This window comes from Acetobacter cerevisiae, from assembly GCF_001580535.1.
Lineage (GTDB): Bacteria > Pseudomonadota > Alphaproteobacteria > Acetobacterales > Acetobacteraceae > Acetobacter > Acetobacter cerevisiae.
Window position 1 is genome coordinate 1 of sequence record NZ_LHZA01000135.1, and the last position, 44,059, is coordinate 44,059.

Annotated in this window: 36 protein-coding genes; 19 read left to right on the top strand and 17 right to left on the bottom strand. The window is 58.9% G+C overall.

What is annotated here, in order from left to right:
- From AD928_RS05855 to trpS, 8 genes are all read left to right on the top strand, one after another.
- Nucleotides 1-293: transketolase C-terminal domain-containing protein (locus AD928_RS05855; protein WP_324609186.1), on the top strand; the 293-nt coding region annotated here is incomplete at its 5' end.
- Nucleotides 294-297: 4 nt separating this feature from the next.
- Complete coding sequence (locus tag AD928_RS05860; RefSeq protein ID WP_062249016.1) at nucleotides 298-1,047, top strand: TlyA family RNA methyltransferase; 750 nt, start codon at nucleotides 298-300, stop codon at nucleotides 1,045-1,047.
- A 180-nt stretch (nucleotides 1,048-1,227) separates the two neighbouring features.
- Entirely contained in the window at nucleotides 1,228-1,851 is a 624-nt protein-coding gene (locus AD928_RS05865) for a hypothetical protein (protein WP_062249019.1), read from the top strand.
- Nucleotides 1,852-2,032: 181 nt separating this feature from the next.
- Complete coding sequence (gene rlmN / locus AD928_RS05870) at nucleotides 2,033-3,247, top strand: dual-specificity RNA methyltransferase RlmN (RefSeq protein ID WP_062249021.1); 1,215 nt, start codon at nucleotides 2,033-2,035, stop codon at nucleotides 3,245-3,247.
- A 114-nt stretch (nucleotides 3,248-3,361) separates the two neighbouring features.
- Nucleotides 3,362-4,603, top strand: a complete 1,242-nt coding sequence (locus tag AD928_RS05875; protein WP_043550972.1) for an argininosuccinate synthase — start codon at nucleotides 3,362-3,364, stop codon at nucleotides 4,601-4,603.
- Nucleotides 4,604-4,646: 43 nt separating this feature from the next.
- The gene (locus AD928_RS05880; protein ID WP_062142105.1) at nucleotides 4,647-5,138 is read left to right on the top strand and encodes an FKBP-type peptidyl-prolyl cis-trans isomerase; all 492 of its coding nucleotides are present in this window, start codon (nucleotides 4,647-4,649) and stop codon (nucleotides 5,136-5,138) included.
- 60 nt (nucleotides 5,139-5,198) lie between these two features.
- Nucleotides 5,199-5,669 carry a c-type cytochrome gene (locus tag AD928_RS05885; RefSeq protein WP_062249023.1) on the top strand — a complete coding sequence of 157 codons (471 nt, stop codon included), beginning with the start codon at nucleotides 5,199-5,201 and terminating at the stop codon, nucleotides 5,667-5,669.
- 35 nt (nucleotides 5,670-5,704) lie between these two features.
- Entirely contained in the window at nucleotides 5,705-6,700 is a 996-nt protein-coding gene (trpS, locus tag AD928_RS05890) for a tryptophan--tRNA ligase (protein ID WP_062249025.1), read from the top strand.
- Nucleotides 6,701-6,769: 69 nt separating this feature from the next.
- On the opposite strand, the gene AD928_RS05895 is transcribed toward trpS, so the two are convergent.
- The 5 genes from AD928_RS05895 to AD928_RS05915 form a co-directional block, all read right to left on the bottom strand.
- A complete protein-coding gene (locus tag AD928_RS05895; RefSeq protein WP_062142108.1) occupies nucleotides 6,770-7,534 on the bottom strand; it encodes a YoaK family protein in 765 nt (254 codons plus the stop codon).
- Nucleotides 7,535-7,599: 65 nt separating this feature from the next.
- Nucleotides 7,600-8,067 carry an MliC family protein gene (locus AD928_RS05900; protein ID WP_062249027.1) on the bottom strand — a complete coding sequence of 156 codons (468 nt, stop codon included), beginning with the start codon at nucleotides 8,065-8,067 and terminating at the stop codon, nucleotides 7,600-7,602.
- Nucleotides 8,068-8,220: 153 nt separating this feature from the next.
- Nucleotides 8,221-10,155, bottom strand: coding sequence for an FUSC family protein (locus tag AD928_RS05905; RefSeq protein WP_062249029.1), 1,935 nt, complete (start codon nucleotides 10,153-10,155; stop codon nucleotides 8,221-8,223).
- A gap of 90 nt (nucleotides 10,156-10,245) precedes the next feature.
- Nucleotides 10,246-11,148: a LysR family transcriptional regulator gene (locus AD928_RS05910; protein ID WP_062142111.1), complete on the bottom strand. Its 903-nt coding sequence runs from the start codon at nucleotides 11,146-11,148 to the stop codon at nucleotides 10,246-10,248.
- 33 nt (nucleotides 11,149-11,181) lie between these two features.
- Nucleotides 11,182-12,096, bottom strand: a complete 915-nt coding sequence (locus AD928_RS05915; RefSeq protein ID WP_062249032.1) for a DUF4232 domain-containing protein — start codon at nucleotides 12,094-12,096, stop codon at nucleotides 11,182-11,184.
- A gap of 177 nt (nucleotides 12,097-12,273) precedes the next feature.
- On the opposite strand from AD928_RS05915, the gene AD928_RS05920 reads away from it, so the two are divergent.
- The 3 genes from AD928_RS05920 (at nucleotide 12,274) to AD928_RS05930 (ending at nucleotide 14,268) form a co-directional block, all read left to right on the top strand.
- Nucleotides 12,274-12,915 (top strand): PadR family transcriptional regulator, encoded by a 642-nt coding sequence (locus AD928_RS05920; RefSeq protein ID WP_233419970.1) that lies wholly within the window; start codon nucleotides 12,274-12,276, stop codon nucleotides 12,913-12,915.
- Nucleotides 12,916-13,045: 130 nt separating this feature from the next.
- Complete coding sequence (locus AD928_RS05925) at nucleotides 13,046-13,327, top strand: Rdx family protein (RefSeq protein WP_062249034.1); 282 nt, start codon at nucleotides 13,046-13,048, stop codon at nucleotides 13,325-13,327.
- A gap of 50 nt (nucleotides 13,328-13,377) precedes the next feature.
- Nucleotides 13,378-14,268, top strand: a complete 891-nt coding sequence (locus AD928_RS05930; protein WP_062249036.1) for a delta(1)-pyrroline-2-carboxylate reductase family protein — start codon at nucleotides 13,378-13,380, stop codon at nucleotides 14,266-14,268.
- A gap of 24 nt (nucleotides 14,269-14,292) precedes the next feature.
- Here AD928_RS05930 and AD928_RS05935 read toward each other — a convergent pair whose 3' ends face one another.
- The 6 genes from AD928_RS05935 to AD928_RS05955 form a co-directional block, all read right to left on the bottom strand.
- Nucleotides 14,293-15,174: a DNA/RNA non-specific endonuclease gene (locus tag AD928_RS05935; protein ID WP_233419971.1), complete on the bottom strand. Its 882-nt coding sequence runs from the start codon at nucleotides 15,172-15,174 to the stop codon at nucleotides 14,293-14,295.
- A gap of 7 nt (nucleotides 15,175-15,181) precedes the next feature.
- Nucleotides 15,182-16,063: a 3'-5' exonuclease gene (locus AD928_RS05940; RefSeq protein ID WP_062249041.1), complete on the bottom strand. Its 882-nt coding sequence runs from the start codon at nucleotides 16,061-16,063 to the stop codon at nucleotides 15,182-15,184.
- A gap of 87 nt (nucleotides 16,064-16,150) precedes the next feature.
- Nucleotides 16,151-18,676 carry a TonB-dependent receptor gene (locus tag AD928_RS05945; protein WP_062249044.1) on the bottom strand — a complete coding sequence of 842 codons (2,526 nt, stop codon included), beginning with the start codon at nucleotides 18,674-18,676 and terminating at the stop codon, nucleotides 16,151-16,153.
- A 151-nt stretch (nucleotides 18,677-18,827) separates the two neighbouring features.
- Complete coding sequence (locus AD928_RS05950) at nucleotides 18,828-19,697, bottom strand: MFS transporter (protein WP_233419972.1); 870 nt, start codon at nucleotides 19,695-19,697, stop codon at nucleotides 18,828-18,830.
- The gene (locus tag AD928_RS15195) at nucleotides 19,675-20,097 is read right to left on the bottom strand and encodes an MFS transporter (protein ID WP_233419973.1); all 423 of its coding nucleotides are present in this window, start codon (nucleotides 20,095-20,097) and stop codon (nucleotides 19,675-19,677) included. The genes AD928_RS05950 and AD928_RS15195 overlap by 23 nt, the downstream gene beginning before the upstream one ends.
- Nucleotides 20,094-21,017 carry a LysR family transcriptional regulator gene (locus AD928_RS05955; RefSeq protein WP_062249069.1) on the bottom strand — a complete coding sequence of 308 codons (924 nt, stop codon included), beginning with the start codon at nucleotides 21,015-21,017 and terminating at the stop codon, nucleotides 20,094-20,096. The genes AD928_RS15195 and AD928_RS05955 overlap by 4 nt, the downstream gene beginning before the upstream one ends.
- Before the next feature lie 117 nt (nucleotides 21,018-21,134).
- Between AD928_RS05955 and ggt the strand changes: the two genes are divergently transcribed.
- On the top strand, nucleotides 21,135-22,880 hold the full coding sequence (gene ggt, locus AD928_RS05960) for a gamma-glutamyltransferase (protein WP_082779763.1): 1,746 nt from the start codon (nucleotides 21,135-21,137) through the stop codon (nucleotides 22,878-22,880).
- 17 nt (nucleotides 22,881-22,897) lie between these two features.
- Nucleotides 22,898-24,205: an alpha/beta hydrolase gene (locus tag AD928_RS05965; RefSeq protein WP_062249046.1), complete on the top strand. Its 1,308-nt coding sequence runs from the start codon at nucleotides 22,898-22,900 to the stop codon at nucleotides 24,203-24,205.
- 120 nt (nucleotides 24,206-24,325) lie between these two features.
- Here the strand turns inward: AD928_RS05965 and AD928_RS05970 are convergent, their stop codons facing one another.
- The 3 genes from AD928_RS05970 to AD928_RS05980 form a co-directional block, all read right to left on the bottom strand.
- On the bottom strand, nucleotides 24,326-26,125 hold the full coding sequence (locus AD928_RS05970; protein ID WP_233419974.1) for a DUF885 domain-containing protein: 1,800 nt from the start codon (nucleotides 26,123-26,125) through the stop codon (nucleotides 24,326-24,328).
- Nucleotides 26,126-26,229: 104 nt separating this feature from the next.
- Complete coding sequence (locus AD928_RS05975; RefSeq protein WP_062249051.1) at nucleotides 26,230-29,121, bottom strand: TonB-dependent receptor domain-containing protein; 2,892 nt, start codon at nucleotides 29,119-29,121, stop codon at nucleotides 26,230-26,232.
- 394 nt (nucleotides 29,122-29,515) lie between these two features.
- On the bottom strand, nucleotides 29,516-30,511 hold the full coding sequence (locus AD928_RS05980) for a 4-hydroxyproline epimerase (protein WP_062249053.1): 996 nt from the start codon (nucleotides 30,509-30,511) through the stop codon (nucleotides 29,516-29,518).
- Nucleotides 30,512-30,597: 86 nt separating this feature from the next.
- Here AD928_RS05980 and AD928_RS05985 point away from each other — a divergent pair, with 86 nt between their 5' ends.
- Complete coding sequence (locus AD928_RS05985; RefSeq protein ID WP_233419975.1) at nucleotides 30,598-32,739, top strand: beta-galactosidase; 2,142 nt, start codon at nucleotides 30,598-30,600, stop codon at nucleotides 32,737-32,739.
- 114 nt (nucleotides 32,740-32,853) lie between these two features.
- Here AD928_RS05985 and AD928_RS05990 read toward each other — a convergent pair whose 3' ends face one another.
- On the bottom strand, nucleotides 32,854-34,641 hold the full coding sequence (locus AD928_RS05990) for a DUF885 domain-containing protein (protein ID WP_156470114.1): 1,788 nt from the start codon (nucleotides 34,639-34,641) through the stop codon (nucleotides 32,854-32,856).
- A 118-nt stretch (nucleotides 34,642-34,759) separates the two neighbouring features.
- On the bottom strand, nucleotides 34,760-35,665 hold the full coding sequence (locus AD928_RS05995; protein WP_082779765.1) for a dihydrodipicolinate synthase family protein: 906 nt from the start codon (nucleotides 35,663-35,665) through the stop codon (nucleotides 34,760-34,762).
- Nucleotides 35,666-35,912: 247 nt separating this feature from the next.
- Here AD928_RS05995 and AD928_RS06000 point away from each other — a divergent pair, with 247 nt between their 5' ends.
- Genes AD928_RS06000 through AD928_RS06020 form a run of 5 tightly spaced genes read left to right on the top strand, consistent with a single transcriptional unit; the run spans nucleotide 35,913 to nucleotide 43,290 of the window.
- Entirely contained in the window at nucleotides 35,913-37,070 is a 1,158-nt protein-coding gene (locus tag AD928_RS06000) for a M24 family metallopeptidase (protein WP_062249055.1), read from the top strand.
- 30 nt (nucleotides 37,071-37,100) lie between these two features.
- On the top strand, nucleotides 37,101-38,867 hold the full coding sequence (locus AD928_RS06005) for an aminopeptidase P family protein (RefSeq protein ID WP_062249057.1): 1,767 nt from the start codon (nucleotides 37,101-37,103) through the stop codon (nucleotides 38,865-38,867).
- Complete coding sequence (locus tag AD928_RS06010; RefSeq protein ID WP_233419976.1) at nucleotides 38,864-40,117, top strand: NAD(P)/FAD-dependent oxidoreductase; 1,254 nt, start codon at nucleotides 38,864-38,866, stop codon at nucleotides 40,115-40,117. Before AD928_RS06005 ends, AD928_RS06010 begins: the two co-directional genes overlap by 4 nt.
- A gap of 9 nt (nucleotides 40,118-40,126) precedes the next feature.
- Entirely contained in the window at nucleotides 40,127-41,686 is a 1,560-nt protein-coding gene (locus AD928_RS06015; RefSeq protein ID WP_062249059.1) for an aldehyde dehydrogenase (NADP(+)), read from the top strand.
- 44 nt (nucleotides 41,687-41,730) lie between these two features.
- A complete protein-coding gene (locus tag AD928_RS06020) occupies nucleotides 41,731-43,290 on the top strand; it encodes an APC family permease (protein WP_062249062.1) in 1,560 nt (519 codons plus the stop codon).
- A 29-nt stretch (nucleotides 43,291-43,319) separates the two neighbouring features.
- On the opposite strand, the gene AD928_RS06025 is transcribed toward AD928_RS06020, so the two are convergent.
- Nucleotides 43,320-43,940, bottom strand: a complete 621-nt coding sequence (locus AD928_RS06025) for a GntR family transcriptional regulator (RefSeq protein ID WP_062249064.1) — start codon at nucleotides 43,938-43,940, stop codon at nucleotides 43,320-43,322.
- Between the last annotated feature and the right edge of the window lie 119 nt (nucleotides 43,941-44,059).

The window sequence follows — 44,059 nt, forward strand, 5'->3', positions numbered from 1 at the left end:
GCTTTGCCAAGCCGATTGATACCGCTTTGGTGGAAAATCTGGCCCGCAACCATGCGGTGCTGATCACGCTGGAAGAAGGCGCGATTGGCGGGTTTGGCGCACAGGTGGGCCAGCATCTGGCCAATACCGGCCTGCTGGACCATGTCCGCTTCCGCCCCATGACCCTGCCCGATATCTTCATCGACCATAACACGCAGGACGCTCAGTACGAGCAGGCCGGCCTCACCGCCCCCCACATCGTCAAAACCGCTCTCAGCGCGCTGGGTGTGGCGCTGACGGAGCAGACGGCCTGATCTGATGGCGCGCCGTCGTGTTGACCAGATGCTTGTTGACCGGGGGCTGGTTGAAAGCAGGACAAAAGCTCAGGCCCTGATTATGGCCGGGCTAGTGTTCACCGGAGAAAAACGCGTTGCCAAGGCAGGTGATCAGCTTGCCGAGGACGCGCCTCTGGACGTGCGTGGCCAGCAGCATCCGTGGGTTTCCCGCGGCGGCTGCAAGCTGGCTCACGCCGTCACTCATTTTGATCTTTCCCCGCAGGACCGCGTGTGTCTGGATGTCGGTGCTTCTACTGGTGGCTTTACCGATGTGCTGCTCACCAACGGGGCACGGCATGTCTATGCTGTGGATGTTGGACACGGGCAGCTGGCATGGAAGTTACGGTCTGACGCCCGCGTGACCGTGATGGAAAAGTGCAATGCCCGGCATCTGGACAGCACGCAGATCCCGGAAGCCCCGTCTGTCATTGTCTGCGATGCCAGCTTTATCGGCCTTCGGACAGTGCTGCCTGCCGCCCTGTCTCTGGCAACAGATGACGCCTGGGCCGTCGCTCTCATCAAACCGCAGTTTGAAGCAGGCCGTGACCAGATCGGGGCCAAAGGCGTTGTGCGTGACCCAGCGGTGCATGAAAGCGTGTGCCAGATGATCCATGACTGGTGGAGCGCTCTGCCCGGCTGGTCTGTGCTGGGGATCGAAGCGAGCCCCATTACGGGGCCGGAAGGCAACCGGGAATTCCTGATTGCGGCCAAACGGGTTCCGCTCGTCGGTTAAAACAGTCCGGCAGGACTGCTTCCTCAAGCAGTCTTGCTGCCCGTTCTTGTAAAAACACTTCCTTAAAAGATTTTTTATTACTGCCTGCTCGGCAAATACGTGGCGAAAGATCACTTTTTCTGCCACATTCTCCAAGTAATAAAATCTTCTCACAGCATAGTTTAAGGAAGTCTGTCGCTTATGCGCAAAATCATCATGATGCTTGGCGTTGCAACCGGCCTGCTCGGCATCACTGGTGGTGCCCAGGCTGCCCCTCGCCCGTATAATGCTGCCGCCAATGCCCCTGCCCCGCAGGACAGCGTGACGGAAGCGGGCAGCTCTCTGCTCCGTGGCTACGAGCAGGACGGACTCACGCTCCAGGATGATCTGAAAAATCAGACACTGGTGATTTCAACAGATCCGGCGACACTGCATGCCCGCGCGCTCCCATCCGATGGAAATAACCGGTATCGCATCGCCATGCGGGATGTGCTTTCTGCCGCGGCCTCTTACGCCTATCTGTATTTTGGCCTGCATCAGGATGCGGACCACCTTTCTGTAGTGGCCAACATCCAGTCTGACGGCCTCCAGCAGGCTAGCATGGCAGGCAGCACAGCAGAGGCGGAACAGCCAGCGATGACGTTTGATATTCCGCGCCCTTCCTTCCCGATCTCTCCGGACACGACGCCAGACGCCTATTCCGCGCAGACAATCAGCGCGATTCTGGGCGGGATTGATCCGGCCAAAACCAATATCGCGGCATGGCTGCGCTCGGGTTTGCAGGCTTCCCCGCAACCGTCCGGCGCCCCCACGCACACGCCGTAAGGAAACCTTCTGGCCCTGAACGCTGAACGCGCGAGCGGTTTGGCTGCAGGACCAGCTCCTAAACAGCTGATCCAACGGCTTTGCGCAGAAAGATCAGGATAATTTATCAAGGGTCCGGTGCTTGCCGGGCCCTTCTCTGTTATAAGGGCTCCTTTCCTCCCTTCCAGTAGTGGCGCCGTTCATGTCTTCAGGTAATTCTGCTCATCCCACACCATCGCACGATGCAGAGGCCGCAGCCTCGCTCAATGCGGATGAACGGGCCCGTATTCTGGCAAAAGCCGCCCTGTTCAGCCCGCCTCCGGCCACTCTGCCGGATGGGCGACGCGATCTGGTGGGGCTGACGCGTGAGGAAATTACCGACATTCTGGTCGAAATCGGGGAAAAGCCGTTTCGGACCAAACAGCTCTGGCACTGGATCTACCATCAGGGCGTGACCGATTTCACGCAGATGAGCAGCATTGCCAAACCGCTCCAGCAAAAGCTGGCGGAACGGTTTGTTGTTGGTCGCCCGGAAGCCGCAACAGTCCAGACGTCCTCGGACGAAACCCGTAAATTCCTTTTCCGGTTCCGTGACGGGCAGGAAGCTGAAACTGTCTATATCCCGGACCGTCGGGAAGACCGGGGGGCTGTGTGCATTTCCTCGCAGGTTGGCTGTACGCTGTCCTGCACCTTCTGCCATACCGGCACCCAAAAACTGGTGCGCAACCTTGGCGCTGCGGAAATTGTCGGCCAGTTCATGGCGGCGCGGGATTCCTATAACGAATGGCCCAGCCCCAAGGGTGACACGCCCCGCCTGCTCTCCACCATCGTACTGATGGGCATGGGTGAGCCGCTCTATAATTACGAAAACATCGCCAAGGCCATGCGGATTATCATGGATGGTGAAGGCATTGGCCTCTCCCGCCGCCGCATTACGCTCTCCACTTCTGGCGTTGTACCGCTGATGGACCGTTGCGGGGATGAACTAGGCATCAACCTCGCTGTCTCCCTGCATGCGGTACGGAATGACCTGCGGGACGAGATTGTGCCGCTCAACCGCAAATACCCCATTGAGGAAGTCCTGGCCGCCTGCCGCCGCTACCCGGCTGCCAGCAATGCCCGCCGCATCACGTTTGAATACATCATGCTGCGCGGCGTGAATGACAGTGAGGCCGACGCGCGGGAACTGGTCCGGCTGATTTCCGGCATTCCCGCCAAGGTCAACCTGATCCCCTTCAACCCCTGGCCGGGCAGCGCCTACCGCCCCTCCACGCGGGAACAGCAGAACAAATTTGCGGATATCGTCATGGCCGCAGGCTTTGCCTCCCCCATCCGTACACCGCGCGGGCGCGATATTCTGGCCGCCTGTGGGCAGCTGAAAACCGAAAGTGAGCGCATCCGCACTTCTCAAAGCTGATTTTTCTGCATCAGACCACGCTCAGCGGGGGTTGGGCTCTGGCTCCCTTCCCCCGCTGGTGCTAGGACACTCTTCGGACTTTATTCATTTTATCAGATTCAGGAGACCTGCCTCATGGCCGCTACTGCCGCCAGAAAAGATGTCAAAAAGGTTGTGCTGGCCTATTCCGGCGGCCTTGATACGTCCGTCATCCTGCGCTGGCTGCAGAAGACTTACGGGTGTGAGGTTGTCACCTTTACGGCTGACCTTGGTCAGGGTGAGGAACTGGAACCGGCCCGCAAGAAAGCTGAGATGTTCGGCGTGAAGGAAATCTTCGTCGAAGATCTGCGCGAGACCTTCGTCAAAGACTTCGTGTTCCCCATGTTCCGGGCCAACACGCTGTATGAAGGCCAGTATCTGCTGGGCACCTCCATTGCCCGCCCGCTGATTGCTCAGCGCCAGATCGAGATTGCCCGCGCTGTTGGGGCCGACGCTGTTGCCCACGGCGCAACCGGCAAAGGGAACGATCAGGTTCGCTTCGAGCTGGCCTATTACGCCCTGCAGCCCGACATCACGGTTATCGCACCCTGGCGTGAGTGGGATCTGACCTCCCGCACCCGCCTGCTGTCCTTCGCTGAAGAAAACCAGATCCCCATTGCGAAGGACAAACGCGGCGAAGCGCCGTTCTCCGTCGATGCCAACCTTCTGCACTCCTCCTCTGAGGGCAAGCTGCTGGAAGATCCGGCCATTGGCCCGGAAGAAATCGTTTTCCAGCGCACCATTTCTCCGGAAGCAGCCCCGGATGTAGCGACGGAAATCACCATTGATTTCGTCAGCGGTGACCCGGTTGCCATCAATGGCGAAGCCATGTCTCCGGCCACCCTGCTCACCCGCCTGAACGAGCTGGGCAAAGCCAACGGCATTGGCCGTCTGGATCTGGTGGAAAACCGCTTTGTGGGCATGAAATCCCGCGGCATTTATGAAACACCGGGCGGCACCATCCTGCTGACGGCACATCGCAGCATTGAGTCCATTACGCTGGACCGTGAAGCCATGCACCTGAAAGACAGCCTGATGCCGCGCTACGCCGCCATCCTGTATAACGGGCTGTGGTTCTCCCCGGAACGCCGTATGCTGCAGGCGCTGATTGATGCGTCTCAGCATTCCGTTTCAGGCCGCGTGCGTCTTAAACTCTATAAGGGTAATGTCATCTGCGTTGGTCGCGAAAGCCCCAATAGCCTGTATGATACCCGTGTCGTGACGTTTGAGGATGATGAAGGTGCGTATAATCAGGCTGACGCACAGGGCTTCATCAAACTGAACGCGCTGCGTCTGAGACTGGGAGCACAGATTGGCCGCAATGGCGGCGCTCTCTGAGCTTTTGGACATCTGCCATTCTTTCTAGATTGCCGAGAGGACCATGACCCGTCGTTTCAACATCATCCCCTATCTGCTTGCGGCCAGCATGGCCGTTTCTCTTACGGCCTGTGGCTCCCACAAGCAGGAAGAACCCGAGCTGACCCCCATGCAGCAGCTGGACAAGCTGCGAAGCCAGCCTGGTGTGACGGTGCTGAAGGACGGGCTGGCCTATAAGGTTCTGCAGTCTGGCAAGAAAGACGCCGACCAGCCGCGTCCGGGTGACGTCATGATGCTGATCTATGAAGGCCGTCTGCCTGATGGATCCATTTTTGACAGTTCAGAACAGCATGGTGACGGCGCTTATATGCAGATGCCGCTGGAAGGCCTTGTGAAAGGCTGGATGGAAGCCCTGCCGATGATGCGCGTAGGCGATACATGGATGCTCTATGTGCCGCCTGAGCTGGGTTATGGCCACAAAGCCATGGGCGTTATCCCGTCCGACAGCCCGCTTATCTTCCGTATCCAGCTGCTGGGTGTGACGCACACGCGCTAACCCCGGCATGTTGCCAAAGCTGGCTCCGCCCATGTGGAGCCAGCAGGTCTTTTTAGTCTCATGACGTTTTTCAAACGGCTTCGCCCCGCTCTTCTTGCCGCAAGCGGGGCTGCTCTCTTCCTGACAGCCTGCACCCCTAAAAGCGGGGCTGGCCTGTACGGGACAAACTGCGGCATCTGCCACCATGGTGGCGACGGAATGCCCGGCGCGGTCCCCCCGCTTGTCGGACGGATTGACCGCATTGCCAGCACACCGGAAGGCCGGAAATATCTGGCTGATGTGCTGATGAATGGCGTCAGCGGTCCCATCAAAGCCAACGGGCAGCCTTACGAGGCCGAAATGCCGCCTTTCCGCTACCTGCAGGATGAACAGGTGGCGCAGATTCTGACGTGGCTGTCTTCCCGCGGGCAGACCAGCCCCACACCGCAAATTACCACAGCAGACATTGCAGCCGCTCGCACCACCCGCAAATCGGCTGGCATGGTCGCGCTGGAGCGGGAAGAGCTGGACCATAAAGCCCCCCTTCCCTGACCCTTCCTTTTCCTGACGCAGGCACTGGTATCCTTATGCAACGTATTTTTTCCGGCATTCAGCCCTCCGGCATTCCGCAGCTTGGCAATTATCTGGGAGCCATCCGCAACTGGGTAAGCCTGCAGGCCGACCATGAGTGCGTTTTTTGCCTTGTGGACATGCATGCCATCACGGTGTGGCAGGACCCGGAAAAACTGCGCAACCAGACGTTGACGCAGACCGCGATCCTGCTGGCCGCCGGGATTGATACGGACAAGCACATTCTGTTCAACCAGTCTGCCGTATCCGCCCATGCGCGGCTGGCGTGGATTTTCAACTGTGTAACCCGCCTTGGCTGGCTGAACCGCATGACGCAGTTCAAGGACAAGGCCGGCAAGGACCGGGAAAACCATTCCGCTGGCCTGTATGTCTATCCCAGCCTGATGGCGGCCGACATTCTGGCCTACAAAGCTACCCGCGTGCCGGTTGGGGAAGACCAGAAGCAGCATCTGGAACTGACGAACGACATCGCCCAGAAGTTCAACCATGACTACGGCGTTGAATTCTTCCCGGAAGTCGAAGCGCTGATCCCGCCCGCAGCAGCACGTGTGATGAGCCTGCGCGACGGCACCAAGAAGATGTCCAAGTCGGACCCATCTGCCCAGAGCCGTATTGAGCTGACGGATGATGCCGACACAATTGCCCTGAAGCTCCGTCGCGCCAAAACGGATGCCGATGTGCTGCCCGCAGAGCCTGCCGGACTGGCAGACCGCCCGGAAGCCAAAAATCTGGTGACCATTTACGCGGCTCTGGCTGACCTGAGCGTGGAAGAGGTTCTGGCGCGCCATCAGGGCGAAGGCTTTGGCCCCTTCAAAAAGGCGCTGACCGACGTTGTGGTCAACGCCATTGCCCCCATTGCGCAGGAAACCACGCGCCTGATGCAGGATGAAACCCATCTGGCCAACGTGCTGCGCTTCGGCGCTCAGCGCGCACAGGCGATTGCAGAGCCGATTGTTTCTGAAGCTGAAAAAATTGTCGGCTTTCTGAAGTAAACCGCTCCCGCGGCATCTGTCAGCAAGAAGGCCACTTCAAGAAACTGCTTTCTTGCTGGATGCTTTTTCTCAGAGAGACGGCGGGGGCGTTGTATTCCGCTCTGTCTGACCAGACGATACTGGAAACGCGTTCGCCAGAATACCTGGCAGCGCCAGAGCAATGACGACACAGGCCACGCCCATCAGAAAAAAGCGTGGCCATGTGGTGTAGCCAAAAGCTCCTACCGCCCCGCCTGCGATAAAACAGGCAATAATTTTGCTATGCAGCCGCAGGCGTAGCACCGTTTTTGCATGGTGTTCCGGATCAACAGGATGCCGGAAGGCATCGACCCAGTCTGCCAGTTCAATTCCCAGATCGGTAATCATTCCGGTCACATGCGTTGTGCGCACGACTGAGCCGGAAATCCGGGTGACTGTGGCGTTTTGTAACCCCATCAGAAAGCTCAGCCCCAGCGGTGGCAAAATATGGTGCCCGGATGGGGGAAGCCAGAAAAACTGTGCCAGATTGATCGTGGCGAGAAGTAAACCTTCCAGCAGAATACTATAGGCATAAATCGCCTTCTGCCCGCGCCTGCGACCGCCATTGACCAGAAACGTGCACATCATCGCGCCGAGAAAAAAGCTGGCAATCAGGGCAACGCAGGTCAACACCTCCTCGGCCTGCCCTTTTTGCAGACCGATGGCAAAGGCTGTGACATTGCCGGTCATGTTCGCGCAATAAGACCCAACACTCAGAAACCCGGCAACGTTCACTGCTCCCGCCACAAGGGCCAGAGAGCACCCTAACTGCCGGTCATGCAGAAAGCTGCGGCTTCCTTTTTCAAGAAAAAGCATAGGTCAGCTCAAAACCTCAGGAGCCAGCGCACGTATGCCTGCCTCTTTTTCCCGGCTCGCATCACTCAACGCCCTTTGCGCGAAGCTGCTTTATCCGTTTCCTGACAGGTTAAAGGCTTCGTGTCCTCCGCCCCCACTTCCGAGAAAAAAGCCGTGTCGCCCTTGCTCCACCATTCAAACCGATTGGCCGTATAGCGGGCGCCAGAGGCGGAAATGACATTAGAGAAAACCTGTGTTTCTCCTTCCACCGGCAGCACAGCCAGACTGACCGCCCCGGCATTGAGATAGGTGACGGAGACGAGCGGTTTTGCGAGTTTATCGAGCAGTTCCTGAGAACCGGAACAGCGATACGTTGTGCTGATTTTCTGCACCTGGCTTGCAGGTGTAAGCGGAATATTCAACGTGCTTGCCGCAGCGGATTTGGCTGCCAAACAGGTATTTGCGCCTGCGCCACCCAGCACACCAAAGGCAGCAGCCAATCCGGCCAGCACTTTTAATGTCAGGCCTTTCTTGCCAGCATTTCTGACGTTCACGAGGGCTCTCCAATCTTACCAGCGGGATACTCTGGCCGGAAAACTACACCCGGTTTGCCGTTTTACAAAAATTCCCTGATCCAAAACCACTCATGCAGCGGGAAAAACTCCCCCATCCCAAAAAAAGAAAGACCTCACAGAAGCCGATTTTCTTCAGGACAGCACATCCTCTGGCCGTTCAGCTGCCAGAATACGCAGGCTGATAGCCGCTTTCTGCAGGGTTTCCTGCACCTCAAACGGCTTACCGTGCATCTGCCGCAACAGCCATCCTTCCGTCATCCCGGCCCATGCCGTGGCGTCTGTACCCGTCTGCACCCATTTACGCAGAAAGACCTGAATGCCGCGTCGGGCGCTGAGCGGCAGAACCGGGTCCTTCGCCACATCCCGCAGGAAAACAATGTGCATGCCCATGGTCATGGCGCGAAACTGCGTTTGCATATAGGCCAGCCGGACAGGTTGCGGCACGCCCTGCGCATTCCGCAAAATCCGCACAAGGCTGGAGGCACTTTCTGCAAGCCATTGATGCACTGTCACCCGGCTACCCGGTGCCCCCAGAGCCTTCAGCCTGCGCTCCACCCAACGGGCCGTGCGCCGCATGTGAGAGTCCACCCGGAATGGCAGGACGAGGCGATACGTCCAGCCAACAAAGGTCACGGCGACCAGAAAGGCCATGGCGTTGTTGAAAAAGGCTTCTTCTGAAAAGCGGCTCTGGTTCCCCGGCCCGATCAGAACGGGCAAGAACATATTAAAAGAAAAGGCATACCCCGCAGTAGCCGGCTTCCGCGCAGCCAGACCACCAATTGTCATGACGATCATCAGCATGACAATCAGCACCTCGGGGGCTGTGACCGCAGGCATGATCCAGAATGCATAAATGGCGGCAGCAAACGCACACCAGAGCGCCCCTTTCAAAAAAGGGGTGGAAGCCACAATGGGATTTTCCCGCGTCGCCAGCAGACCATAAACCAACGCCACAAAAGAGATAAAGCCAGCCCCCGCAGGCCAGCCCGTCACCTCCCACACCAGCCAGCCAGCCAGAATGCCCGCGCAGGAACGGATACCGTTTTCAACCGCTTCCAGCGCATGGCGACGGGAGGTCATTTTAAAACGGAAGCGATCTCCGCGTTTTGGGTGCGCGCAGGCCTCAATATGCTGCCGGGCAATATCATAATCCGCGTAAAGGGAGGCCGGGAGCGGGACATCTGCCTGCGCTCCCTCATTTTTCGGCTCCAGTAACAACGCCATACCCCGCGCACGGGCCAACACCATAATCATGGCCGCGAGGGCCGCATGGGCGTGGTCTGCTGCGTGGGTGCGAGGCCCCATTTCCAGCGCATCAAACTCAATGCGGGCGTTAGCCGCCATCAGGTCTGTCAGAACCTGCCCTTGCGTCTGGGCATCCGCCCGCCCGCTGACCAGATCTGACACCACATGCCGCACCGTCTGGAAAGCGCCGTTCAGCCGGTCAAGCAGGCGTTTGCGGGCCTGCGTCTGCAAGGTGGGCATAAAAAGGACAGCCAGAAGGGCTTCACACACCACACCCAGAATAATGTAGGTGCCGCGCGCAATGGCGATATCAAAAACCTGATCAGGCTGCGCAATGGCACCCGTGGCGACAATGGCTGAGGTAAAGCCTGTGAGCACCAGACCATACGCCCGATAGCTTTCCAGAAAGGTCGCTCCGCCACAGCACAGGCCAATCCATACAGCAAGGCAGCAGAAAAACAGAGCGGAGGCCTGCGGGAAAGCGGCAATCAGCGCCACCCCAATACAGCAGCCCAGCACCGTCCCGGCGATACGCCAGCGCGCCTTGGACAGACTTTCCCCGCGCGAGGATTGCGCCACCACCCAGACTGTCAGCGGAGCCCACTGGGGGCTGTCCAGTTCCATGCCCATGGCAATCAGCAAGGACAGGACAGCTGCCAGGGAGGAGCGGACGGCAAAGATCACGTCCATGACCGAGGGCTCAAGCAGCCAGCTCAGCTTACTGCGCCAGGACGTGCGCGGACCACCGAAGAAGAGCCTGCCCAGCAAGCCTCCATCAGGTCTGACCATGCTCTGACCTGTCATGATAGTATCCCGGCGCATGGCACCCCCTCCTGCACGAAGCGGGACAATGCGAAAAACCGAGGGCCTTCGTCCAAATGTTTGTAATGATCAGGTGATAAAGCCTGCTTATCAGACTGAATAAATGTCTGCCACGTTCAGGGTCTGCGCCACATCCCACAGGCGCGTCAGCAACATGCTTGTGTTGGGTTGGGTGAGCCGCACAAGCCCGACATCGGGCGATGCACATCCGTTAATGCGTCTGAGCTGAAGGCCGGAAAGCCCGACCCGCTCCGGCAACGCCGCCACCGGCAGGATACTGGCCAGACGGCCGCCGAGCAGTTCCGCATGCAACAGTTCCAGCGCATCGGTTTCCAGCATCACGGTCGGGGTCACGTCAGCGTCTCTGAATCCGGCATCCACCAGTTGCCGGCTGCGCATATTGCGGCTGAGCAGACACAGCGGCAGTGAGGCAATCTCCGCCCAGGAGCAGTGCTTACCGGCAGGAAGCTGGACCGAAGCCGCCGCAGCCAGCACATGCTGTTCCGCATACAAAGGCCGCGCCTCAAACACGCCGTCACCCGGCAACTGGTCCAGATACATGATGCCCAGTTGCAAGTGATGCTCCCGGAGCATCCGGGTAATGTCTGCGCTGGAATAAACCTTCACTTCCACATGCAGAGCCGGAACAGCCGCGCGAAAACATTCCAGCAGCAGCGGGACAACCTGTATGGCGGGCGGCATAACGCCAATGGAGAGCGAGCCTCCGGCAATATCCTGCGCAAAAGCAGCTTCCTGCTTCAACCCGTCCAGCGCGGCCAGTGTCTGGCGCGCCCAGACCAGCACACGCTTGCCCTCTTCCGTCAGGCCATAAAAGCGCCGGTTCCGCTGGATGATGGTAATCCCAAGCTCGTTTTCAAGCTGGCGAATACCCGCAGACAAAGCAGGCTGAGAGACGCCACAGCTTTCCGCTGCACGGGAGAAATGACGGCACCGGTCCAGCGCAATCAGATAAGTCAGTTGCCGCAGAAACACCGTATACCTCGCACAATCGGCTCTTTAAAATGCTTACTGTGCATCCGTATGCGCCTGTAGGGCACTCTGGTCAAAAACCTGATGCGCCCCGGCAGGCGCGCAGAGATGGCCTTTAAAAGCGGCCCGTTGCTCCCCCTGCCCGACCTTCAGCACAAGCCATGCGGGCTGCACACAATTATGGCTGTCATCAAACACCTCACCGGAAACCCAGTGCAGTGTGGCCTCACGCACAGCGCCGGGTTCTATAAGGGCAGGCTCAACATGCTGCGTGGCTTTGGCCCCATGAGGACCGGGCTGACGCGCCCGAACAGGTGAGCGCCTGAAAACAGACAGCTTAGCCCCACTTTTGTCTTCAAACTGCACAAGCGGGACTGGCGGCAGGGTGCAGGCTTCCGCCCCTGTATTACGCACGGTGAGCACGGTGCCGGACTGGGACATACCATCAAACGCGCCGTTCCGGTCATCCAGCGTCACGTTCAGATGCGCGGCCTGACAGGCGACCGGGGTATGCCGGGCAGCGGACGACGCTGACACGCCAGCCGCACCAGCGCCCGCAAGAGGCGTTGCTTCAAAGCTCTTCACGCTGCCCGTGGCGGGGTCCAGATGGCAGGACCACTGGAAGGGCGTCCAGCTTATGCCATCTGCCGCCTGCCGGAACTGCCCCCGCCCCTGCAACAAAGAGGAACTGACCAGCACCTGACTACCGGACTGATCATCCTGCAAAAAAAACCGATCATCTGCTCCCAGACGCGTCAGCGGTGCGCGTGCAGCGCTCTGGCAGAGGAAGGTCGTCATCTTCCAGACCAGACTCTGGTTCTGCACCGCAGCACGATCCTGCGGGTTCTGAATGGCCGCAACCTGGCGATTGATGCTGTCCATCTCGGCTTTGGACGGCTGGCTCTCACGGCCCTCCGCCGCAAAAACGGGCGCACTGAACAGAAGCGCCATAAGGCTAACGCCTGCGGCCCCGACCTTGTAAAAGCTTGATATGCTGCACGTTTTTAGATGATGCGTGAGAGTTGGGAGCAGATCAAGCCATCATCCCCGCAGAGGCCTGATGCATTTCTCATAATAAATCAAAAAATAAGTCTTGAAATCTATCTTAAGATATTTATATCGTAAGACATGATGAAAACACAGAAACACGATCGTCCCTCCCGTCATCCTCACCACGCCGCCGGACCGCGCGGCGAACGCCACGGCGGAGGCCGGGGCTTTGGCCGCGGTTTTGGAGGGGGCTTCGGACGAGGCCCCGGCAGAGGAGAATTCCCCAAAGGCCGCAAACTCAGCTCGGAGGAACTCCAGCTCATCCTGCTCGCCCTGCTCGCTGAACAGCCTGCACATGGTTACGAACTGATCCGCCTGCTGGAAGAAAAATCCGGCGGCTTCTATGCGCCCAGCCCCGGCATGGTCTACCCGGCTCTCACCTATCTGGAAGAAATTGGCCACACCTCCGTCACTCAGCAGGGCAACCGCAAGCTATATAGCCTGACGGACGAAGGCCGGGCTTTTCTGGAAGAAAACCGCGAGCAGGCAGACCGTATTCTGGAAACCCTCGCTCGCATTGGCAGCCGCATGAGCGAAGTGCGGGAAGCCTTTGCCGGGGTCAACGCGGTTGATCCGGAAGCCGCTGATGCCCTGCATCAGGCGCGCCACGCCCTCAAACAGGCCATGATGCGCAAACGCGGCTGCTCCCCGGATGCTCTTAAGCGCATTACGCAGATCCTCACCGCGGCGGCTGAGGAAATCTCAAAAATCCCGGAGTAAAATCCCGGATTTTTTCCTGACAGGTCTGGCCGCAGTGTATGCTGCCGCCAGATGAGACCTCTGGCAGAGACCGTCTGCTCATGGCATGAAGGCTCTCGTGTCAGACGCCTGCCCCTGAAAAGAGATCCGCATGACGCACAGTAAACCACGCATCACCATCCACTACTGCACGCAATGCAACTGGCTTTTGCGGGCTGCGTGGATGGCGCAGGAATTGCTTTCCACGTTTGGAGAAACGCTGGGCGGCGTGACACTGGTGCCGGATAGCGGTGGCCGGTTTGAAATCCATGTGGATGATCAGCTGGCCTGGGAGCGCAAGCGAGATGGCGGCTTCCCCGGCCCGAAAGAGCTGAAGCAGAGAGTGCGGGATATCATTTCCCCTCAGCAGGACCTCGGCCATATCGACCGCTAGCGGCGGTTTAAAACGCGCTTTCCCTGCCCTTTTCTGGCATAATCCCGCGCATGAAACACTATTCCGCCGCCCAGACCCGTGACGCCCTCCCCTTTCCGGCTCTGGTAGACGCTCTGGCCCTGACGGCTCAGGCCTATGCAGAGGGCTCCATTGTGTGCCCCGAACGCAGCGTCGTCCCCGTCCCCGGCGGCTCCACGCTCCTGATGACCATGCCTTCGGTCAGTCAGGATCTTCTTGTCACCAAGCTACTGACAATCTGCCCGGACAATGCCGGCACTGACCGCCCCACCATTCAGGGCCAGGTCACCTGTGCCGACGCCCATACCGGCGAGCTCCTCTTCTCACTGGACGGTCCAACCGTAACCATGCGCCGCACCTCAGCCATCAGTCTGCTGGGCGTTCAGCTTCTGGCGCGTGGGCCCGTGCGACGCGTGCTGATAATTGGCACCGGCACGCAGGCCCGCGCCCATTGTGAAGCCTTTGCCGCCCTGTATCCTGACGCCACGCTTGTGGTACGCGCCCGCACGCCGGAGCGCGCGACCACCTTCTGCCAGCAACAGGCCGACCTGCCTTTACATATCCGCCCCGAACGCCCTGACGAAGAGCGCTTTGATGTCGTCCTGACCGTCACCAGCAGCCGGGAGGTTTTGTATGACGGACCACCTGATCCAGACTGTCTGGTGGTTGGTGTCGGGGCCTTCCAGCCCGACATGATTGAAGTTGGCCCGCAAATTGTGCGGAACAGCACCCTCTATGTGGATGACCCGATTGGCGCCCCAAGCGAGGCCGGCGATCTCATTCAGGCAGGCGTCAACTGGGCAGATGTGCGGGCACTTGCTTCTGCCCTACACACCTCGCCCCCGAAAGACCGTCCCATCTTTTTCAAATCCGTCGGCTGTGCCGCGTGGGATCTGGCGGCTTGCCGGGTGCTGGCGCCTTAAACGGCCCTCGGCTCTCCGCCAGCGTTACGGCACCAGAGACTTCACCAGAGCGCGCAGGGCTTTCTGTGCGGCCTTCTTACCCCATTCTTTCAGCAACTTGCGGGTCCGGTCCTGTTTAGCCAGCGCATAGGGGCTTTCCCGAATAGGCGGCATGCCTGAAACGTGATCCTTCATGGATGCAGGCAGTGCCGGAAACGGATCAATATTCACCAGCCGGATCAGCATCGCGACACTGGTAATCCGGCAGGACGGTCGCGCGGTATTCAGGCAGACATACGCGCCCGTGCCATTCCCGGCCGGGTCATACACAGCTTTCCATGTCACGGTCGGGACGGGAATGTGATGGGAGCCGATAGTTCTGAACTGGTCCGGATCATAACCCGGTCCGGTCACCACAAAAATCTCCCCTTCCTCCCGCGCCCAGCCGCGCACGGCACTTTCCACCCCTTCCCACGGGCCACGATTAAGCTCCGGCGTTTGCGGCACAATGTTGGAAAGCAGAAAGCTTTGTTTCTGGGCCGCCGCCCCGGCCTCATCCCCGCTGGGCGTCATGTGCCCACGGTCGTAATGAGAGCGGGTATAATCAGCGGTTAATGCCTGCATGGTGGAAGGCAAGCGCGTGTCCGGCTGAAAATTGTCATGCCGCTGCATCTTGTCGGCAATTTCCAGATTTTCTTCCGTCAGATCTTCCGCAGACCAAAGCGGGCCGCGCGTCTGTTCTGAGGCCAACACGGCATACTGGTCATTACACAGCATAACAGTCCCGATCCGTGCCGTCTCGGACAGGACGGCTGGCGGGACACCTTTGGCAAACAGATCTGGGCAACTTGCAGCATTGGCAACGGGAGCCACTGCTACGGAAGACAAGCACAGCAGTCCCGCTGCACCAAAGAAAACTTTCAGCACGTTTGTCCTAAACCCGGCTCGTAAAGCGGTCTGTGGCTTTAATCTCACTGACAGTCAGCTCAACACCCCGCCGGTAAATCTCATCCCGCAAAAAGGTCTCTTCCTCCTCCCGTTTTTCAGGAGGCAGGTCGATAAACCATGCCTTAGGCCGCCCGTCCATGCCGTCATTCCAGCGATAGCCACGGGCCTTCAGAACGTCCTTGCTTTCAAAGGGTGCCTGCGTTGCCCAGATCCGCACCCAGACCGAGCGGGCGCGATCCAGCAAATAGGAGAGCGCACTTCGCCCCTCCGGGAAGCCGCAATAGCCCAGCAGCGCAAGGCTCGCCAGACAGTCATCCGTGGCGCGATGACCGTCAAAAAAGAACCCGGCCTGTGTTGCCAGATAGCCCAGTTTCCGCCCCTCGAAGCCAGCCTCGTCCCACGGCACATCTGCCATGGAACAAGCCCACGGTTTTTCCGCAAAGGCGGGGCAAAAGGCTTCAATAAACGGACGGTCAAATGCGGCGTTATGCGCAATCACCAGAGAGGCATCGGCCGCAAAATCGGCCACCTCATCCGGCGCAATGCTGTGCCCGGCCAGCATGTCCTGCGTCAGCCCGGTCAGCTCCGTGATACGCTGCGGCACGGGCACGGAGGGTTCACGCAGGCGGCTGAAAGCCGGCAAGACGCCAATCAGGCCGCCATCCAGCGTATAGGCAAACGGCACCATGCCAATTTCGATAATTTCATCAAGGGCTGCATCCAGCCCTGTGGTCTCAAGGTCCAGAAACAGACCTTTGCGCACTCTGCGCCCCTGCGGCATGGCCTCCAGCCAATGCGGCCGCAGGCGGCGCAGCACACGATAATCGCCTGAGCGCTCCAGCGTTCGGGCAAGATTTTCCAAAGACATGTCAGCTCCTGAACCTGCGCGCAACTTATGCAGCGTTGCGCGCAGAGGCCAGAAGATTTTTCCCCCTCCCCCTCAGAAATTCAGGACTCAGAACGAGGTGGAGACCGTCCCGATCATGGAAAAGGACGGCAGCGGCGCATACGTGGGGGAAGAGTCCGCCGCAATCTTATGCCCATAGACCCCAACCGTGGGTTTGGCGTTGTTGGAGAAGGAATACACACTTCCCAGCTTGTTCTGCCCCGTCACGTTGGAGAAGTTCAGGCGGAACGTGGGAGACTGCGCAATCCACACCTTGGGGAAATGGTAGCCCAGCGCGATCGTATTGGTGAAGTAATACGGCATCGCCTGATCGTTCATGAAGGTGGAATACTGCTTGGCCGTAAAATGCAGGCTGGCGTTCAGGAAGAACGGGCCTTCATTGTAGGTCAGCCCCACGCTCGCCATGTATTTCGGCGTCATGACAGGCGTTTTGCCCTTGGTCCGCAGGTAATCCACCACACCGCTGCTCGAAGTTGTCGGCAGGTTGTTGTCCATGGTCGCGTGCAGATATTCAAACGACACATACGGGCGGAAACGGTGCAGCAACGGCCGGGTAGACAGCATAACGTCCACACCCCGAATGGTCTCACCACCCGCGTTCATGGTCTGGCTCACCTGCACATCGTTACTATAGGTGTTCAGTGACAGCAGACGGTTGGACACATTGAAGTTAAAGGCGCTGATATCCGCCACCAGCAGATTGCCGGAATAGCGATAGCCGATTTCTTCCTTGATGGAATATTGCGGCTTTGCCCCGGCCCCGGAGGTCGTCATCTTGCCGGTTGTGGTGCTGTAACGCGTGATCAGCCCCACCGGAGACGGCGCACGGAAATCCCCCTCCGCGTTGATGTAAACCTGATTGCGCTTATCAATGTCATAGGACCACGCAACACGAGGCGTCGGCGAGACGAACGTCTGAGACGTCTTGCCTGCCCCACCCGGCAGATAATCCTGCCCGCGCAGGGTCATGGCCGTCACCTTGATGCCAGCCCGCAGGCTCATCTTGTGGTTCAGGAAATACTGCGTGTCTTCCAGAAAGCCGGAATTCAGGCTGTAGGACCCAAGATAGTTGGTGGAATAATAAATATTGCCCGCCGTGGTGCGCAGATAAGCCGATTTATCCGTATCGGAAGGCCGCGCGCCGGTGGTCTGGTTCATGCGCATCATGGGCGTCAGCAAAGAATAGCTGTTCTCTTCATGCCAGTAACCAACCTGCCCTGAATTGTCCTTCAGGTTCCAGTGCAGGGCCGCCACAACGCCCCCCTGCTGGTTGAGGGATTGCGCAGCACTGGCCGCGTTATAATACGTGCCCTTTTTGACCTTACCGTCCCCGTCCAGATCAATCTGCTCAAGCGTGGTCCCGGCATAGGTGTAGCCTTCACGCATGCGCGTCGCACTATCCAGCGTAATGGCGGCCCGCTGGTAATATGGCACCACACTCACACTGAAAACGTGGTTCAACGCCAGTTTTATTGGCAAAGAGGCGTAGAACTGGTCCTTGTTTGTGCCACGCTCCGCGTAATAGGTGCTGGGCGACGTCTGGCTATACGTCGCCAAATAGCTCAGCGGCAGGGAAACAGGCCGGTCATGCTTGTCGTTAAGGAAGTTCGCCATCGTCGGATAGCGGTTCAGGTAGGACTCATAGTGGTTGTAGCCCACAAACAGATCGACCGAACTGTTCTGCCCGAATGTTTTCTGGGCGCGGAAATCCATATGTTTCCGGTCACTATTGCCCGACCCGCGCCAGGCATCCGCACGGGTGTGCGAAAACGAGGCATAGCTCTTGATGCCCGAATTCCCCAACAGGCCCGTATCCAGACGGATAAATTCCTTGGACGTATTGAAGGAGCCGTAACTGCCGGAAATCGTACCCCCGAATTTGTCAGACGGCTTGCGGGTTGTAATGGAGAGCGAGCCTGCGGCGGCAGACGTCAGCGGATCTTCCACCGAAATGGAACCCGGCGTCATGGATTCAACCGAGATATTCTGGGAATCAATATAGTTCTGAATAAAGCTGGCCCCGGAGGTGGAGGAGCCATTGGCAATCGGCATGCCGTTCAGCAGGAAGCCGATATCCACGTCATTCAGGCCGCGGCTGGTGATTGAGCTGCCATCAATACCGCTGGGGTCTGAGGAAGACACATTCACACTCGGCAGATTGGCAATCAGATCCAGCGGCGCGCTGGTCGGGCTTTGCATGCCAATATAGGTGCTGGTAACGGACTGCGTGGCGCGCGCATCATGCTCCACGCGCATCATCCCGCCGCCGGGGGCATTCCGCCTGCTGCCACGAATATCGAGGCTTTCAGACTCACTGGACTCACGGTCGGCAGAGCGGGCCGGGCGCGCCTGTTTCCGCGCGGGACCAGCCTTGCCTTTCCCCGCATTTGCAGGGGCTACGGCACCGTTGGACCGGCCTGTTGTGGACGGGCTGGAGACAGTCTGCGCAGAGGCAGACTCACCCAGCACAAAAGCGCCAAGAACAGTTGCCGCCATCAGGTGCCGCTTGCGGCGCATGGAACGCAGCAGAGCATTGGAGGGACCGGCAACAGTGCAAATCTTCTGACGAGACATGAGGCGGAGTTTCCTGAAAGAGCATGACGCCTGACAATCGTTACGAATCTTCTCCAAAAGATAAATCGCTTAATCGTGGCGACATTATAAATCTGAGCTTGATAATGACAGTTTTGAGGCACCCTCGCCTGCCGCCTCAGCACCCTGAGGGTCAGGCAGACTCTCGCTCTTTCAGGAAACTGACCCCCAGCCTGACGGCCAGCGCTGCAAGGCATGCTGTGAACATAACGTAATAAAGTGGCGCGCTCTGATAGCCGGAAAACTGGATAATCGCGCCATTGACCAAGGGAGCCAGCCCCCCAAACGTCGCCACGCCCAGAGAATAGCCGACTGAAAGGCCACGCCCCCGGTGCGCCTTGCCAAACAGCAGGCCCATATATCCATCCAGCGACGCAAAATAGAACAGCCCCAGCACGTTCAGGAGCAGCGGGCACAGCATCACCATAACCGGCGTCCACGGCATCCATCCGGCCATGAGGGCTGGCAGCAGAACCAGTCCGCCGCAGGAACAGAGCATGGGATAAATGCGCTTTGTTCTGTCAAAATACTCCGCCAGCCGCCAGCGCACCGGGGTCAGCAGGAGTTGGCCAGCATAGGTCGCAAACGCGGCCCAGTAGGTCTGGCGCGGCGAGACATGAAAAACGCTCTGCGCAAAATGGGGCATGTAAAACCCCAGATACGTAATGCCGCTGCCAAGACTGACCATGCCCATCACCAGCATGATGCGCAGACCGGTATAGCGTTCCGTGCTGACAGGCTTTGGGGCCACAACCACCTGCGGTGCCACTTCACGCGGCCCTAGAGATGCCCGGAGCGCCAGCCTCACCAGTCCGCCGCATGAGCCAAGAACAGCCGCAATGCGGAATCCATAGGCGGCATAAGCCTGCTCACTCAGCAGCCCCCCCAGCGTCAGCACAACGCTACAGGCGCATAGTGACGCCAAAATCTGGCCAATCGCCTGCCAGCTCGCCCGCTTTGCTTCCTGATGGGGGGATTGTTCAATCAGGAAGGATGTCGCCACCCCAAACTCCCCCCCCCAGAGAAAAGCCCTGCATCAGGCGCCCGAGCACGATCAGCCTCGGCGCAAAGGAGCCCAGCACCGCGTAACCGGGGCAGAAGGCAATCAGCGCACTGCCCGTTGCCATCAGCGCCATACAGACTGTCAGCCCCGGCAGGCGACCTTTTCTGTCCGCATAGCCGCCCAGGACATATGCCCCCACGGGCCGCGCCAGCAGAGAAAGACCGAACGTGGCAAGAGCCAGCGCGATCTGGGAAAAGCGCAAATCTGCCGGGAAAAACGTCCGGGCGATAAAGGCGGAAAAGTACGAATAAATGACCAGATCATAATATTCGACAACATTGCCGATAATTGCCGTCAGAATATACCGCTTGCGCTGGAAGGCAGACAGGGATGCTGTCATCGGCCCTGCGTCGCAATGCCGCCCAGAGCACTGACCACAAAGTTGATGAACGAGCGCAGCGTGGGCGAGCTGAAACGGTCCTTATGATACAAAAGGTAAACCGGCCGCGACGGCAAACGGTATTCCGGCAAAACAGCCTTCAGCCGCCCGGCCCGCAAATCTTCCCGCACAAGATCCGCCGGCAGCATGGCAAGGCCCATCCCGGCCAGCACAGCTTTCCGCAACGCCTGCGTGTTGTTCATGACGGCCCGTGTGCGCAGAATTTCCACCACAACCTTCCCTTTCGGTCCTTCCAGCTGCCATTCCCGCCCTGCCCAGTGCATGGGAGAACTGGCCGGATAAGGGAAAGACAACGCGTCATGCGCCTGAAGTTGCGCGGGCGTAAAAGGTTCTCCCCGCCGCTCCAGATAATCCGGCGCAGCACACAGCGTCATCTGATAATCGCCCAGACGCCGACAGATCAGCGTGGAGGGCCCCGGCAGACCAAGGCGGATAGCGGCATCAAATTTTTCTTCCGTCAGATCCACGCTGCGTTCCGTCAGCACCACTTCCACATCCACCGTGGGGTGTTGTTGCAGATAGTCCACCATCCGGGGTGTGAGGCTTTCCGTCCCATACGTAACGGGCGCTGTAATGCGCAGCTTGCCGCCCGGCACCGTCTGCGCGGCCTGCGCCATCCGGTCGGTTTCCTCCAGCATCGCAATAATTTCACGACACTTCTCAAAATAGACCGCGCCAAACGGCGTCAGGCTTTGCCGGCGCGTTGTGCGGCGCAGCAGGCTGGCCCCAACCCGTTCTTCCAGCAAACGAATGTAATTGCCCACCATGGTGGAAGACATGCTGCATCGTTCAGCCGCCGCAGCCATGCTGCCGGTTTCCACGACAGCCACAAAGGTCGTCATTGCCTGAAAAACGTTCATTCCGCACCCTGGGTTTCTAATCTTCCCATAATCAGCACGTTTATTGTTTTGATTAAAGACCGTAACCTTTTTCCCAGAGATATTTTCGTGCGGTGCAGCAAAGGTTCTTGTTTCAGGATGAGCATTAAAACAGATCACCGAGCCCTTCCCCTGTCTCCTCGCAAGCGCGCTGGCCTCAAGGCCATGCTTGGCGCTTCGGCCCTGCTGCTCTCCGCCTGCGCGACCCAGCAACCACAAAAAGCACCCGTCATGGCTCAAAGTTATATGGCCGCCACGGCCAACCCCATGGCCTCCACTGTTGCGTCCGACATCCTCGCACGCGGCGGCAATGCCGTGGATGCCGCCATTGCCGGGCAGATGATGCTGGCGGTGGTGGAACCACAGGCTTCCGGTCTGGGCGGCGGCTCCGCCGTGCTCTTCTGGGAAAAGCAGACCGGCCAGCTCAGCTTTTATGACGGTCTGGCCAGCGCCCCGGCCTCTGTCCCGGAGGATTATACCAAAGACGCACAGGGCAAGCAGATCCCCCATACTGTGCTGGAACGCACCGGGCGCGTTGTGGCCGTGCCGGGCACGCTGCGCACCCTGGCACTGCTCCATAAACGCTATGGTAAACTCCCCTGGGCAGACCTGTTTACTCAGGCCATTGCTACGGCCCGCAACGGCTTCCCCATGCCGGGCTACCTGCATCTGGTGCTGACGGAACGCCCGGACCTCGCAAAGCTGCCGGATTTTGCCTCCTACTTTGATGCCAGCCAGCACCCGCTGCCACAGGGCACCCTTCTGCATAATGCGGCTTTAGCAGACACCCTCACCCGCATTGCCCAAAACGGGGCAGAAACCTTTTACGCACCAGAAAATGCCAAGCGCATTGGGCAGGCTGTCGCGGAGGGCCCATACCCGGGCCACATCACACCAGCAGATTTCGCAGCCTATAAAGTGCGGGAACGCGCCCCGCTCTGCATTCACGCCTTTGGCCGCCGCATCTGCACAGCCGCACCGCCAGTAGCCGGTGGCCTCGCTGTGCTGCAACAGCTGGCCCTGCTCGACCGGATGCAGATTGGCCGTTACGCGCCCGGCAGTGTTCAGGCTGCGCATCTGCTGCTTGAGGCCTCCCGTCTGGCCGAAGCCGACCGCCGCAAATATGCGGCAGACCCCGATTTTGTGCCGGTCGCCACGTCTTACCTCCTGAGCCCGGACTATCTGGAAAGCCGCGCCCGCCAGATTGATGAGACCACTGCCGCGCCCAAAGTCTCCCCCGGCGTCATCCCGGCTGATCAGACCTCTCTCCCCGCGTCTGACGCCATGACGGTTCCGGCCACCACGCACCTGTCCATTCATGACAGCTTTGGCAATGCACTGTCCTTCACCACCACCATCAACCTGAACTTCGGCGCGGATATTATGGTGGACGGCATGGTGCTGAACGACGCCATTACCAACTTCGCCACGCATCCGGTTGTCGATGGTCAGCGCGTCGCCAACGCCATTGCACCGGGCAAACGGCCGATCACCACCATGGCCCCGACCATTGTGTTTGGTGCGGATAACACGCCGGAAGTCATTATCGGTGCAGGCGGTGGCGCCCGGATTATTGATTCCGTCGTGCAGTCACTGGTGGGCTATCTGGCATGGGGTCAGAACATTCGCACCGCCATTGAACAACCCCGCATTGGCGCACAGAACCGTGCGGAAGAACTGGAACACGGCACCGCCGCCGCAGCCCTTGCCCCGGCCCTGCGCAAAATGGGGCATAACCCCAAAAGCGCAGTCATGAATGCTGCCGTGCAGGGCATTACGCGCGGTCCGTCCGGCCTTGAAGGCTGGGGCGATCCGCACCGCGATGGCGTTGCTGTCGGCCACTGATTTTACCGGAGACTGTCATGACCCGCTCATTCCGTGCCTTCCTGTGTGCCTCCACTCTCGCCTCTCTGGCAGCCTGCGCGGCCCCTTCCCCCGCAACGCCACCTGCTCCGCCGCCGGTGCCTGATCGCCCGCTGGGTGATGGCGGCGTGAGCCCGTTCTACCAGCCGCCCGCCGCGGTACCCGCGGAAGCTGGCCAGATGATCCGCACAGAAACCATTCAGGGCCTCAAACTCCCTGACAATGCGGATCATGCCGAGCGCATCCTCTACACCTCCATCAGCGGTGTGGGGAAAGAAGAGCCGGTGTCCGTGTCCGGTCAGATCATTTTCCCCAAAGGCACCCCGCCTAAAGGCGGCTGGCCGGTGATTGCGTGGGAACATGGCACCACGGGCATTGCGGATGTCTGTGCTCCCTCATGGCGCGGCTATTTCTCGCGGGATCGCGCCTTTCTGGACCACTGGCTAGGGGCGGGCTTTGCCATTGTCTCCAGTGATTATCAGGGACTGGGTACACCGGGACCGCACCCTTACCTGATGTACAAGCCAGAAGCGTATAGCGTGCTGAATGCGCTGCGTGCCGCGCTCAAACACTATCCGGACGAACTGCGCAACCGCATTGTTCTGGTCGGGCAGTCTCAGGGCGGCGGTGCGGCTCTGGGTACCGGCTGGATGGCCCCGCGCTATGCGCCGGACCTGCATATTCTGGGTGTTGTCGCCACCGGCGTTGTGACGGACTTTGCGCCCACGGCCCACCCCAAGCATCCGCCCATGACCCGCAGCAATACGGAATCTCCGCACATGGCCGCAGGGTTTGAAATCCTGACGGATGAAGGCTCCAAACAAAGCCTGCACCCCGGTCAGGACATGGATGCGGGCATGACGGAAAAAGGCCATGACCTTTCTCGTCAGGCACGCCAGTCCTGCCTGGAGGATCTGTTCCGCTACACAGACAGCCACGACATCACCTCAGCCAACATGTTTACCGCGGGCGCGGCACCGGAAGATCCCGCTTATATTCAGGCCTTCACCATTCCGAACGCCCATTTCTCTGTGCCGGTTCTGGTCGGCACCGGTCTGGCCGATGGAGAAGCCGGTATCAGCCAGCAGTATAATGCCGTCGCCGCCATGTGTGACGCCGGAACGCATGTGACATGGGTGCAGTATCACGGCCTGACCCATAACGGCGCTGTTAACCCGTCTGCCAATGACTCTGTGCCATTCGCTCTGGGCCTCCTGAAAGGCAAAGCACCGAAAAGCACGTGCAGCATGCTCAAGCCCCTCGGGCATGAAGAAGAGCCGACACCGGGCATCAAGTGGAATAACTAAGGCGCGAAATTTTCTTTTGGGAAAACACCTTTCCCGCAGAGGCCATAGCAAGTCCCACAAAAAACGGCATAGGAGACGATCCTGTGCCGTTTTTGCTGTCTTCTCAAAGCGTTTGAAGCGTTAACCGGCTTTGGTTTTTGCAATCCACTGATCAACGAGATCAGACATCAGATCCAGCGGCATGGCGCCGTTCCCCAGAATAACATCATGGAACGCCTTGATATCGAACTTGTCACCCAGTTCGGTTCTGGCTTTTTCACGCAGTTTCAGAATGGTCTGCTGGCCCAGCATATAGCCCAGCGCCTGCCCCGGCCATGCAACGTAGCGGTCTGTTTCCGCCTGCATATCCGGCTCACTGGTGGGCGGATGCGCGTGGAAGAAGTCGCTCATCTGCTGGCGCGTCCAGTGTTTGTAATGCACACCGGTATCCAGAACCAGACGATCAGCCCGCAGCAGTGCCCCGTTCAGGCGGCCATAATCGCTGTAGAGATCCTGATAAAAGCCCAGTTCTTTCCCCAGACCTTCCGCATACAGCGCCCAGCCTTCCACATAGGAATTATAAGCCCCCTGCTGGCGGAAAGCGGGCAGCGGCATGTCCTGCGCCAGAGAAATCTGGAAGTGATGCCCCGGCACGCCTTCATGATACGCCGTGTCTTCAATCGTATAGAGGTCGCGCTTGTCGTAATCCCCCGTATTGACGAACACGATCCCCGGACGAGCCCCATCCGGTGTACCCTGATGATACTCCGCACCGGCTGCATCCGCCTCGCGGTAGGCCTCAACAGACCGAACTTCCAGCTTCGTCTTGGGAATCTTGTTGAAAATGCGCGGTAACGCAGGCCACATCTGCGCAATATAACCGCGATATTTCTCCAGAATTTCTTCACGAGACTTCGCATACAGCTTCGGGTCATGATCCACGGATGCCCGCAGTGCGGCAAGATCAGCAAACCCAAGCTTGTGGGCAATCTCAGTCATCTGCCCTTCAATCCTGCTCACCTGCTGCAAGCCAAGCTGATGAATTTTTTCCGGAGCCATAGGGCTGGTTGTCTGCACGCGGATTGCGTAGCGATACAGGGCATCACCATTCGGCAGGGACCAGATCCCTTCATGCACGCGGCCATGCGGGGCGTAGTCCGTTTTTACAAACTGGGCAAAACTGGCGAAGGCGGAGCGAACTTCCGTATCCACCGCTTTCAGAATAGCCTGCCTTAACCGGGCCTGCTGCGCGGAGGAAATTCCCTTGGGGAAATTTTCAACCGGCTGGCCAAAGACGTTTTTAACGCCTGCGGGTTCTGCAACCTGCTCCAGCTGCGTCACAACTTTTTCAAGCAGATAGCGCGGGGGAACCAGACCGTCCTTCATCCCCTGCTCCGCCAGAACCTTCAACTGCGCCAGCACAGCAGGCAGCGCATGCAGGCGGTCCAGATAATCCTGATACTGGCCCGCTGTTTCAAACGGAATGGAGGATACAAAGCCCGGCAGCATCAGTTGCACGCCCTGCACCTGATCAATCGGCAGCTCGTAGGTTTTGAGCGCAAAGCCGTCCAGCTTGTCCTGAAGCTGGCGGATCATCATCGCACGGCTGATCTGCTCCTGCCCCGTCAGGGTCGCAGGATCAACAGCTTCAAAGCGTTTGAGAAACCATGCTGTGGTAACTTTATCTCTTGCAATCTGCTCCAGAGAATAATCGGTCCACTGCTTGTTGTAGCGATAATCACCAATGGTGGTCGCAAGCTCGGGGGAAGACCGGAGCTGATACTGCCATTCCTCATCCAGCAGGGCTGCAAAAGCCGTGCTGGCAGACGGTGCTGCCGGGGCAGCCTGCGTCGTTTTTTCCGGGGCTGGCGCAGCCAGTGCCGTGCCGCTGGCCAGCACACAGGCCAGCCCTAATCCTGCCAGACGATGGGGTGCAAACACGCTGATACTCTCCCTGCCAATCATACAAACAATTATGCCTGGCACGGGGCCAGGCATAATCACGTCGTCTTGTGTTTTTAAGTCGTTACGGTCTTCATTACAAATCAGAACTGAACACCGGCCTGAAGGAAGACATAGCGACCGATAATCTCATCAGAATACATCGCCAGAGCCGTATTGGTGCCGCCATCGGGCACAAACGGGGGCTTCTTATCCAGAATGTTGTTCACGCCACCTTCAAAGTTCCAGCGGCCCAGACGGTAGCTGGCCGTGATGTCATGCGAGAAGATCCCCGGCACTTTGCAGTAAACGTAAGCCTTGCAGGACAGATCGCTCGAACCATCGGTAAACTTCATCCCGCCAGTGTAGTGCATCATGTAACGCAGGCTGAAGTCGTTATGGTGCCAGGTCACCGTAGCATAATCACGCACGCGGGGCATGCCGTAACCGCTTTGATAGAACAGACGGCCTGCATAGTTGTTCCACTCGCCATTCGGTTCGTTCTGCTGCAGGTACCCCACCAGCTGCTGGAAGTTGTTTTCCAGCGTGAAGGAATCCTGCGGCGTCACCTGAATATGGTAGCTCAGGTCAAAGTCGATCCCGTTCGTGCGCAGGCCGCCAACGTTGGCATACAGATCACTCACCTGCGTCAGCTGCCCGGCGGTGGAGCGCTGCTGCACCTGAGAACAGTAGGACGGGTCCGCCCCGGTATAGCACTGGTCCGCCACATACTGCACAGGCAGCGTGCTGATCATGTGCTGCACAGTGTAGTGCCAGTATTCAACAGACGCCATCAGCCCCGGCACCCAGCGCGGCGTAATAACCGTGCCAACCGTATAGGTCCGGCCGATTTCCGGCTGGAGGTTCGGGTTGCCGCCCGTCAGCGTCGGGATCTGCCCGCTGTTGACGTTCACAAAGTTTGCGGGGTTCACACCCTGAGTAAGACACTTGGACGTCACCGCCGCGCTGGCCGCACCATAGCTTCCGGCCTGTGCACAGGGGTCCGTGCCCGGGTTGTAGGAAATGGACTGACCACCGAACATTTCAGACATATTCGGCGCACGGAAGGACGTGCCCAGCGTGGCGCGGAAGCGGATATCCTGCACCGGAGCCCAGTTGATGCCGACCTTCCAGTTTTCGGCGCTGCCAAACGTATTGTAGTGCGAATACCGGCCCTGCCCATCAATGGTCAGATCCTTGGCGAGGAAAGCATTCTGGAGCAGCGGAATTTTGCCTTCCAGATACACTTCCGTCACGTTGTAGCCACCACCGGTGTAGGTCGCGCCCCCACCAAGGTCACCGTTCGCAGCCAGCGCATCCGGGCTGTAGCTTGCCTGCTCACTCCGGTGCTCAATGCCGCCTGCAATCCCGATATTCCCGCCGTGCTCATACGGCAGTTTGACAACCTTGTTGTTAAAGACGCGGAAGTTGAAATCACGCATCTGGTAGTAGCTGTGGTCGTTCTGGGTGTAGCCGATATAGTTTTTTGCCTGCTGGGACAGCGGCTCAAACGGATTGATCAGCGTACAGCCGGGGGACGATGTACAGACTGAGGGGTTATAAACCACCGCACTGTTCGGATCAGACGGATCAACCTGCTGCTGGCCCAGAACATTCATCGCATTGCGATAGTTCGTCATGTTGTTGGTGGTCATGGTCGCAACGGACGAACCATACGTCATGGACGCATCATACTGCCAGTTGCCGGCAATCTCGCCCTTCATGCCGCCCATCACCTGATAGGTATCGACACCTTCCTTGTATTCACGGTTCCCGATATCGGCCATCCGCTTATACAGGGATACATCTTCCCCCCACGTGTTGTAAGGGTTGCCCGCCGGCAGGATCCAGGACGTGCTGAGCGTTGACGGATAAGACGAACCCGTCAGCGGGTTCGGCGCCATTTCGTTCATGGCATCCTTGTGGGTGTACCGAACGTTGGCATACAGCTGGAAATGCTTGTTGATGTCATAATGCATATCCCCAGACAGGTTCCCGCTTTGCAGGTAGTTTGTCATGGAGGCATCACGCGCAAAGTTATAGCGGTCCGCATTACCAAACGTATGGAAGCCACCGCCTGAACTGTTGGCCACAAGGTTGGTTGTGCTGCCATCGGCATTGGGCACCATCACGCGTGTGGCGGTGGACACCGAACTGCCGTACGGGACCGCTTCACCCGGCGCCACGTCCGCATTCCACGGCAGGCGGGACCATTTGCGGTCACGCTGGTAGATCGGGCTGGTGGTCATATACTGACCAAAGATGCTGATATTCCCGCGGTCCTGGTCAAAATTGAAGCCTTTGAAGCCTGAAATTTTGCCAGACTGCCCATCACCATAGCTGCTGATCCCGCCGCGCACCTGAATGCTGCCGGTTGTCAGGTTATGCTTGAGCTTGATGTTGATAACGCCCGAGACTGCATCCGCACCATAGAGTTCGGACCCACCGTCTTTCAGAATTTCCACAGAGGAAATCTGGTCAACCGGGATGGAGTTCAGATCCACGCAGGAGCTGCCCTGCCCCATGGTTTCAACCTGACGCTTGCCGTCCACCAGCACCAGCACACGGCTGGGGCCAAGGTTGCGCAGGTCAGGGCAGGACATACCCAGACCACCATTGGTGGTTGTGTTGCCTGCGCCCTGAGAACCCATGGAGGGCAGACGCTGCAGATAATCGCCCAGTGTGACAGCAGACGTTTGCTGAATATCTTTGGCGCTGATGATCTGAACAGGATTGGGGTCCTGATGCTTACCAGAAGACAGTGCGGAACCGGTTACGGTAAGCACTTCCGGCTGTGCTGCGGCACTCTTCGCTGTGCGGCGCACAACGCGGGCTGACTCGTTTTTCTTCTTCACAGACGCAGCAGTGGATTGATCCTGACGCGGTGACGCCTCTGCGGTGGCTGCCACAGACTGAGCATAGGCACTTGACCCAATTGCCAGGGACAATGACGACGAAAAAGCGAGGAGCGTGAGGCGATGGGGTAAATACGACATCCTTCAGCGTTCCTTAATTCCTGAGCGGTGATCCGCTAACTCTTGTGTGGTGAGGACATCAAAATCGCTATCAGATATCGTATACCATTGTCAAAACGGAATTAGTTTTGGAATGCATTCTGTTGCAACCCCGGTGTTGCGCCACTTATGGCATGGAGACCAACGCAGGCCCGTCTGTGTCCATACCCCTCCGCCCCACCGTTCAATATCTTTTTGAAATTCCTATAAATTTCTCTTTAAACAAAAAAAACGTGCAGAGTTGTTGGCTCTGCACGCTTCAACCGGATTATGTTGCAACAGGCCAAACCTGTAACCCAAAATCCACAACCCGCTTTTTATTTTGATACCGTTATAAGGTTAAAATTTCTTTAGAAATCAACAGAAACTTTCGTGATCAGGAAACCTGGAATCCGCGGCAGAATCGATCCTCCTCATCAATCCAGATCGTGTTAAACCCGGTTGAGACCGCACTTCCCTCAATCATAGGTACAATCGCCTTGTAGTCTCCCACAGTCGTTTCTTCCGCCACTGTCCCTTTGAACACACTGCGGATGTAACTTTCATGGGTGAAGGTATCCCCCACCTTCAAAGCACCTTTGTGATGCAGGTGCGCCAGCCGGGCGGACGTACCGGTGCCACACGGGCTACGATCAATCGCATGATCTCCATAAAAGACCGCGTTACGGCTCCGCTCAGCGGTTGTGCCTTTATCCACCCACAGAACGTGGCTAACCCCCTGAATACGACTATCCAGCGGATGAACCGGACAAACAGCCTCCCGCATCCGTTCCCGCACAAGCGGGCTTAACTCAAGAATACGACGGGCTCCGAGCTGATCCAGCCCTTCATACGCACCCTGTGGTTCGACAATAGCGTAGAAATTCCCGCCATAAGCCACATCCACCGTCAACGGCCCCAGACCGGGCACGTCAATCTGCACATCTGTCGCCGCGACATAGGCCGGCACATTACGGATCGCGACACTCCGCACACGGCCATTCTCTTCCGTGTAGGTGATGTCAATAATCCCGGCAGGCACCTCAAGTTTCAGTTTTCCAGGGGTGCGCGGGTTCAACAGACCATGTTCCAGCCCGAACGTCACCAGCCCGATTGTGCCATGCCCGCACATAGGCAGGCATCCGCTGGTTTCAATAAACAAAATACCCGCATCAGTGTCAGGCTGCGTGGGCGGATACAGAAAACCGCCGGACATCATATCATGCCCGCGTGGTTCAAAGCACAGACCGGTGCGGATCCAGTCAAACCGTTCCAGAAAATCCTGACGGCGCTCCCCCATGGAATTCCCCCGCAGCAGAGGAGCGCCACCACTAATCAGGCGGACAGGGTTGCCAGCAGTATGACCATCAATACAGAAAAATGTGTGACGCATAGCTTTTAAAGTCCGTGCTTCGGGGTGCCGCAAGGGCACGATCCGGCTTTCTTTTTGGTGCGATTTTCGTCTATCGTATACGTATCATGACCGATATGACCCGTAAAGCCATCCCCCGTCCCGGCTCACCCGCCCCCTCTTTCGGCCAGACTCTCCGCCGTGTCAGGCGGTCCGTCTGGCAATTGGGGCTCTGCTTTGGCCTGTGCGGTGGCGCATCCTCCCTTGCTCTGGCAGCCCCCGCCTCATCAGAAGCACCAGCCCTCCTGCTGGGCGCGGCCTGGTATCCGGAGCAGTGGCCGGAAGACGTTTGGGAGCATGACCTCGCTTTGATGGAAGCGGCCCACATCCATCTGGTGCGCATCGGCGAATTTGCATGGAGCCGCATGGAACCGCGTGAAGGCGAGTGGCAGTGGGACTGGCTGGACCACGCCATTACACTAGCAGCCAAACACCATATGAAAGTCCTGCTGGGCACCCCCAGCGCCGCCCCACCGGCATGGCTGACGCAAAAATATCCTGAGACCCTGCGCGTCTCTAATGCAGGCGTGCGGGATGAGCACGGAAACCGGCAGCAGTTTTCTTTTATCAGTACTCGCTACCGTGCCCTGACGCATGATCTGGCGGAACGCATGGCCGTGCGCTACGGCCATAACCCGCATGTTGTTGGCTGGCAGATTGATAATGAACTGGCCGAGCCGTCCTTTGACCCGGAAGCCCATAAAGCCTTCCACGCATGGCTCCAGCACAAATACGGTACAATTGAAAATCTGAACCAGAAATGGTGGACCAGCTACTGGTCCCAAACCTATTCCGATTTTGGCCAGATCCCGGTGCATGACGCGGAGGAAAACCCGGCCCTGCTCTTAAACTGGAAGCAGTTTGTGACCGACACATGGGTGAGCTACGTCCGCAATCAGACGGCCCCCATCCGCCAGCACGCCCTGCCCTCCCAGTTCATCACCACCAACACCATGGGCTGGTTCGACGGGTTTGATGGCTACACCCTGCACCAGTCTCTCGATCTGGTCGGGTGGGATGATTATGAAACAGACTGGACAGATAACGCCGCCCGGCATGATCTGGCCCGCGGCTATAAAAACAAAAACTTCTGGGTGACGGAAACAGATCCCGGCTTTGTTAACTGGCGGCCCAATAATCTGGCGCATGACAAAGGCGAGGTCCGCGCGCTGGCATGGCAGGCTGTGGGACATGGCGCCGATGCCGTGGAATACTGGCAATGGCGCGCCGCCCTGAACGGGCAGGAACAATATCACGGCGTTATTGCGGGTGCGGATGGCAACCCCGCCCCTATTTATAGCGAAATCCAGACACTTGGCGCTGAGTTTGAAAAAGCCGCACCGGCTTTGCAGGGCACCTCTCCCCACGCACAGGTCGCGCTGCTGCATGATATGCCCTCACGCTGGGCCATCACTTTTCAAAAACAGGTGGAAGATTTTAACCCGGTCAAAGCGCTGACAGCCTTTTACGGCCCCTTGCGCCATCGGGCTGGCACGGTGGATGTTATCTCGCCACGCCAAAATCTGGCGTCCTACAAGCTCATTGTCGCTCCCGGCCTGAATGTGCTGCCACAGGAGACGGCTGAGCATCTTCTCGCATGGGTGCGACAAGGCGGCCACCTTCTGCTGGGGCCACGTTCCGGCATGAAAGACGCTGAAAATGCGCTTGACCCACACCTCCAGCCCGGCCCGCTCTCCCCTTTTCTAGGGGCGCACGTCTCACAGTTTTACGGGCTGGTGCAGCCTGTTCCCCTTTCTCTGGGGCAGACGCAGGGCACAGGCACCCTCTGGGCAGAAACACTGGTGCCAACAGACCCGGGCACGCAGACGGAAGGCAGCTATGCCCCTTCCAATGGCTGGCTTGATGGGCAGCCTGTGGCTATCAGTCATCAGGTCGGCAAAGGGAAAATCACCTATCTAAGCACAATCCCCGATGCTGCAACGCTGGACGCCTACATCACAACGCAGGTGCGGGACGCTGGCGTGCTCTCTCCTTTGGCGGATCTGCCTGCTGACATTGAGGCCTGCCTGCGCACTGGCAAGGACCATACGGTGCTGGTGCTCATCAATCATGCCAGAACACCGGTTATGTTCACGCTCCCGCAAGCTATGGCGGGCACGGACCTGTTCGACCCCAAGCAGGCAGCCTCCGGCCAGATCACCCTGCCGGGCTATGGGCTTCGCGTTTTAACGCTCCCTAAGGCAGCTTGAGATAGCGCTCATCCACAAAAAAGGCCTTCTTCCAGTTTACGGAAGAAGGCCTTTTTTATGATCTCTTACAGCCTGAACGCTCAGGGAAAAAACTCAGCCCGAAAACGTCATGCGTTACTGCGCACTCTCAGCAGCATAAGGCGAACGCCCGCCTGTCTGAATAAAGTGATCAATCGCACCATCAAGCACCGGCAGCGGGACAGAGCCTGTTGCCAGAACGGCATCATGGAACGCACGCAGATCAAACGCTTTCCCCAGCGCCTTTTCCGCCCGCGCACGGTTGCGGCGAATATCGGATTCACCAAGGTAATAAGAAAGCGCCTGACCCGGCCATGCAATATACCGATCAACCTCGGTATCAATCTCATGCTCGGACAATGCCGTATTTTCACGCAGATAAGCCCGCGCCTGCTCCCGGCTCCAGTGGAGGTGGTGCAGCCCGGTATCGACCACCAGACGCGCCGCACGCCAGGCCTGATAAGAGAGATAGCCGAACCGGTCATACGCCGTTTCGTAAATCCCCATTTCATTGCCAAGATATTCACAATAGAGCGCCCAGCCTTCCCCATAGGCTGAAATATAGTTGAACCGGCGGTAAGGCGGCACTGCCGGCTGCTCTTCCGCCAGAGACAACTGCAGGGAATGCCCGGGCGATGATTCATGCAGCGTCAAAGCCGGCAACGCATAGAGCGGGCGCGATGGCAGGTCATACGTATTCACCAGATAGATGTGCGGGCCACCGCGCCCTGCCGTATAAACCGGGGCCACGTCTGCAGGAACGGGCTCAATGGTAAAGCGCCCACGCGGCAGGCGGCCAATGATATCCCCCACCTTGCCATCAACCCGCTTGGCCAGCCATGCGGCATCTTTCAACAATTCATCGCCCGTTTTAGGGTAGAATTGCGGGTCCGTGCGCAGGAACTTCAGAAAGGCAGGGAAGTCTCCTTTAAAATGGGTCTCAGCCATCACACCCAGCATCTGCTTGTGCAGGCCCGCAACTTCCCTGATTCCAATTTTGTGGATTTCATCCGGGCTCATATCCAGCGTGGTATATTCCCGGATCTGAGAGCGGTAATAGGCCTTTCCATCCGGCTGATCCTCCGCCGCCAGTGAGGCACGGGCGTGCGGCAGATACTCATCCTTCATGAAGGCATAAAGCGTTTTATAAGCCGGGATCACCGTCTCCCGAATGGCGTTCAGGCCATCCTGCCGCAGGGCCGCCTGCGTTTTGGCGGGGATATCATCAGGGAAATGCTTGAAGGGAGGTGCAAATGCGCTGTCTTCCGGCGTAACAGACGCCATTTTTTCCAGATCCTGCAACCGTTGCTCCACAATCAGCTTCGGCTGCACAAAACCACGCGCTATCCCGGCTTTCATGGCGGCAATTTCGTCTGCAAAATATCGCCCCGTCTCATTCAGGCGGCTAATGTAATTGCGGTAATCCTGCTCCTTGAGGAACGGCGTATCGGACGGAGGCAGATCACTCCAGAAGCCAGAATCCGCATCAAACGGAATTTGCCAGACCTGCATTTTCTGGTCATCCAGCAAAACCGTAAGCTGCTGTTTGTAAACCGCGTAATTCACCTGATCCTGCGCAGAAAGGCTCTGCACGGGAATGGCATTTAGGTCCGCCAGCGCTTTACGCCACGTTTCCTGACGCACCTGCTGTGTTGCCGGGTCCGCTTTGGGGAGATGGGCTGAGGGTTTTCCATCAGGCAAACTGCCCTGAAGGTACATACGCCATGCCCACTCGCGCTGATAAAGGTCCTGAAAGGCTTTGGTTGCAGAGGGATCAACCGCCGCCTGCGCGTGCGTAAGCGGGCCATAACTCAGCAAGGCTGCCGTAGCCATAAGAGCCAGACGTCTGACAACAGAAACACAGCGCGTGGAATGAACCTGCATGATGCAAAACCCTTCTCGTCAATTGTGGTAATCTAAGCGCGCAATCCGCACCCCGAAAAGCAGACAGGGCAAAAAAAACGGCCCCCTTTGCAGGGAGCCGTTTAAGAGGGAAGCCGGATCAGCCGAGTTTCGGGCGGCTGGCGGCAGCGGCTTCCACCATGCCAATCACCTGCTTGCGGCGCTCGCCTTCCAGCGGCAGACGCGGAGAGCGAACCAGTTCACTGCCACGGCCCATCACCTGCTCAGCCAGTTTGATGGACTGCACCAGATCATGCGCGGCATCCAGATGCAGCAGCGGCATGAACCAGCGGTAAATGCGCAGAGCCGTTTCAATGTCGCCACGCTGCAGGGCTTCCACCAAAGCTACAGATTCCTGCGGGAAGGCGCTGGTCAGACCAGAAATCCAGCCTTTTGCCCCCAGTGTCAGGCCTTCAAACGCCACGTCATCCAGACCCGCCATCATCAGGAAGCGGTCACCAAAGCGGTTCGGCACATCCGTATAACGGCGTGTGTCGGAAGAACTTTCCTTCAGACCGACAATCGTTTTGCAATCTTCCAGTTCAGCCAGAACATCCAGTTCCACATTTACGCGGTAGGAAGTCGGGTTGTTGTAGATGATGATTGGCAGGTCGGTCGCTTTGGAAATTTCGCGGAAATGCGCAACCAGTTCATGCGGCTTGGGCACATAGACCATTGCCGGCAGAACCATCAGCGCATCTGCACCGCTTTTTGCAGCCTGTTTGGCAAACGCTACAGCACGCGGGGTTGTCATTTCAGACACACCGACAAACAGCGGCGCGCGCGTTCCGGCCACTTCCCGCGCGGCTTCCAGAATCTGCACTTTTTCTGCGGGTTCGAGCGAATTGTTTTCGCCACACGTCCCCATCATCACCAGACCATGCACACCGTCATTGATCAGCGCGTCAATAACCTTCTGCGTGCCTTTCAGGTCTACGGCCAGGTCTTCATTAAACTGAGTGGTAACTGCGGGAAAAACACCTTTCCACGTCATTTCCAGTGCCATGCGTGAGCCTCCTTGCTCTGCTCTCGTTTCGTTTATCGTATACGTAACACCATCGTAGTGACCCGTAAAGCATCCTCCGCACGCTCTTCGCAAAAAAGCATTCGCCGCCCCTCACGCTTCATGCTTTTGCTGTTATAAACTACAACAAACGCCTTACGACGCAGGCAGAATGAGCTGCTTGCTCACGATCCACAATTCGTTTATCGTATACGTAATACCTGCCTTTTTGAGTCTGGAGCCGCCTTCCATGAGCACCACCGCCCCTCTGCCTGCACCGCCTGCGCCCATCAGCAGCGCCGCCTTCACACAGCGTATCCGCTCGGTGCAGGCACAGCTGGAAAAAGCCGGGCTGGACGCGCTCGCCGTGAATGCCGGCAATAGCCTGCGCTATTTCACCGGCGTACCATGGGATGCGACGGAACGACTGGTAACACTCATCGTCCCCCGCACCGGCACGCCTGTTGTGGTCTGCCCGCATTTTGAAACAGGCTCTCTTAAAGCCTGCCTCCGCACGGACGTGGAAATTGCAACCTGGCAGGAAGATGAAAACCCCGCCCTGTGCGCTTTGGCTCCCTATGCCGCAGGGGCACGCATTGCGCTGGACCCGGACTTCAGCTTTGGGTTTGTCACGGCCATGCGCAAAGCGCGCCCTGACCTTGTTCTGGAAGATGACGCCGGCCTGATTTCCAACATGCGGGCCTGCAAATCTCCCGAAGAAATAGCACTCATCACGCACGCCATGGCCATCACGCTACAGGTTCATAAAGAGGCTTATGCGTTCCTGAAACCGGGCCTTCTGGCCAGTGAGATCCGCCGTTTTATTGATATGCGCCACCGTGCACTGGGTGCAGATAATGGTTCCTATTTCTGTGCCGTGCAGTTTGGGCATGCAACCGCCTACCCGCATGGCATTCCCGGGGATCAGCTTCTGACGGAAAACGACCTCGTTCTGATTGATACCGGCTGTCGTCTGGATGGATATCATTCCGATATCACGCGCACCTATGCCTTCGGCCAGCCTGACCCGGAGCAGGCGCGGATCTGGGCCATTGAAAAAGAAGCCCAGTATGCGGCCTTCAACGCCGCCCAAATTGGCGCGCCCTGCCATGTGGTGGATGATGCCGCCCGTGCCGTGCTGGGACGCCACAACCTTGGCCCGGATTACAAGCTGCCCGGCCTGCCCCACCGCACAGGGCATGGTATCGGCCTGTCCATTCACGAGGCCCCGTATCTGGTGCGCGGCAACACCACACCGCTCAAAGCCGGGCATTGCATGTCCAACGAGCCGATGATCGTCATCCCCGATACATTTGGCATCCGTCTGGAAGACCATTTCTACATGACGGACGACGGCCCGCGCTGGTTTACCGAACCCGCCCACAGCTTTACCGCCCCGTTCAACTGAATATCTGATCAAGAAAGACGGACATCTCTCATGCCCTCTCCCTCCCCCTCAGAGCGCCTGACGGCCCTTCGATCTGCTCTGTCCGGCCTTGGTGTAGACGGGTTCTTCCTGCCCCGAGGCGATGAACATCTTGGCGAATACGTGCCTGCCTGCGCTGAACGACTGGCCTGGCTGACCGGCTTTACCGGCAGCGCCGGCCTCGCGCTGGTTCTGCCGGACACAGCCGCCGTATTTTCTGATGGGCGCTATCAGGTGCAGATGCGCCAGCAGGTGGACACGTCCCTCTGGCCTGTTGAGCATATGTATGAAACGCCCCCGCCTCTGTGGCTGGCCAAACATGCGCGCGGGAAAGCCATTGGGTATGACCCGCGCAGCGTGAGCGTTCGGGATATTGAGGCGCTGGAACAGGCCGGATGCCATATGGTCGCCCTCCCTTGCAATCCCGTCGATGGCATCTGGGCCGATCGACCCAAAGCGCCAGCCTCACCGGTCTGCATTCAGCCTCTGACACTCACGGGACGTGAAAATAGCGCAAAAATTCAGGATATTGCGGACACCCTGCGTCAAGCCGGACAGGATGCCGTCATTCTGCCTGACCCGACCAGCATTGCATGGCTTTTGAATATTCGTGGGCGAGACCTGCCCTTTTTGCCGGTCGCCCTCTGTTTTGCCATCCTGCATGCCGATGCCACGGTTGATCTGTTTATTAATATCGACCGCATTGATGATGCGGTGCGCAGCCACCTCGGCACCTCCGTCCGTGTCCATATGCCTGCGGACATGGAGCCGGTTTTGCAAACCATGCACGGAAAAACCGTGCGGCTGGACCCGGCCCGCTGCCCGATCTGGTTTGCAAGCACCCTTAAAGACGTAAAAGCCACACTGGCGGAAGACACAGACCCGTGCCTCATGCCCCGCGCCTGTAAAACCCCGGCGGAACTGGACAGCATGCGCCGCGCCCACCTGCTGGACGGCATTGCCCTGACCCGTTTCCTTTGCTGGGTGGAAACGCATGGCGTCGGCAAAACCGAGGCCGCCATCGCGGACCATCTTCTGACCCTACGCCGCGAGGCGGAAACCTGTATCGGCCCAAGTTTTCACACCATTGCAGGCTCTGGCCCGAACGCCGCCATCATGCACTACGCCCCCACGGCGGAGCAGTGCAGCCTGGTAAAGGCCGACGCCTTTCTACTGGTTGATAGCGGCGGCCAATATACCTGCGCCACCACCGACGTAACCCGGACTGTCTGGCTGGGTGCAGGCTCTCCGCCCGATAACTGGAAAAAGCAGTATACCTGCGTGCTTCAGGGGCTGATCGCGCTGGATCAGGCCGTCTTCCCGGCAGGCACGCATGGTTACCGGCTGGACCCTCTGGCCCGGCTGGCTTTGTGGAAAGAAGGACTGGATTTTGACCACGGCGCAGGGCACGGCGTCGGCAGTTGCCTGTCCGTGCATGAATGGCCGCTCGGCTTCACCCGCCGCCCCGTGCTGGACCCGCTCCATGAGCATATGGTGATGACGAACGAACCGGGCTTCTACGCCCCCGGCTCTCACGGCATGCGGCTGGAAAACCAGATGGAAACCTGCCTGGCCTACAAAACCGAAACAGGCGACTACCTCCGCTTTAAAACGCTCACGCTGGCCCCCATTGATACGCGCGGCATCATTGTAGACCGCCTGACAGAGACGGAGCGCGACTGGCTGAACAGCTACCATGCCCGCGTGCTGGAGCAGATTGGCCCCCATCTGCCCCCGGAGGAGCGCGACTGGCTGCAATGCGCCTGTGCGGCGCTGTGACAGCTCTGCTTCCTCCTCCTCGCTCCGTCCTTGTGCTGGGTGGCGGCATTATTGCACGCACCTGCGCCCTGCGCCTTCAGGAACAGGGGTGTGCCGTCACGCTGGTTGCTGAGCCCGACACGGCCCCGCCATCATGGGGCAACGCCGGACATATTGCGACGGAGCAGGTGCAGGTTCTGGCACGCTTTGCCACGGTCACCCGTGTGCTGTCTGACCACTTCCCGCGCGGCCCTGTGGCGCTGGACTGGGGCTCTGCTCCCACGTGGCTCCCCTGGTCTTTCCGCTTTCTACGCGCCTGTCTGCCGGGCTCTGTGCGCCGGGGCGATGCCGCCTTGCGTGGCCTGATGCTCAACGCGCTGCCTGCATGGGAAAAACTCGCCCAAACACTAGAAAGACCAGACCTTCTGGACCTGCGCGGTGTGGTCAAACTGTGGGAAGGCTCAGACGCAGAGCAGAAGGCCACAAATGCGCTACAGGCCGACCATGGCCCTGCAACCACCACGCCGATGGGTGCCGCACAGATTGCTGCGTTCAATCAGGCCCTCGTCACCCCGGTCAAAGCCGGCGTGCATTTTGCAGGTACCGCCCACATCACCAACCCGCGTGACGTTCTGGATACGCTTCTGGCGCGATTTGTTTCCGCCGGAGGCACGCATCTTGCGGCCCGTGCGGTGAAGATCTCCCCTGAGGCAGACACCGTCCGGGTGAGCACCACGCAAGGAGATCTCACCGCAGACCGCGTTGTCGTGGCCTGTGGCTTACGTTCCGGGGCTTTATTGCCAGACGTCGCCGTGCCGCTGGTGGCGGAACGCGGCTACCATGTGGAGTGGAACCACGGCGGCCAGTGGACGCTGCCGAATGCAGTTTTTGAAGACCGCGCTGTGGTCGTCACCCGCTTTGGCAGCCGCCTGCGTGCCACATCCTTTGTTGAGTTCACGCGGGATGCCTCCGCGCCAGACCCGCGCAAGTGGGAACGGCTGGAAGCCCATGTGCGCGCATTGGGCTTACCCGTCGCCTCTCCCTTTGCCCGTTGGCATGGCTCCCGCCCCACCCTGCCGGATTACCTGCCTGCTCTGGGCTCGTTCCGCCATGCGCCGCGCATTGTTGCGGCCTATGGGCACAACCATCTGGGCCTGACCCTCGGGCCTGTCACCGCGGACGTGCTGAGCGCGCATATCCTGCGTGGCGCCCCCCTCCCTACAGCTTTCAGCCCGGACAGGTTCAGCCTGCGCTCCGGCTTTTCGAACTAAGGAAACCTCATGACTTTAACAGGCGCTCTTCTGATCGGACAGAACACGGTCACTCGTCCCGAAACCTTTCAGGCCCTCGATGCGACCACGGGTGAGACACTGGACACAGCGTTCTCCTGCGCAACAGCCGACGATGTCCGCACGGCCTGCACTCTGGCTGACGAAGCCTTTGACACCTTCCGCGCCACCACGCCGGAAGCCCGTGCGCAGTTTCTGGACTGCATTGCGGATGAAATTGAAGCCATTGGTCAGCCCCTGCTGGACCGTGCCCACGCAGAAACAGGCCTGCCCCTGCCGCGCCTGACAGGTGAGCGGGGCCGCACCATGGGCCAGCTCCGCATGTTTGCGCGGGAACTGCGGGCTGGGCGTTGCCTTGATGCCCGTATTGACGAAGCCCTGCCTGACCGCAAACCCATGCCCCGCGCAGACCTGCGCCAGATCCGTATTGGTGTTGGCCCGGTTGCTGTATTCGGAGCCAGTAACTTCCCGCTGGCCTTCTCCGTCGCCGGGGGCGATACCGCCTCCGCTTTTGCGGCGGGCTGCCCGGTAGTCGTCAAGGCGCATCCGGCCCACCCCGGCACCAGTGAACTGGTTGGCCGCGCCATTCAGTCCGCCGTGAAGAAATGTGGCCTGCCGGAAGGCACATTCTCCCTCGTCGGTGGCCCGGATTATGCCTTGGGAGCCGAACTGGTCAAACACCCGGCCATTATGGCGGTCGGTTATACTGGCTCCCGCGCGGGCGGCCTTGCTCTCAGCCAGATTGCAGCGGGCCGCCCGGTCCCGGTGCCGGTTTATGCGGAAATGAGCAGCATCAACCCCGTCTATCTGCTACCGGATGCCCTGAAGAACAGCGCCGAGAGCCTTGGCGCGGCCTTCATCACCTCCCTCACCATGGGTGCCGGGCAGTTCTGCACCAATCCGGGTCTCATTCTGGCCCTGAGCGGCCCGGATCTGGAGCGTTTCTGCCAGAGCGTGCAGGAAGCTCTTAAAACCGCCCCAGCCCCCACCATGCTCACCCAGTCCATCCATGCCTCTTACGATGCAGGCGTGGAAAAACTGGCCGGGCGTCCGGGTGTGTCTCTGCTGGGCCGTGGGCCGAAGGGCGATGCCTCCAGCTGTCAGGCTGCCGTGTTCACCACGGACGCCGAAAGCTTCATGCAGGACCCGATCATGCAGCATGAGATTTTTGGCTCCTGCTCCCTGATTGTAGCCTGTCCGGATCTGGACAGGCTGCTTGCCCTGACGCGCAGCCTTGAAGGCCAGCTGACAGGCACGCTGCATCTGGAAGACGGTGATATTGCCGTCGCCCAGACGCTGATACCGGTTCTGGAACGCAAGGTTGGCCGCATTCTCGCCAACGCCTGGCCGACGGGTGTGGAAGTTTGTGCCGCTATGGTGCATGGCGGCCCCTTCCCGGCCACAACGGACCCGCGCAGCACATCCGTCGGCACTGCGGCCATTGAGCGCTTCCTGCGCCCGGTGTGCTATCAGGACCTGCCTGATGCCCTTCTCCCCGCCGGCCTGCGCAGCACCAATCCCCTCGGCCTGCCGCGCCAGACCGACCAATAAAGCCCTCTAACAGCCAGCCCTTCGACTGATGACAGGAGCCGTTCATGGCGCATGATGAGTCAGGCCACTTCAAGCAACGCCTTGGTCTGTTTGACCTGACCATGATCGGCTTTGGGTCCATCTTCGGCTCAGGCTGGCTGTTTGCCGCCGCCCATGTGGCGGATATGGCCGGCCCGGCCAGCATCGTCTCATGGCTCATCGGCGGGGTCGCCGTTTTGCTGATCGGGCTGGTCTATTGCGAACTGGGCGCTGCCCTGCCGCTGGCAGGCAGCGTGGTGCGCTACCCGGAGCAGGCCCACGGCTCCACCGCCGCCTTCCTGACAGGGGCGATGACCACCATCGCTTTTTCCAGCCTGATTTCCATCGAGATTGTCGCCGCCCGCCAATACGCCGATGCGTGGATAGGCGGCCTGTCCCGCAATGCCAGTGGTGACCCTACGCTGGCTGGATGGCTGGTGCAGTTTGCAATTATGGTTGTGCTGTATGCCATCAACCGCCGTGGCATTGGCAGTTTTGCACTCGTCAATAACATCGTCACCGTCTTCAAGTTTCTGGTGCCGACACTGGTTATCGTGCTGCTGCTGGCCTATATGCACCCCGGCAATTTCAGCCTGCATGGCTTTGCACCGCACGGCTTTCAGGGCGTGGAGACAGCCATTTCCGCCGGGGGCGTCATTTTTGCCTATCTCGGCCTGACGCCTATCCTGTCCGTTGCCAGTGAAGTCCGAAACCCACAGCGCACCATCCCCATTGCGCTGGTGGCCTCCATCACGCTCGCCATGCTGGTTTACCTGCTGCTGCAAACAGCTTTTATCGGCGCGCTTCCCGCTAACCTGCTGACGGAGGGCTGGAATGGCATTGCAACCCGCCTTGCCCTGCCGTTTCATGACATTGCGGTACAGCTCGGCCTGAGCTTTCTGGCTCTCATGGTGGTGACGGATGCCATTCTGTCCCCCACGGGCACCGGCAACATCTACATGTCGGCTACGGCCCGCGTGGTCTACGCCTGGTCCAAAAGCGGCACGTTCTTTCCGGTTTTCCAGCGCATGAACACCCAGCGCGGTGTGCCGGACAAAGCGCTGCTGCTCACCTTCGGTCTGGCCCTTTTCTGGACGCTCCCGTTCCCCTCCTGGCAGGCGCTGATCGGCGTGGTCTCCTCCGCGCTCATGCTGAGCTATGCCATGGCGCCCACGTCTGCCGCAGCCCTGCGCCGCTCCCGGCCTGATTTGCATCGCCCCTTCCGTCTGCCCTACTTCAACCTGCTCTCACCGCTGGCTTTTGCGATTGCATCCCTGATTGTCATCTGGACCGGCTGGACCACCCTCTGCTGGCTGATGCCCGCCCTGCTGGTGCTGACAGCCATTTTCATGGCCGTTGCCCGGCGCAGCCTGTCCAATGCAGAATGGACGCGGGAACTGCGTAGCAGCCTCTGGATGCCAGCTTATTTTGTGGGGCTTCTGGGTCTGTCCTGGTGTGGCCCGTTTCAGGGCACCGGTCTGCTGAACCATGTGTGGGACGATATCGCAGTGGTCGTGTTTGCGCTGATCATTCACCACTGGGCCGCAATCTGCGGCCTTCAGGATCAGGCAGAACACGCAGCCTGACCCTTGCTTAAATCCTTACCGGGCGCACCTTATTTCAACGCGCCACGCAGATCATCCAGCGTGGTCTGGATATGTTTGCGCATCAGCTTTTCAATCTCACGCTTGTTCCCCGCCAGCCAGCACGCCATCAGGTCCCGATGTTCCTGATTAGCGCGGGTATCAATATCCTGCATGTGCATGTGAAAGCGCACGTAACGATCTGCCGTCACATTCAGCAAGGTTAGCACATGGATGGTCGTGGGGCCTGCGGCAGGTTCCACAAGAGCCAGATGGAACAGCCGGTTATAAACCCCGCGTTGCGGGTCCTGCCGCGCCACCGCACTTTCCAGCTCTTCCAGACAGGCCTGCGCCTTCTTTGCATCCTCTTCCGTCGCACTCTGGGCACCAAGGGCCGTGGCCTCAGGCTCAATCAGCAAACGCAGGTGGAAGACATCTTCTGCTTCCTTACGCGTCAGCGGGGTGACGAAAAACCCCCGTTTGGGGTGAAGGGAAACGAGGCCATCCTGTTGCAGGCGCACCAGCGCTTCACGCACCGGAATTTTGCTGATCTCAAATGCGGCAGCAATGCCGTCCTGCCGGATCGGCTCACCTTCCCCCACCTCTCCGTTCAGGATTTGCTCCCGCAGAACGTCATAAAGCTGGTCAGAAATGGACCGCGAAACAAGCCGCGTCTTCTGCGCGGATTTCTCACACTTGGGGTAATTTCAGGTTATTTTGTAGAATTCAGTCATCCCACAGGAGTCCGATCTGGAATATTGACGATATTCTG

Coding starts and splice junctions, on each gene's coding strand:
- AD928_RS05940 (WP_062249041.1), bottom strand. CDS start 16,063: ATGTCTTTGGAAAATCTTGCCCGAACGCTGGAGCGCTCAGGCGATTAT.
- AD928_RS05905 (WP_062249029.1), bottom strand. CDS start 10,155: ATGCGCCGGGATACTATCATGACAGGTCAGAGCATGGTCAGACCTGAT.
- AD928_RS05930 (WP_062249036.1), top strand. CDS start 13,378: ATGAAACACTATTCCGCCGCCCAGACCCGTGACGCCCTCCCCTTTCCG.
- AD928_RS05885 (WP_062249023.1), top strand. CDS start 5,199: ATGACGTTTTTCAAACGGCTTCGCCCCGCTCTTCTTGCCGCAAGCGGG.
- AD928_RS06020 (WP_062249062.1), top strand. CDS start 41,731: ATGGCGCATGATGAGTCAGGCCACTTCAAGCAACGCCTTGGTCTGTTT.
- AD928_RS06005 (WP_062249057.1), top strand. CDS start 37,101: ATGCCCTCTCCCTCCCCCTCAGAGCGCCTGACGGCCCTTCGATCTGCT.
- AD928_RS05895 (WP_062142108.1), bottom strand. CDS start 7,534: ATGCTTTTTCTTGAAAAAGGAAGCCGCAGCTTTCTGCATGACCGGCAG.
- AD928_RS05975 (WP_062249051.1), bottom strand. CDS start 29,121: ATGTCGTATTTACCCCATCGCCTCACGCTCCTCGCTTTTTCGTCGTCA.
- AD928_RS05980 (WP_062249053.1), bottom strand. CDS start 30,511: ATGCGTCACACATTTTTCTGTATTGATGGTCATACTGCTGGCAACCCT.
- AD928_RS05955 (WP_062249069.1), bottom strand. CDS start 21,017: ATGAACGTTTTTCAGGCAATGACGACCTTTGTGGCTGTCGTGGAAACC.
- AD928_RS05945 (WP_062249044.1), bottom strand. CDS start 18,676: ATGTCTCGTCAGAAGATTTGCACTGTTGCCGGTCCCTCCAATGCTCTG.
- AD928_RS05920 (WP_233419970.1), top strand. CDS start 12,274: ATGATGAAAACACAGAAACACGATCGTCCCTCCCGTCATCCTCACCAC.
- AD928_RS05875 (WP_043550972.1), top strand. CDS start 3,362: ATGGCCGCTACTGCCGCCAGAAAAGATGTCAAAAAGGTTGTGCTGGCC.
- ggt (WP_082779763.1), top strand. CDS start 21,135: ATGAGCATTAAAACAGATCACCGAGCCCTTCCCCTGTCTCCTCGCAAG.
- AD928_RS05925 (WP_062249034.1), top strand. CDS start 13,046: ATGACGCACAGTAAACCACGCATCACCATCCACTACTGCACGCAATGC.
- AD928_RS05965 (WP_062249046.1), top strand. CDS start 22,898: ATGACCCGCTCATTCCGTGCCTTCCTGTGTGCCTCCACTCTCGCCTCT.
- AD928_RS05860 (WP_062249016.1), top strand. CDS start 298: ATGGCGCGCCGTCGTGTTGACCAGATGCTTGTTGACCGGGGGCTGGTT.
- AD928_RS05880 (WP_062142105.1), top strand. CDS start 4,647: ATGACCCGTCGTTTCAACATCATCCCCTATCTGCTTGCGGCCAGCATG.
- AD928_RS05995 (WP_082779765.1), bottom strand. CDS start 35,665: ATGGCACTGGAAATGACGTGGAAAGGTGTTTTTCCCGCAGTTACCACT.
- AD928_RS05985 (WP_233419975.1), top strand. CDS start 30,598: ATGACCGATATGACCCGTAAAGCCATCCCCCGTCCCGGCTCACCCGCC.
- rlmN (WP_062249021.1), top strand. CDS start 2,033: ATGTCTTCAGGTAATTCTGCTCATCCCACACCATCGCACGATGCAGAG.
- AD928_RS15195 (WP_233419973.1), bottom strand. CDS start 20,097: ATGACAGCATCCCTGTCTGCCTTCCAGCGCAAGCGGTATATTCTGACG.
- AD928_RS06000 (WP_062249055.1), top strand. CDS start 35,913: ATGAGCACCACCGCCCCTCTGCCTGCACCGCCTGCGCCCATCAGCAGC.
- AD928_RS05865 (WP_062249019.1), top strand. CDS start 1,228: ATGCGCAAAATCATCATGATGCTTGGCGTTGCAACCGGCCTGCTCGGC.
- AD928_RS06015 (WP_062249059.1), top strand. CDS start 40,127: ATGACTTTAACAGGCGCTCTTCTGATCGGACAGAACACGGTCACTCGT.
- AD928_RS05915 (WP_062249032.1), bottom strand. CDS start 12,096: ATGGCGCTTCTGTTCAGTGCGCCCGTTTTTGCGGCGGAGGGCCGTGAG.
- trpS (WP_062249025.1), top strand. CDS start 5,705: ATGCAACGTATTTTTTCCGGCATTCAGCCCTCCGGCATTCCGCAGCTT.
- AD928_RS05990 (WP_156470114.1), bottom strand. CDS start 34,641: ATGCAGGTTCATTCCACGCGCTGTGTTTCTGTTGTCAGACGTCTGGCT.